Origin of the sequence: Flavobacterium nitrogenifigens (assembly GCF_003254565.1) — a bacterium.
GTDB classification, from domain to species: domain Bacteria; phylum Bacteroidota; class Bacteroidia; order Flavobacteriales; family Flavobacteriaceae; genus Flavobacterium; species Flavobacterium nitrogenifigens.
This window is the reverse complement of record NZ_QJRI01000182.1, coordinates 1-57,671: the sequence shown is the minus strand read 5'-3', so window position 1 is coordinate 57,671 and position 57,671 is coordinate 1. Positions and strand designations below refer to the sequence as shown.

The 57,671-nt window shown below is 32.9% G+C and carries 59 protein-coding genes and 1 tRNA gene (1 of these 60 running past the window's edge); 30 read left to right on the top strand and 30 right to left on the bottom strand.

The features are described 5' to 3' along the window. Positions 1–105: the 3' end of a 23S rRNA (guanosine(2251)-2'-O)-methyltransferase RlmB gene (gene rlmB / locus DM397_RS21855; RefSeq protein ID WP_111379730.1), read on the top strand. The gene continues 630 nt to the left of window position 1, outside the view; only the last 105 of its 735 coding nucleotides appear in the window; its start codon lies off the left edge, out of view; the stop codon is at positions 103–105. A 51-nt stretch (positions 106–156) separates the two neighbouring features. After that, complete coding sequence (locus DM397_RS21850; protein WP_111379728.1) at positions 157–960, top strand: DUF2490 domain-containing protein; 804 nt, start codon at positions 157–159, stop codon at positions 958–960. 1 nt (position 961) lies between these two features. Here the strand turns inward: DM397_RS21850 and DM397_RS24060 are convergent, their stop codons facing one another. Genes DM397_RS24060 through DM397_RS21840 form a run of 3 tightly spaced genes read right to left on the bottom strand, consistent with a single transcriptional unit; the run spans position 962 to position 2,290 of the window. After that, entirely contained in the window at positions 962–1,138 is a 177-nt protein-coding gene (locus DM397_RS24060; RefSeq protein WP_239457896.1) for a hypothetical protein, read from the bottom strand. A 15-nt stretch (positions 1,139–1,153) separates the two neighbouring features. Continuing rightward, on the bottom strand, positions 1,154–1,468 hold the full coding sequence (locus DM397_RS24055; RefSeq protein WP_239457895.1) for a hypothetical protein: 315 nt from the start codon (positions 1,466–1,468) through the stop codon (positions 1,154–1,156). A 57-nt stretch (positions 1,469–1,525) separates the two neighbouring features. After that, a complete protein-coding gene (locus tag DM397_RS21840) occupies positions 1,526–2,290 on the bottom strand; it encodes a rhomboid family intramembrane serine protease (protein ID WP_111379726.1) in 765 nt (254 codons plus the stop codon). A 176-nt stretch (positions 2,291–2,466) separates the two neighbouring features. Here DM397_RS21840 and DM397_RS21835 point away from each other — a divergent pair, with 176 nt between their 5' ends. Then, entirely contained in the window at positions 2,467–3,744 is a 1,278-nt protein-coding gene (locus DM397_RS21835; RefSeq protein ID WP_111379723.1) for a replication-associated recombination protein A, read from the top strand. Between the two features lie 15 nt (positions 3,745–3,759). Here DM397_RS21835 and DM397_RS21830 read toward each other — a convergent pair whose 3' ends face one another. The 9 genes from DM397_RS21830 to hpt form a co-directional block, all read right to left on the bottom strand. Further along, a complete protein-coding gene (locus tag DM397_RS21830) occupies positions 3,760–4,527 on the bottom strand; it encodes a hypothetical protein (RefSeq protein ID WP_111379721.1) in 768 nt (255 codons plus the stop codon). Continuing rightward, on the bottom strand, positions 4,527–5,213 hold the full coding sequence (locus tag DM397_RS21825; RefSeq protein ID WP_111379719.1) for a YjjG family noncanonical pyrimidine nucleotidase: 687 nt from the start codon (positions 5,211–5,213) through the stop codon (positions 4,527–4,529). The genes DM397_RS21830 and DM397_RS21825 overlap by 1 nt, the downstream gene beginning before the upstream one ends. Before the next feature lie 3 nt (positions 5,214–5,216). After that, a complete protein-coding gene (radC, locus tag DM397_RS21820; RefSeq protein WP_111379717.1) occupies positions 5,217–5,906 on the bottom strand; it encodes a RadC family protein in 690 nt (229 codons plus the stop codon). A gap of 122 nt (positions 5,907–6,028) precedes the next feature. Next, positions 6,029–7,384, bottom strand: a complete 1,356-nt coding sequence (locus DM397_RS21815) for a UDP-N-acetylmuramate--L-alanine ligase (protein ID WP_111379715.1) — start codon at positions 7,382–7,384, stop codon at positions 6,029–6,031. Positions 7,385–7,585: 201 nt separating this feature from the next. Further along, positions 7,586–9,730: a S46 family peptidase gene (locus DM397_RS21810; protein ID WP_111379714.1), complete on the bottom strand. Its 2,145-nt coding sequence runs from the start codon at positions 9,728–9,730 to the stop codon at positions 7,586–7,588. A 174-nt stretch (positions 9,731–9,904) separates the two neighbouring features. Further along, entirely contained in the window at positions 9,905–10,906 is a 1,002-nt protein-coding gene (obgE, locus tag DM397_RS21805) for a GTPase ObgE (protein ID WP_111379712.1), read from the bottom strand. Between the two features lie 100 nt (positions 10,907–11,006). Next, positions 11,007–12,281, bottom strand: coding sequence for a hemolysin family protein (locus tag DM397_RS21800; protein ID WP_111379710.1), 1,275 nt, complete (start codon positions 12,279–12,281; stop codon positions 11,007–11,009). Positions 12,282–12,483: 202 nt separating this feature from the next. Further along, positions 12,484–13,056: an adenylate kinase gene (locus tag DM397_RS21795; protein WP_111379708.1), complete on the bottom strand. Its 573-nt coding sequence runs from the start codon at positions 13,054–13,056 to the stop codon at positions 12,484–12,486. A 66-nt stretch (positions 13,057–13,122) separates the two neighbouring features. Beyond that, positions 13,123–13,653, bottom strand: coding sequence for a hypoxanthine phosphoribosyltransferase (gene hpt, locus DM397_RS21790; protein WP_111379706.1), 531 nt, complete (start codon positions 13,651–13,653; stop codon positions 13,123–13,125). Positions 13,654–13,837: 184 nt separating this feature from the next. On the opposite strand from hpt, the gene DM397_RS21785 reads away from it, so the two are divergent. The 6 genes from DM397_RS21785 (at position 13,838) to DM397_RS21760 (ending at position 19,980) form a co-directional block, all read left to right on the top strand. Further along, positions 13,838–14,092, top strand: coding sequence for a hypothetical protein (locus DM397_RS21785; protein ID WP_239457894.1), 255 nt, complete (start codon positions 13,838–13,840; stop codon positions 14,090–14,092). 387 nt (positions 14,093–14,479) lie between these two features. Next, a complete protein-coding gene (locus DM397_RS21780) occupies positions 14,480–15,031 on the top strand; it encodes a hypothetical protein (RefSeq protein ID WP_111379704.1) in 552 nt (183 codons plus the stop codon). A 209-nt stretch (positions 15,032–15,240) separates the two neighbouring features. After that, positions 15,241–16,401 carry a 5-(carboxyamino)imidazole ribonucleotide synthase gene (locus DM397_RS21775; protein WP_111379703.1) on the top strand — a complete coding sequence of 387 codons (1,161 nt, stop codon included), beginning with the start codon at positions 15,241–15,243 and terminating at the stop codon, positions 16,399–16,401. 129 nt (positions 16,402–16,530) lie between these two features. After that, on the top strand, positions 16,531–17,013 hold the full coding sequence (purE, locus tag DM397_RS21770; RefSeq protein WP_008464237.1) for a 5-(carboxyamino)imidazole ribonucleotide mutase: 483 nt from the start codon (positions 16,531–16,533) through the stop codon (positions 17,011–17,013). 124 nt (positions 17,014–17,137) lie between these two features. Further along, the gene (locus DM397_RS21765) at positions 17,138–19,165 is read left to right on the top strand and encodes a M3 family metallopeptidase (RefSeq protein WP_111379701.1); all 2,028 of its coding nucleotides are present in this window, start codon (positions 17,138–17,140) and stop codon (positions 19,163–19,165) included. A 155-nt stretch (positions 19,166–19,320) separates the two neighbouring features. Further along, positions 19,321–19,980, top strand: coding sequence for a SanA/YdcF family protein (locus DM397_RS21760; RefSeq protein WP_111379699.1), 660 nt, complete (start codon positions 19,321–19,323; stop codon positions 19,978–19,980). Between the two features lie 102 nt (positions 19,981–20,082). On the opposite strand, the gene DM397_RS21755 is transcribed toward DM397_RS21760, so the two are convergent. Continuing rightward, positions 20,083–21,345 (bottom strand): cation:proton antiporter, encoded by a 1,263-nt coding sequence (locus DM397_RS21755; protein ID WP_111379697.1) that lies wholly within the window; start codon positions 21,343–21,345, stop codon positions 20,083–20,085. A 138-nt stretch (positions 21,346–21,483) separates the two neighbouring features. On the opposite strand from DM397_RS21755, the gene DM397_RS21750 reads away from it, so the two are divergent. From DM397_RS21750 to DM397_RS21720, 7 genes are all read left to right on the top strand, one after another. Further along, positions 21,484–21,987, top strand: a complete 504-nt coding sequence (locus tag DM397_RS21750) for a GbsR/MarR family transcriptional regulator (RefSeq protein WP_026727910.1) — start codon at positions 21,484–21,486, stop codon at positions 21,985–21,987. Positions 21,988–22,042: 55 nt separating this feature from the next. Then, positions 22,043–22,324: a hypothetical protein gene (locus DM397_RS21745; protein WP_111379696.1), complete on the top strand. Its 282-nt coding sequence runs from the start codon at positions 22,043–22,045 to the stop codon at positions 22,322–22,324. Then, positions 22,321–22,674, top strand: coding sequence for a hypothetical protein (locus tag DM397_RS21740; protein WP_111379694.1), 354 nt, complete (start codon positions 22,321–22,323; stop codon positions 22,672–22,674). The genes DM397_RS21745 and DM397_RS21740 overlap by 4 nt, the downstream gene beginning before the upstream one ends. 12 nt (positions 22,675–22,686) lie before the next feature. Beyond that, positions 22,687–23,073, top strand: a complete 387-nt coding sequence (locus tag DM397_RS21735) for a hypothetical protein (protein WP_111379693.1) — start codon at positions 22,687–22,689, stop codon at positions 23,071–23,073. A gap of 56 nt (positions 23,074–23,129) precedes the next feature. Continuing rightward, on the top strand, positions 23,130–24,038 hold the full coding sequence (locus DM397_RS21730) for a TIGR01777 family oxidoreductase (protein WP_111379691.1): 909 nt from the start codon (positions 23,130–23,132) through the stop codon (positions 24,036–24,038). 142 nt (positions 24,039–24,180) lie between these two features. After that, a complete protein-coding gene (locus DM397_RS21725; RefSeq protein ID WP_111380283.1) occupies positions 24,181–24,651 on the top strand; it encodes an SRPBCC family protein in 471 nt (156 codons plus the stop codon). 155 nt (positions 24,652–24,806) lie between these two features. Continuing rightward, positions 24,807–25,241 (top strand): DUF1090 domain-containing protein, encoded by a 435-nt coding sequence (locus DM397_RS21720; RefSeq protein WP_111379690.1) that lies wholly within the window; start codon positions 24,807–24,809, stop codon positions 25,239–25,241. A 47-nt stretch (positions 25,242–25,288) separates the two neighbouring features. Here DM397_RS21720 and DM397_RS21715 read toward each other — a convergent pair whose 3' ends face one another. Beyond that, positions 25,289–26,101, bottom strand: a complete 813-nt coding sequence (locus tag DM397_RS21715) for a UbiA prenyltransferase family protein (protein WP_111379688.1) — start codon at positions 26,099–26,101, stop codon at positions 25,289–25,291. 196 nt (positions 26,102–26,297) lie between these two features. Here DM397_RS21715 and gcvP point away from each other — a divergent pair, with 196 nt between their 5' ends. From gcvP to DM397_RS21685, 6 genes are all read left to right on the top strand, one after another. After that, the gene (gene gcvP / locus DM397_RS21710; RefSeq protein ID WP_111379687.1) at positions 26,298–29,147 is read left to right on the top strand and encodes an aminomethyl-transferring glycine dehydrogenase; all 2,850 of its coding nucleotides are present in this window, start codon (positions 26,298–26,300) and stop codon (positions 29,145–29,147) included. 450 nt (positions 29,148–29,597) lie between these two features. Continuing rightward, positions 29,598–30,656 carry a 3-oxoacyl-ACP synthase III family protein gene (locus tag DM397_RS21705; RefSeq protein ID WP_111379685.1) on the top strand — a complete coding sequence of 353 codons (1,059 nt, stop codon included), beginning with the start codon at positions 29,598–29,600 and terminating at the stop codon, positions 30,654–30,656. Between the two features lie 302 nt (positions 30,657–30,958). Further along, a complete protein-coding gene (locus DM397_RS21700) occupies positions 30,959–31,483 on the top strand; it encodes a methyltransferase (RefSeq protein WP_111379684.1) in 525 nt (174 codons plus the stop codon). A 127-nt stretch (positions 31,484–31,610) separates the two neighbouring features. Beyond that, complete coding sequence (locus DM397_RS21695; RefSeq protein ID WP_111380281.1) at positions 31,611–32,459, top strand: glycosyltransferase; 849 nt, start codon at positions 31,611–31,613, stop codon at positions 32,457–32,459. Between the two features lie 79 nt (positions 32,460–32,538). Beyond that, positions 32,539–33,285: an MlaE family ABC transporter permease gene (locus tag DM397_RS21690; RefSeq protein ID WP_012022541.1), complete on the top strand. Its 747-nt coding sequence runs from the start codon at positions 32,539–32,541 to the stop codon at positions 33,283–33,285. Continuing rightward, the gene (locus tag DM397_RS21685; protein ID WP_111364526.1) at positions 33,285–34,049 is read left to right on the top strand and encodes an ABC transporter ATP-binding protein; all 765 of its coding nucleotides are present in this window, start codon (positions 33,285–33,287) and stop codon (positions 34,047–34,049) included. The genes DM397_RS21690 and DM397_RS21685 overlap by 1 nt, the downstream gene beginning before the upstream one ends. 131 nt (positions 34,050–34,180) lie before the next feature. On the opposite strand, the gene DM397_RS21680 is transcribed toward DM397_RS21685, so the two are convergent. The 4 genes from DM397_RS21680 to DM397_RS21665 form a co-directional block, all read right to left on the bottom strand. Further along, positions 34,181–34,795: a SprT-like domain-containing protein gene (locus DM397_RS21680; RefSeq protein ID WP_111379682.1), complete on the bottom strand. Its 615-nt coding sequence runs from the start codon at positions 34,793–34,795 to the stop codon at positions 34,181–34,183. Positions 34,796–34,891: 96 nt separating this feature from the next. Further along, complete coding sequence (locus tag DM397_RS21675) at positions 34,892–35,569, bottom strand: SDR family NAD(P)-dependent oxidoreductase (protein WP_111379681.1); 678 nt, start codon at positions 35,567–35,569, stop codon at positions 34,892–34,894. A 35-nt stretch (positions 35,570–35,604) separates the two neighbouring features. Beyond that, positions 35,605–36,582 carry a M20/M25/M40 family metallo-hydrolase gene (locus DM397_RS21670; protein ID WP_111379679.1) on the bottom strand — a complete coding sequence of 326 codons (978 nt, stop codon included), beginning with the start codon at positions 36,580–36,582 and terminating at the stop codon, positions 35,605–35,607. Positions 36,583–36,726: 144 nt separating this feature from the next. Further along, positions 36,727–37,869, bottom strand: coding sequence for an acyl-CoA dehydrogenase (locus DM397_RS21665; protein WP_111379678.1), 1,143 nt, complete (start codon positions 37,867–37,869; stop codon positions 36,727–36,729). Between the two features lie 497 nt (positions 37,870–38,366). Here DM397_RS21665 and DM397_RS21660 point away from each other — a divergent pair, with 497 nt between their 5' ends. The 3 genes from DM397_RS21660 to DM397_RS21650 all read left to right on the top strand — a co-directional run bounded on the left by DM397_RS21660 (position 38,367) and on the right by DM397_RS21650 (position 41,524). Continuing rightward, positions 38,367–38,942: a chalcone isomerase family protein gene (locus DM397_RS21660; RefSeq protein ID WP_111379676.1), complete on the top strand. Its 576-nt coding sequence runs from the start codon at positions 38,367–38,369 to the stop codon at positions 38,940–38,942. 142 nt (positions 38,943–39,084) lie between these two features. Then, positions 39,085–40,311, top strand: coding sequence for a Glu/Leu/Phe/Val dehydrogenase dimerization domain-containing protein (locus DM397_RS21655; protein ID WP_111379674.1), 1,227 nt, complete (start codon positions 39,085–39,087; stop codon positions 40,309–40,311). Between the two features lie 307 nt (positions 40,312–40,618). After that, positions 40,619–41,524 (top strand): energy transducer TonB, encoded by a 906-nt coding sequence (locus DM397_RS21650; RefSeq protein WP_111379673.1) that lies wholly within the window; start codon positions 40,619–40,621, stop codon positions 41,522–41,524. 332 nt (positions 41,525–41,856) lie between these two features. Here the strand turns inward: DM397_RS21650 and DM397_RS21645 are convergent, their stop codons facing one another. Next, positions 41,857–42,252 carry an ExbD/TolR family protein gene (locus DM397_RS21645; protein ID WP_008464192.1) on the bottom strand — a complete coding sequence of 132 codons (396 nt, stop codon included), beginning with the start codon at positions 42,250–42,252 and terminating at the stop codon, positions 41,857–41,859. Between the two features lie 3 nt (positions 42,253–42,255). Beyond that, a complete protein-coding gene (locus DM397_RS21640; protein WP_008464191.1) occupies positions 42,256–42,951 on the bottom strand; it encodes a MotA/TolQ/ExbB proton channel family protein in 696 nt (231 codons plus the stop codon). A gap of 130 nt (positions 42,952–43,081) precedes the next feature. On the opposite strand from DM397_RS21640, the gene DM397_RS21635 reads away from it, so the two are divergent. The 3 genes from DM397_RS21635 to DM397_RS21625 all read left to right on the top strand — a co-directional run bounded on the left by DM397_RS21635 (position 43,082) and on the right by DM397_RS21625 (position 45,864). Then, positions 43,082–44,308, top strand: a complete 1,227-nt coding sequence (locus DM397_RS21635; protein ID WP_111379671.1) for a bifunctional folylpolyglutamate synthase/dihydrofolate synthase — start codon at positions 43,082–43,084, stop codon at positions 44,306–44,308. 178 nt (positions 44,309–44,486) lie between these two features. Continuing rightward, positions 44,487–44,561: transfer RNA gene (locus DM397_RS21630), tRNA-Val, on the top strand. 322 nt (positions 44,562–44,883) lie between these two features. Further along, positions 44,884–45,864, top strand: a complete 981-nt coding sequence (locus DM397_RS21625) for a leucine-rich repeat domain-containing protein (RefSeq protein WP_111379670.1) — start codon at positions 44,884–44,886, stop codon at positions 45,862–45,864. 154 nt (positions 45,865–46,018) lie between these two features. Here DM397_RS21625 and DM397_RS21620 read toward each other — a convergent pair whose 3' ends face one another. From DM397_RS21620 to DM397_RS21610, 3 genes are all read right to left on the bottom strand, one after another. After that, entirely contained in the window at positions 46,019–46,726 is a 708-nt protein-coding gene (locus DM397_RS21620) for a DUF6090 family protein (protein ID WP_111379668.1), read from the bottom strand. Positions 46,727–46,945: 219 nt separating this feature from the next. Beyond that, entirely contained in the window at positions 46,946–47,308 is a 363-nt protein-coding gene (locus DM397_RS21615) for a MerR family transcriptional regulator (protein WP_111380279.1), read from the bottom strand. A gap of 169 nt (positions 47,309–47,477) precedes the next feature. Beyond that, positions 47,478–48,536 carry a hypothetical protein gene (locus DM397_RS21610; protein WP_111379666.1) on the bottom strand — a complete coding sequence of 353 codons (1,059 nt, stop codon included), beginning with the start codon at positions 48,534–48,536 and terminating at the stop codon, positions 47,478–47,480. A 267-nt stretch (positions 48,537–48,803) separates the two neighbouring features. Between DM397_RS21610 and DM397_RS21605 the strand changes: the two genes are divergently transcribed. Further along, positions 48,804–49,367 (top strand): adenylate kinase family protein, encoded by a 564-nt coding sequence (locus DM397_RS21605; protein ID WP_111379665.1) that lies wholly within the window; start codon positions 48,804–48,806, stop codon positions 49,365–49,367. Between the two features lie 58 nt (positions 49,368–49,425). Here DM397_RS21605 and DM397_RS21600 read toward each other — a convergent pair whose 3' ends face one another. The 4 genes from DM397_RS21600 to DM397_RS21585 all read right to left on the bottom strand — a co-directional run bounded on the left by DM397_RS21600 (position 49,426) and on the right by DM397_RS21585 (position 54,443). Further along, positions 49,426–50,511, bottom strand: a complete 1,086-nt coding sequence (locus DM397_RS21600; protein ID WP_111379663.1) for a serine hydrolase domain-containing protein — start codon at positions 50,509–50,511, stop codon at positions 49,426–49,428. Positions 50,512–50,643: 132 nt separating this feature from the next. After that, on the bottom strand, positions 50,644–51,783 hold the full coding sequence (locus DM397_RS21595; protein ID WP_111379661.1) for a helix-turn-helix domain-containing protein: 1,140 nt from the start codon (positions 51,781–51,783) through the stop codon (positions 50,644–50,646). A gap of 63 nt (positions 51,784–51,846) precedes the next feature. Beyond that, on the bottom strand, positions 51,847–53,223 hold the full coding sequence (locus tag DM397_RS21590) for a hypothetical protein (RefSeq protein ID WP_239457893.1): 1,377 nt from the start codon (positions 53,221–53,223) through the stop codon (positions 51,847–51,849). Positions 53,224–53,342: 119 nt separating this feature from the next. Then, positions 53,343–54,443, bottom strand: coding sequence for an acyltransferase family protein (locus DM397_RS21585; protein ID WP_111379660.1), 1,101 nt, complete (start codon positions 54,441–54,443; stop codon positions 53,343–53,345). Positions 54,444–54,786: 343 nt separating this feature from the next. On the opposite strand from DM397_RS21585, the gene DM397_RS21580 reads away from it, so the two are divergent. Next, positions 54,787–55,677 carry a DMT family transporter gene (locus tag DM397_RS21580; RefSeq protein WP_111379658.1) on the top strand — a complete coding sequence of 297 codons (891 nt, stop codon included), beginning with the start codon at positions 54,787–54,789 and terminating at the stop codon, positions 55,675–55,677. 63 nt (positions 55,678–55,740) lie between these two features. On the opposite strand, the gene DM397_RS21575 is transcribed toward DM397_RS21580, so the two are convergent. The 3 genes from DM397_RS21575 to DM397_RS21565 all read right to left on the bottom strand — a co-directional run. Continuing rightward, positions 55,741–56,334: a YdeI/OmpD-associated family protein gene (locus tag DM397_RS21575; RefSeq protein WP_111379657.1), complete on the bottom strand. Its 594-nt coding sequence runs from the start codon at positions 56,332–56,334 to the stop codon at positions 55,741–55,743. Positions 56,335–56,380: 46 nt separating this feature from the next. Next, positions 56,381–57,154 (bottom strand): acyl-ACP--UDP-N-acetylglucosamine O-acyltransferase, encoded by a 774-nt coding sequence (gene lpxA, locus DM397_RS21570; protein ID WP_111379655.1) that lies wholly within the window; start codon positions 57,152–57,154, stop codon positions 56,381–56,383. Positions 57,155–57,217: 63 nt separating this feature from the next. Beyond that, positions 57,218–57,671: Crp/Fnr family transcriptional regulator (locus tag DM397_RS21565; RefSeq protein WP_111379653.1), on the bottom strand; the 454-nt coding region annotated here is incomplete at its 5' end.

Sequence of the window (57,671 nt, the reverse complement as noted above, 5' to 3'; positions counted from 1 at the left end):
GTAGATGAAAAAGCAAAACTGCCAATGTTTGGATCAATCGGATCTTTGAACGTGTCTGTTGCCTGCGGTGCTTTCCTATATGAAGCTGTTCGACAAAGAACCTAAAATACATTGATAAATTAAGATGCGAATGAAATAATTAAATACCTTTAATTAATGCTTTCAAAATCTAATTCAAAATCAAGACTTATAATATTCCGATGCCTGTTTGTCATTTTATTTATCACAAACAGCTTCGGACAAAGTACTACGTATAATCAGTTCTGGAATGAAATTCAGTTCAACCAAACTTTAAGTAAAAAGTGGGCTACTGAAATAGATTTTGCGGCCGCTTACAGTAGTACTGAATCATCACCAAATTTATTCGAAAATACTATACAGAGATCTATTCGAGGTTGGGGGCACTACTATTTCTCTCCAAGATGGAAATTCTCCGCTTTTATAGCTTATTTCAACAATAGAGACGTTCCTGAAATAGGTCAATTCGAGTCTCCCGAAACACGATTTGCTCTCCAAGGAATTTACTATTTTCATAAAACTGGATATACTTTGAGTACAAGAATGCGTACTGAATTCCGTCATATGAAAAACAAAGATGATGATTATGAAAATGTTTTTAGATACCGTCAGCAAATTAAATATATGCAACCAATCAATAGTAAGATGTTAAGAGCTGGTGTTGTATATGCAATTGCTTCAGACGAAGTTTATTTTAAATCTGGAGCAAATGTTACGGGCGAAAGTTTCTTTGACCGGAATCGATTCAACGTTGGAGCTGGCTATTTGTTTTCGGATGATTTTCAGATAGAATTGACTTATTGCAATGAATATCTCCCACGAAGTAACGGGAACCAGACAACCAATGCAGCTTCACTCACCATAACTTTCAATAATCTTTTAAGAAATCTTCAAAAGAAAATAAAAAACAAAAAACATCCTGAAGTTAAAGATGAGGAATAGCTTAATTTTCTTCTTTCTTTAAAAAACATTTGAGCTGTTCGACAATAGCATTTTTATGAAGCTTAAAATTATAGCTTCTAACAAATTCAGTACCCTGCATATTGATTTCTGCACTAACAGCTTCATAATTAGAAAATGCATCAAGATCTTTATCATTGATCAAATAAAGAACTTGCATTATAGAATCGTTGTGTCAATATTGTGTGTCGTAATGCGCTAAATTATAAGTCTTGTTATCGGCAAGATGAATTATTAAATCTTCTTTTATCTTTTTTCCAACTTTCTTTTCGGGAAATGGTGTAGGCTGCAATGCAACAAAATAATGTTCCTTATCAGTAACAATATTAATTTTTAAGGATTTTGATTTTGTGGTATAAAAAGCGGCAGGCTCAAAATAGTATATCATACTCCCGTCGGCCTGCACCCTATTTTTTATTTCACACTGAGCAAAACCTTCTGCATAAAATATAAAACACAAAAACAAAACTAAAAAGCTCATTTTCTTCATAGTGCCCAAAAATTAAATTGTTATCTAACAAATTTAATCTTTTTATCTTAATGAAAATTATTGAGCACCATCTTCTTCAGTAGCTTCTTTTTTAGTCACAATATAATTTACTGGATGACTAGACAAAAAATATCCTAAATCTTCCTCTTCTTCATCAGGAAAAACAACAAAATTTCCATTTTCGTCAAAATGCTTCATAAAAGGATCGCTGTCTGGATCAAAATCGGGACGTTGCCAATCGTAAACAATTGGTTTTGCATACTCGGGCGCTTTATAGAATAAACTTAAAACAAATCCTGTAATAAGCCCTGCCAAATGCCCTTCCCACGAAATAGATTGATCAACATCCGGAAAAACATACCAGATCATTCCACCATAAAGTAAAATAACTGTCAAGGATAGAGCCACCAATCTGTAATATTTAGTTTGAATCCCTTTAAAAAAAATAAAGCTTACCAAAACATAAATCAACCCGCTTGCTCCTATATGAAAATTCTCTCGTCCGACAATCCAAGTAATTAATCCTGAAAATAAAATCCCATAGGCTATGACACCCAAAGTCTGTTTAGGATAAAAGAATTGCATAGCTGCCAACAGTATCAAAAGTGGAATACTGTTATTGTATAAATGATCTAAATTTTCGTGAATAAATGGGCTGAATAAAACACCTCGCAGTCCAACAAAATCTCGAGGATAAATTCCAAATCGATAAAAATCAAAATCGAAGCGAATCTGAAGCCAATAGACAACCCATAAAAAAAGGACAAAAAACAGCGGAAGCCCAATAACCGAATTTGAAAACTTAAAATTAGTGTTGCTCATATGTTTACAAAATAACAATTAACGGAACTCAAAAAACTATCCAAAAATATTTAACTGATATTTTGTCATACCAAGATAAAAAAAAATGTCTCAAATCAGAACAATCCTTCTTTCTGCGAACTGTTTTAACTTTTGAATGAATGAAATTTAAATCTTAAAATAGTAATTTTGTAATTATGGAAGCACCTTTAGCAGAGCGTATTCGTCCGCAGAAATTAGAAGATTATATAAGCCAGCAACATTTGGTTGGACCAACTGGTTCTTTAACACAGCAAATTTCAAAAGGAATAATTCCTTCGTTGATTTTCTGGGGGCCTCCTGGCACAGGAAAAACAACTTTGGCCCAAATCATTGCTCAGGAATCAAAAAGACCTTTTTACATTCTAAGCGCCATAAACTCTGGCGTAAAAGACATTCGCGATGTTATTGATAAAGCAAAACAAAGTGGCGGGCTTTTTACTGCTAAAAATCCAATACTATTTATTGATGAGATTCATCGATTTAGTAAATCACAGCAAGATTCACTTTTGGCAGCTGTCGAGAAAGGTTGGATAACATTGGTGGGCGCCACAACCGAAAACCCGAGTTTTGAAGTGATTCCTGCATTATTGTCACGTTGCCAGGTTTATATCCTAAATGCATTTACAAAAGCCGATTTAGAAGCTCTTTTAGAGCGCGCAATAAAAACTGACGCCTATTTATTGACAAAAAAGATAAATTTAAAGGAAACAGAAGCTTTAATACGTATTTCGGGCGGTGACGGCAGAAAACTTCTAAATGTATTTGAACTTGTTATTAATGCTTCTGCAGGGGACGAAATTACAATTACCAACGATCGCGTTCTAGAGCTTGTACAGCAAAACACTGTTCTTTATGACAAAACTGGCGAACAACATTACGATATAGTATCTGCATTTATAAAATCTATTCGTGGCAGCGATCCCAACGGAGCCGTTTATTGGCTAGCCAGAATGATTGAAGGCGGTGAAGATGTAAAATTCATTGCCAGAAGAATGCTGATTCTTGCAAGCGAAGATATTGGCAATGCCAATCCAACTGCATTAATAATGGCCAATAATACTTTTCAGGCCGTTACCACTATTGGGTATCCAGAAAGTCGCATTATATTAAGCCAATGTGCCATTTATCTAGCGACTTCGCCAAAAAGCAATGCTTCTTATTTGGCAATTGGAAATGCACAGCAATTAGTAAAGCAAACAGGCGACTTGCCTGTTCCTCTCCACTTGCGAAATGCTCCGACCAAATTAATGAAAGAACTAGGATATGGAGATGAATACAAGTACTCACATGATTATGCAAATAATTTTGCAGAACAAGAGTTTTTGCCAGATGCCATAAAAAAAACGGTTCTTTACAATCCTGGAAACAATTCTAGAGAGAACAGTACCCGCGAATTTTTAAAGAACCGTTGGAAAGATAAATACGGCTATTAAACCGCATTTTATATTTTAGAATTTAACTACAATTTTTTCTGAAACTAATTTATCATTCTGATAAGATTCAAAATACCATTGTCCGTCTTCTTTTAAGATTAAAGAACCTTGAACATTATCTTTGCTTGCAATATAAACATTTGGTTGCGAAGTTTTAAAAAGCTTCATAACTACCTTTGGTGTTTTATCAATCAATTGGTAACCAGATTCTGTTGGCTGAGCATATAACAAATTTGGATCTTTTAAATCAGGTGAAGACGCAGTAGCTACTTGGGTTGCAACTGCAGTTGTTGCTACAGCAGTAGTCGCTACAGCAGTTTTTACAGGAGCAGGTGTTTTTGAAGTCGCAACCGGATTACCGCTATATTTATAATGCAAAGCAGAGACTGACTTAAAAGCATTATCTAGCGCTTCTTTATAAGCTACCTCATAATCTTTTTCTTTACTTCTTCCTACTTCTGAAGTATAAACAACTTGACCAAAGCAATCTTTTAATTTCACAATAAGTTTAGTTACTAAGAAAGCATTATCTTTTACCACATCAATATACAAAACCTGACAACGATCTGTATAACCATCAGGAAGCTGTTCGTTTGAATAAAAAGCTTCAAAACCAGCTTTAATCAAATTTTGTTTACTTAAAGTCGCCAAACGATATTGATTTTCAGTCTTCATAAACTCATATTTCAAAGGAATAATTACAGCTTTGTAATCATTAATAGACTGCGCAAATCCAACAACTGAACATAAAAGTGCAGCAAATAAAAATTTAATTCTCATCATTATAAATATTTTTTTAGTTCTAATAAATGGTTAATTTGTTTATAGTTTTTCGAAACGTCGATTTTTTTCTCATTAAAAAAAATAGCATCTAGACCAGCATTTAAGGCACCATTTACATCTGCTTCAAAATCATCTCCAATCATAATGCTGTTTTCTTTTGAAGTATTAGCCAAATTTAATGCATAATCAAATATAATACTATTTGGCTTTTTAACCCCAGCTAGCTCCGAATTTGTAATAGTGCTGAAATAACCTCCTAGCGAAGCATTATTAATTTTCTTTTCCTGCACGTGAGCAAATCCATTTGTAATGATATGAAGTTTATATTTTGGCTTTAAATAATCCAAAACTTCAATTGCTCCATCAAAAAGATAATTATTATCAGTCAAAAACTCAATATAATCATTGGCAATTTCCAAAATATTCTCTTCTGAAATAGCATAATTCAAAGCATCGAAAGAAAACTTCAAACGATTATAGCGCAATTCTTGATGCGTAATTTTATCATTCTGATACAATCTCCAGCATTCTTGATTGATCGGAATATATTCTTTAATGAAATCTTGAGTAACGATTTCCTGATACTTAGTTTTGAAAATTCGATCAAAAGCCATTTCTGAGTTTTTATCAAAATCCCAAAGCGTATGATCTAAATCAAAAAAGATGTCGGTAATATTGGTATTCATGTATTAAAAAATTCCTTCATCTACAAAACTATAATATTTTGATTCAGTTATAATAACATGATCCAAAACTTTAACATCTAAAATTTCTCCTGCTGTTTTAATTTTCTTGGTAATCTGTTTATCAGCACTACTTGGAACTAAACTTCCCGAAGGATGATTATGACACAAAATCAAGCCTGTAGCTCCATTTTCTAATGCCAATTTAAAAACTAAACGTATATCTACAATTGTTCCAGCGATACCTCCTTTACTTAATTGAGATTTAGAAATCACTTTGTTTGAATTATTAAGAAAAAGCACCCAAAATTCTTCATGAGGAAGTTCCCCAATAATGGGTTGCATAATATCAAAAACAGCTTTACTTGAAGTTATTTTTTTTACTTTTTCAACATCTTCTATTCTTTGCCTCCTACCCAATTCTAAAGCCGAAACAATTGAAACAGCTTTTGCCTCACCTATACCTTTAAATTTTATCAATTGAGAAATAGACATTTTTCCTAAGGCAGTTAGATTTTTTGTAGTAGCCAAAATCCGTTGGCTTAATGCAACCGCAGATTCATTGCGGCTTCCTGAACCTATTAAAATTGCTAGTAACTCAGCATCACTCAAAGCCTCTTTTCCTTTGAGCATAAGTTTTTCACGAGGTTTGTCATCATCAGACCAATTTTTAATAGCAAAATGTCCTCCTTCCATAATAATAATTTTAAGAAGCGAAGATATTTAAAAAAGAAGAAAAATCTTTCAAAAAAAATATTGATTTAAACAAAAAAGCCGATTGTAAAAACAATCGGCAAATTATCTAAATGACTAATTTTCTAATTAATCAAACTTTTAACCTCATCAAAATTCAAACCTCCATAATTTCCTGAACTCATTAATAAAAGTGCGGAATTGTCTAAATTTAAATTAAATAGATATTCTTTAAACTCAGAAGGATTAGTATAAATGATTAAATCTTTTCTATTGAATGCAGTCGCTATTTGCTCATAAGTCACCTCTTCTAGTTGTTTAATTTTTACAGCATCTGGCGAATAGAAAACAACAGCAACATCAGCATATTCTAAAGCTCCTTCATATTCTTTTAAAAACTCAGCATTTAGACTACTATAAGTATGCAATTCTAAACAAGCGACTAAAGTTCTATTTGGATATTGCTCTTTTACCGCTTTAGTTGTTGCAGCCACTTTACTTGGCGAATGCGCAAAATCCTTATAAGCTACTTTTCCTTTTCCTTCGGCAATTTTTTCTAAACGTTTAGATGCGCCTTTAAAACTTGCAATTGCTTCGTAGAAATCTTCTTCATCAACGCCCATATTTTGGCAAATCCATTTTGCTCCTGCTAAGTTATTCAAGTTGTGCGCTCCAAAGACTTCAATCGGCATATCCCCTTCCGGAGTTTTTAACAAAGTCACACCATCATTTACAGAATATTCTGGAGTTGAATAAGCAATTTTTCTAATTGGATTTGTTGCTGCTTCAGAAACACGTTTTACTTCTGGATCATTTTCGTTGTAAACTAAAATTCCGCCATTTGTAATTTTTTCGATGAAAATCTCAAACTGCTCCACATAGTTTTCATACGTTGGAAAAACATTAATATGATCCCAAGCAATTCCAGAAATCAAAGCAATGTTTGGCTGATATAAATGAAATTTCGGACGTCTGTCAATTGGTGAAGACAAATACTCATCACCTTCCAAAACCATAAAATCATTTTCTTCCGTGAGATGCACCATAGTATCAAAACCTTCCAACTGCGCGCCAACCATATAATCAACAGCAATGTTATGATAGTGCATTACGTGTAAAATCATTGAAGTAATCGTAGTTTTACCATGAGAACCACCAATTACAACACGAGTTTTATTTTTAGATTGTTCGTATAAAAATTCAGGATACGAATAGATTTTCAAACCTAATTCTTGCGCTTTTAACAATTCAGGATTATCTGCTTTCGCATGCATTCCCAAAATAATAGCATCAATATCTGAAGTGATTTTTTCTGGAAACCAACCCAATTCTACAGGAAGAATTCCTTTTTTCTCTAATCTTGATTTTGAAGGCTCAAAAATAGCATCGTCGCTTCCTGTAACTTGGTATCCTTTATTATGTAATGCTAATGCAAGATTGTGCATAGCGCTTCCGCCAATGGCGATGAAATGTGTTTTCATTTAAAATGTTTAATCGTTAAACTGTTTAATCGGTTAATCGAAATGGCAAATAACTTATTAAACTCCATAATTATTTTTCAAAAATAAGGAAATATAATATGTCACATTTGGTTTTAGAGATAAATTAATTAGAAGACAATAAAAAAACCCGACAAGTTTTTAAAACTTGTCGGGTTTGATATTTATAATCAGAATTAAAGATTATTTTGCAATCGTCAATTCGTCGATAATGTTTTTAGCTCCAGCGTATTTGTCGATAATCCAAAGTACATAACGAATATCTACGTTGATAGTTCTTTGCAATTTAGAATCAAAAATTACGTCTCCAGCCATAGCTTCGATGTTACCGTCAAAAGCAATTCCGATTAATTCTCCTTTTCCGTTAAGAACTGGTGAACCAGAGTTTCCTCCAGTGATATCGTTGTCAGTTAAGAAGTTTACTGGCATGTAACCCGCTTTATCAGCATATTGTCCGAAATCTTTTTTCTTGTTTAATTCTAATAAACGAGCTGGCAAGTCAAATTCCTGATCTCCTGCTTTGTATTTTTTAACCATACTTTCCATTGTAGTATAGTTGTTGATTTTTGCATCGTTGCGAGGATCTGCAGGTAAAGCGCGAACTTTTCCGTAAGTCAATCTCAAAGTAGAGTTTGCATCTGGATATTTAATTGCGTTCAATTTAGATTCTCTTAAACCTTCAACCAATTTACGGTAAGCTGCTGCAAAACCATCATCTGCTTTTGCCTGATCGTCTGTTTTAGCACGGTATTTTGTCAACAAATCATTAGAAATAATATACAACGGATCGTGTACAATTGCTAATGGTTTCGGATCAGCCAAAAATGCTAATACTTTTTCTTTAGTTGTAAAATAACTCACTTCTGTTGCTTTTGCCACATCAGCAGCAAAGTCTCCATTGTTAGCCGTTTTCATTTTTGCAATTTCTGGAGCTAGTCCATATTCTGCAGCTTTAGAAGCATACAGATTCAGTTGAGCTACTAAAACATCTTTTTCTAATGGAGCATAAAAATCTCCATAAATGCTTTCTACCATTGCATTGATTTTAGGAAGCATTTCTGCTTTCTTCGCATCATTTTCTTTGTAGTAAGCAATTAATGCATTTCCTAAATTAGCTGGTGCTGTAGCATAAGCTGAAGTACGTAAAAGCTGAGTCAAATAATTATCGTGACGTGCTTTTAAGTTTGTTTCTCTGTAATAATCGTTGATAGTCGGAATTACATTTTCGTATTTCTCTTTGTTTGCAGGTTTAGTAGCCCACTCATAGAATTTATCTTCTTGTTCTGTTTTAGTATCAACCGTACCTGCTTTTGTTAAAGCATCGATCATACCTTGACGATTTTTCCAGTAGTTTGCAGTTGAAGCATATTTAGAAGCGTACTGTAAACGAACAGTTGCATCTTTATCCATATACTTTTTCATTACATCCATTCCTGTTTTTGCACCTTCAACCCAAGCAGGATAAGCATATTTAATGTTTTGCTCAATTCCTCCAGCTGGCATCCAACGGTTTGTTCTTCCTGGATAACCCAAGATCATTGCAAAATCATTCTCTTTTACACCTTTTAAACTAACAGGCAAATAGTGTTTTGGTTTTAAAGGCACATTGTCTTTAGAATATGTAGCAGGATTTCCGTCTTTATCTGCATAAACTCTAAACATAGAGAAATCTCCAGTTTGGCGAGGCCACTCCCAGTTGTCTGTATCTCCACCAAATTTACCAACGCTTTCAGGAGGAGTTCCCACTAAACGAACGTCTGTATAATCTTGGTACACAAAATAGTAATATTCATTTCCTTGAAAGAAAGGACGAACAGAAACAGTGTATTTCCCGTTTTCGCTGTTTTCTTTTTCAATCAAAGCAATCTCTTGCTGAATGATTTTATTTCTTTCAGTTTCTGTCATCTGATCGTTTACTTTAGATAAGATTCTTTTTGAAACATCATCCATACGAACGAAGAAACGAACGAATAAAGATTTTGGTTTTAGTTCTTCTGAACGGCTTTTTGCCCAGAAACCATCTTTTAAATGGTTTTGCTCTGCAGTTGAAAGTTCTGCAATTGCACTATATCCACAGTGGTGATTAGTCAAAACCAAACCGCTGTTTGATACGATTTCAGCAGTACAACCTCCATTGAACTGTACAATCGCATCTTTTAAGCTATGGTGATTAATGCTGTAAATTTCTTCGGCTGTCAATTGCAAGCCCATTTTTTCCATATCTCTATGGTTCAATCTTTCGATAAACATCAAAAACCACATTCCTTCATCGGCTCTCATTGGGAAAGCCATAAGGCACATGGTCAAGAATAAAATTACTTTTTTCATGTTATTTTGTTTAAGTGATGCGAATATAAGCCATTTTGACAATTATTCCATCTTAAACGATTCTAAAATTAAATATGAGAATAGATTTTTAACTGTTTATTACGAATTTAACATTATAAAACAAAAAAGGCGTTCTGAAAACAGAACACCTTTTTGATATCTAAGTAAGCTTTATTATTCATTAAGCATTTTCCAAAGCCTGTCTTTCAAATCTGTCAAACCTTGCTGCGCAACAGACGAAATAAACATATAAGGAACATCTTTGAAAGAAACATCTAATTCTGCTTTCAATTCTGCTTTCAATTCATCATCCAGCATATCGCATTTTGAAATAACAACAAGACGTTCTTTATCTAACATTTCAGGATTGTATTTCGTTAATTCGTTAACCAAAATATCATATTCTCCTTTAATATCTGCCGTGTCAACAGGAATCAAAAACAATAAAGTTGAGTTACGTTCAATATGACGCAAGAAATAATGCCCCAGACCTTTACCTTCAGCAGCACCTTCAATAATTCCGGGAATATCGGCAATTACAAAAGATTGAAAATCTCTGTAAGCCACAATTCCTAAATTTGGTTTTAAAGTCGTAAAAGGATAATCGGCAATTTTTGGTTTTGCTGAAGTTAGCACAGACAATAAAGTAGATTTTCCAGCATTCGGGAAACCTACCAAACCAACGTCGGCTAAAACTTTAAGTTCTAGAATAACATCCATTTCTACGCCAAGTAAACCTGGCTGTGCATAACGAGGTGTTTGGTTTGTAGAACTTCTAAAATGCCAGTTTCCTAAACCTCCCTTTCCTCCTCTTGCAAGGATTTGTTTCTCTCCGTGTTCTGTAATTTCAAAAAGTGTTTCGCCAGTTTCCTTGTCTTTAACAACAGTTCCTAGTGGCACTTCGATAATTTTATCTTCTCCATCTGCACCAGTACTACGATCTCCACCACCGTCTCCACCGTGACCCGCTTTAATGTGGCGTGCAAATTTCAAATGAAATAATGTCCAGAGTCCTTTATTCCCAACCAAATACACATGTCCTCCGCGACCTCCATCTCCTCCGTCGGGACCGCCTTTTTCAATAAATTTCTCTCTATGTAAATGCGTAGATCCTTTTCCTCCTTTTCCGGAAGAAACATATATCTTAACGTAGTCTACAAAATTTCCTTCTGTCATTTTCTTTGTTTATGTAAAGTTTCAAGTTTCAAGTTTCAGGTTTCAGGTTATGCGTTACGCAACTTGAAACTTGAAACTTGAAACTTAAAACAAATTCTCTCTACTCTTTTAATGCTCTTACAAGCACTTTGTCAATTTTAACGCCGTCCATATCGATTACCTCTAGAACGAATTTCTGCCAAACTAATTTCTCTCCTTCTTTTGGAATGTGAGACAGCTCAGTCATAATCATTCCGCTTACGGTGTTTACTTCGTAATCGTTTGTTAGTTCGTCTAACTCGAAATATGTCAAGAAATCATGCAACGAATAATGTCCATCAACCAACCACGAACCATCTTCTCTTTCTATAAGCTGGAATTCGTCTTTATAAAATTCTGCCGCATCACCAACTAACGCTTCCAAAATGTCATTCAAAGTAATCATACCTTGAAAAACTCCATATTCATCTGAAACTAAAGCATAGTGAACACCTGTTTTTTTGAAATTCTCTAATGCTTTATAAGCCGTAGTTTGTTCCATTAAATAAGGAGCATCAGACATTATGGCTGCTAAATCGAAATTATCTTTTTCAATATTCGCAAAAATATTTTTAAGTGTTACAACTCCAACAATATCATCGTAATTATCATTGTAAACAGGATAAACCGCATGAAGATCCTGAACTACTAATTCTTTGATTTTTTCTTTATCTGCTTTTAATGGCAGCATATCTACCGACTTGCGGTGTGTCATTAAAGAGTTTACTTTTCTGTCTCCAATATGAAAAACACGCTCCACAATGTCTTGTTCTATTTCTTGAACTTCCCCAACTTCAGTTCCTTCTTTAATAATGGCTTTAATTTCTTCTTCTGTAACTTTTCCATCAGCAGTTGGTTTTATCTGAAGGACATTCAGTAAAAAATCTGTTGAAGAAGTTAGCAACCAAATAAATGGTGCTGTAATAATCGAAATCACTTTCATTGGCATCGCCACCATTTTAGCAATAGCTTCTGGATAATTTAATCCGATTCGTTTTGGAAGCAATTCTCCCAAAACCAATGAGAAAAAAGTTAAAACTACCACTACAATTCCAACAGCGATTGAATGTGCGTAAGGTTTAAGAACGGCAATTCCCGCCACAAAAAGTTCAACATCTGCCGTGATTTTATCTCCAGAATAAATACCGGTTAAAATTCCGATTAAGGTAATTCCAATTTGTACTGTAGACAAAAATTTATTTGGGGAGTTGGCTAAATCGAGTGCCGTTTTAGCACTTTTATTGCCTTTTTTTGCTGCCGTTTCGAGCCTGTTTTTACGGGCCGAAATCAAAGCGATTTCAGACATGGAGAAAACTCCGTTTAATAGAATTAGAAAAAATATTATTAGTATTTCCAATTGATAGGGGATTCGTTATAAAATAGTCTCGTTAATGTAATTTGTAATCGTAATCTAAAATAGCCCAGATGGAAGAGAAGAGCCCGGAGCTAAAAAAACTAATTTTTCTTGCCAGAAAACAGCGACCGAAGGAAGCTCGTTTTATGGTATAGAAAAATAGTTTTTTTAGCGAGGACTCGTAACGTACAGCTGGAAGAAGCTTCTACAAATTATCTATAACTGACGTTAAGCGCTCTGTAATTTGTTCAATCGTTCCGATACCATCTACGGCGTGAAACTTATTTTGTTCTTTATAATATCCAATTAGCGGAGCTGTTTTCTCATTGTATTCCTGATATCTCACACGAATTTTCTCTTCGTCTTGATCATCAGCTCTTCCGCTTGTTTTTCCTCTTTCCAATAAACGTGCAACCAAAATTTCGTCATCTGCCTCTAAAGCGATTGTTGCAGTTACGTTAGATCCGATTGTTGGTAAAAATTTGTCTAAAGCTTCAGCCTGATTGATTGTTCTTGGGTAACCGTCAAACAAAAATCCTGCTGTATCTGGGTGTTTTTTCACCTCATCAATTAACATTGCAGTTGTTACTTCGCAAGGAACCAATTCTCCATTGTCCATAAAAACTCTTGCTTGTTTTCCTAGTTCAGTATCATTTTTTAAATTGAAACGAAAAATATCTCCTGTTGAAAGGTGTGTTAAATTGTATTTCTCTTTTAAAAATTCTGCCTGAGTTCCTTTTCCTGCACCAGGCTTTCCAAATAAAACGATGTTAATCATAATTGAAATGAGTGTTGTTACCTCTGTCTTTCAGAAGTCTTTAAATGAATATTTAGTTGTGTTTTGTTATTCTGCTAATTTGTAAATCTCGGTTAAGTTTCTTCCTAAACCATCATAGTCCAGACCGTAACCTACAATAAATTTATTCGGAATTCGAATTCCGATATAATCTATTTTTATGTCTTTTTTGTATGCTTCTGGCTTAAAGAACAATGTTGCAATTTTAAAATGCTTTACATTTTGCGCTTTAAACAAGTGCTTTAATTCTTCAATCGTATTTCCGGTATCAATAATATCTTCGATGATAATTACGGTTCTTCCTGAAAGATCCTGATTGATTCCAATTAATTCTTTAACTGCATTTGTTGTTTCAGTTCCTTCATACGATGCCATTTTTATAAACGAAACTTCGCATGGTTTTTTATATTTTTTTAGAAAATCTGACACGACCATAAAAGCACCATTCAAAACTCCAATAAAAATTGGCGTATCATCTCCAAAATCGTCTTCTACCTGAGCTACTATTTTAGTTAAAGCAAAATCAATTTCTTTAGCCGAAATAAACGGAACAAATTGTTTATCGTGAAGTTGTATCATTATTTTTCTTTTTAAAATAATGGACAAAGATACAGAATTACAACTTAACTGCTTCTATCAAAATAAACTGTATCGAGATATTTTTTAAGAATGTTAAATATCAGTTAATGTTTACAAAATATTTTTTAACCCTATTCCAAATTTAAGTAAATTGCTGTACCCTAACCATTTAACCGCAAAAATAATGAAAAAACCCTTAGCCCTATTTTATATACCGCTATTAGCCTTAATGACAGGCTGCAATGGGCAAGTAAAAAAAGAAGAAAAAGAAGCTCTTGCCAAACAGCCTGGAAATGTTGTAAAAACTGCTATTGGAGATATTACGCTTCCTGCACCCTACGCTATCGAATCTAAAAGTAATGTCACTAAAGTGACTGTCTTGCCTATGGGCAATTTTGAAGCACCAAATTCCAACTCTAAAAAGATTCTAAACACATAGAAATATAGATTTTTGTTTAAAAAGATGTTACAAAAAATCTCATTTTCTTGCATGACCCCGAAGCATCGGGATGTGAGTTTTAAATAAGTCAAACGCCTTTTTTGCCTCAATCAATGCTATGTTTCTATGTGTTAAATAAAATTGCGTTCTATCCCAGCTCTTTTTATGCCTTTCAAAAAATATTTTCTTCTTCTTTGTTTTTCTTTTTTATTCTAAAAACAGTTCCGCCCAAAAAAGTGAAGTCCAAAATATTGATAAGGTCCACTTTCTAGTGTTTATGGCGCTGAATTGTGTGGAGCGATTTTACTATCTCATACCACTCACAAACTATTACGGAATTGTCTCGCTAAATTATTTATTTTAGCGCCGTATTAAATCTCAAAAACAATGCTTTCCGAACTGCAGAAAAAACTGGATTACGTAAATGCTTATAGAGAAAACCGTCTAAAAGCTGCGCAAGATGTTCTAGAAAACCCATCGCTTTTTAGCGAATTGGTTTCGATTTGCTTTTCACCCGAAGATAAAAACAATCATAAAGCTTGTTGGATTTTAGAATTTGTTTCGTACGAAGAATTAAATTGGCTCCAACCTCATCTAGATTTTTTCTGTTCAAATCTGAAAGTTTTAAAAGATGAAAGTGCCATGCGTCCGATTGCAAAAGTCGTTCAGCTTTTGGTAAAATCCCATTATAAGAAAAACGAAAATGGCATAAAACTCTCCGAAGAAAATCTTCAAGACTGTATTGAAGCTTCTTTTGACTGGCTTATTAATGACACCAAAGTCGCTACAAAGGCCTATTCCATAAGAACTCTATACATTCTAGGAAATCATTACGACTGGATACATCCCGAACTCAAAGTTATTCTTGACAAAGATTTCGGCGATCATACTGCAGCCTATAAAGCCGTAGCCAAAGAAGTTTTAAAGAAAATAAAATAGGTTTTAGTTGCCACGAATTACACAAATTTTCACGAATTATTTTTTTTCAAATTCGGTCTAAAAAAATTAGTGGAAATTTGTGTAATTCGTGGCAAACAAAAAAAATCCTTTCTAATCCTTTTATCCCGATAGCTATCGGGAGTGGCATAAAAAACTAAATTTTGGCTAAAAAAAGATTAAAAAGTATCTTTGCAAAAACACAACACAAAATGAATTATTTTTCTTCTGATTTTAAATTAGGAATATTAGGTGGCGGACAATTAGGCAAAATGCTTTTGTTTGACACCAGAAAATTTGATATACAAACATACGTTCTAGATCCAAGCGACGAAGCGCCTAGTAAAATTGCCTGCAACAAGTTTTTTCAAGGCGATTTAATGGATTATGAAACGGTTTACAATTTCGGAAAACAAGTCGATGTTTTGACTTTTGAAATTGAACTGGTAAACCTTGAAGCTTTAACGCAACTAGAAAATGAAGGTTTAAAAGTATATCCATCTCCAAAAACCTTAAAAGGAATTCAGAATAAAGGCGTTCAAAAAGATTTTTACGCTAAAAATAATATCCCAACTGCACCTTTCAAAAGATTTGAGAACCTTGAAAATCTAAAATCAGAAATCGTTAATGAACAATCAACAATCAAATTGCCATTTGTTTGGAAATGCACCGAATTTGGTTACGATGGAAATGGTGTAAAAATAGTTCGCCAAGTTTCAGATTTAGATACATTGCCAAATGTAGAATGTATTGCAGAAACTATGGTTCCGTTCAAAAATGAATTGGCGGTAATTGTGGTACGAAATCCATCAGGAGAAATGAAAACGTATCCGGTTGTAGAAATGGAATTTCACCCAGAAGCAAATCAAGTTGAATACGTAATCTGTCCAGCAAGAATCGACGATAAAGTAGCCGAAAAAGCAAGAGCTGTTGCTTTAAAAGTTTCAGAGAATTTCAACCACGTTGGTCTTTTAGCAGTTGAAATGTTCCAGACTCAAGATGATGAAATTTTAGTTAATGAAGTGGCACCACGTCCGCACAATTCTGGTCATTATTCTATTGAAGCAAGTTATACTTCACAATTCGAAAATCATTTACGCGCTATTTTAGATCTTCCGTTAGGAAATACAGACAGCAAAGTTGCCGGAATTATGGTAAATTTAGTAGGTGCCGAAGGTCATTCTGGAAATGTGGTTTATGAAAACATCGAAACCATTTTAGGATGGGACGGCGTTACACCACACATTTACGGAAAAAAACAAACTCGCCCTTTCAGAAAAATGGGTCACGTTACTATCGTAAATGAAGATATGGCTGAGGCTAGAAGAATTGCGCAAGAAGTAAAGGAAACTATTAAAGTTATTAGTGAATAAATTAGTTTTCAGTCTCAGTCACAGTATTCAGTTTAAAAACTATATTTTTTTGAAGTCTCAGTATTAACTTGAAACCTGAAACCTGAAACCTGAAACTTGAAACTTGAAACCAATAAAACAAAAAACAAAATGAGCAAAGTAGCTATTATAATGGGAAGCATCTCCGACATGCCAGTTATGCAGGATGCAATCGACATATTAAAACAATTTAATGTAGAAGTTGAAGTAGATATCGTTTCGGCACACAGAACGCCGGAGAAATTATTCGATTTCAGCAAAAATGCACACAACCGCGGAATCTCGGTAATTATTGCTGGAGCGGGCGGTGCAGCACATTTACCTGGAATGGTAGCTTCAATGTCTCCGCTTCCTGTAATTGGAGTTCCTGTAAAATCAAGCAATTCTATTGATGGATGGGATTCTGTTTTATCGATTCTGCAAATGCCTGGTGGAGTTCCAGTTGCAACGGTAGCTTTAAACGGTGCAAAAAATGCTGGGATCTTAGCAGCACAAATCATCGGAAGCCACGATAAAAAAGTTTTAGATACGATTATTTCTTATAAAGAAGAATTGAAAGCTGCGGTTAATAAAGCGGCTGAAAGCCTTAAATAGTTCGCAAGTCGCAGTCTCAGTTTTCAGTCACAGTGAAAACCGAGACTGCGACCGAAAACTCAAAAAATTAACTCTTTAGTCTCAGTTGCACTGAAAACTGAGACTGAGACTGAAAACTACAAATATGAGCGTATTAACACAATATTTCAACACCAAACATAACACTGCACCTTTTTCGCAAATCAAAATCGAAGATTATGTTCCTGCTTTTACAGAAGGAATTGCTTTGGCTAAAGCCGAAATTGATGCAATTGTAAATAATCCAGATGCGTCTACATTTGAAAACACAATTGTAGCTATGGATTATTCTGGCGATATTTTGGATCGTCTTTCAAGTATTTTCTTCAATTTGAATTCGGCTGAAACCAATGACGAAATGCAGAAAATTGCACAGGAAGTTTCGCCTTGGCTTTCAGAACTTGGAAATGACATTCGTTTGAATGCTGAATTGTTTGCGAAAGTAAAAGCTGTTTACGATCAAAAAGAAAGTTTGAATCTTAATCCAGAGCAAACTACTTTATTAGATAAAAAATACAAAAGCTTTTCTAGAAACGGAGCGAATTTACCAGAAGGCAAGAAAAATCAATTAAGAGAAATCGACAAAGAATTATCGAAATTGAGTTTGCAGTTTGGTGAAAATGTTTTGGCAGAAACTAACAACTTCGAATTGCATTTGACTCATGAAAAAGATCTTTCAGGTTTACCAGAAGGCACAATCGAAGCGGCAAGATTACTAGCCAAAAATCAGGAAAAAGAAGGCTGGATTTTCACTTTAGATCATCCAAGTTACGTTCCGTTTTTGACTTATGCTGATAATCGTGAATTGCGTAAAAAAATGGCAATTGCGTTTGGTGCAAAAGGTTTCCAAAAGAATGAATTCAACAATGAAGAAAACGTTCTAAAAATTGCCAAACTTCGTCATGAAAGAGCCAATTTATTAGGTTACAAAACGCATGCGCATTTTGTTCTAGAAGAAAGAATGGCCGAAAGTCCAGAAAAAGTATTCTCTTTCTTAAATGATTTATTGTCTAAAGCAAAACCAGCAGCTCAAAAAGAATTTGCAGAATTAACTGCTTTCGCAAAAGAATTGGACGGAATCGAACAATTAGAAAAATGGGACGGCGCTTATTATTCTGAAAAATTAAAACAACAGCTTTTTAATTTAGATGATGAAAAGCTTAAACCATATTTTCAATTAGAAAAAGTTTTAGACGGGGCGTTTACCGTTGCCAAAAAATTATATGGTTTAACTTTTACTGAGGTTTTTGATATCGATAAATACCACGAAGAAGTTACAACTTATGAAGTAAAAGATACTAACGGAAATTTAGTTTCGATTTTCTATGCCGATTTCTTCCCAAGAAAAGGAAAAAGAAACGGCGCGTGGATGACTTCATTCAAATCACAATATGTAAAAGATGGCGTAAACGAAAGACCACATATTTCGAACGTTTGTAATTTTACAAAACCAACAGAAACAAAACCTTCGTTATTGACTTTTAATGAAGTAACAACTTTATTCCACGAATTCGGGCACGGATTACACGGAATGCTAGCTGATACTGTTTATCCAAGTTTATCAGGAACTTCTGTTTATTGGGATTTCGTAGAATTGCCAAGTCAGATTATGGAGAATTGGTGCTACGAGCCAGAAGCTTTGGCTTTGTTTGCAAATCATTATGAAACAGGAGAAATTATTCCGATTGAGTATGTTCAGAAAATTAAAGAAAGTGCAAGTTTCCAGGAAGGTTTAGCGACATTGCGTCAATTAAGTTTCGGATTATTAGACATGGCTTGGCACGGACAAGATCCAACTTCTATTTCAGATTTAAAAACTTTCGAAACAGAACAATTTGCCAATACGCAATTGTATCCTGATGTAGAAGAAAATGCGATGAGTACCGCTTTTTCACATATTTTTCAAGGCGGATATTCTTCTGGATATTACAGCTACAAATGGGCAGAAGTTTTAGATGCCGATGCTTTTGAATATTTCCATGAAAATGGGATCTTCAATGAAGAAATTGCAAAAAAATTCAAAGACAATGTGCTTTCAAAAGGAGGAACAGAACATCCGATGACTTTGTACAAACGTTTTAGAGGACAAGAACCAAAACCTGAAGCTTTGTTGAAAAGAGCAGGATTGTTGTAAAGATTCTAAGATACTAAGGTTCTAAGTTGCTAAGCTTCTTAGAGAACCGAATTTTGAAACCGAAGCAAAAAAGCTTCGGTTTTTTTATTTGATTTTTCTTAGAAATAAATTTACTTATCTTCGTCTTTTAAATCTTAATCTTACAAATACAAGCCGTGAAAAAATATTTTAAAATAGCACTTTATCTTGCAATTATCGGATTGATTGCCATTGTTTCGGTAAATTACTACGTCAAATCTTCGACCAAAAAGTACATTTATTATTCAATAAAGAAGTTTCCTAAAAATGATGTCGGAATTATTTTTGGTGCAGGCATTAATGGAAATCAGCCAAGCAAATATTTAAAGGATCGTCTAGATGCAGGAATTATGCTTTGGAAGGCAAAACGAATTAATAAAATTTTACTTTCGGGTGATAATGGTCGCGATGAATATGACGAATTAACGGTTATGAAAAACTACTGTTATAATCATGGTGTTGACACTACAAAGATTTTTATCGATTATGCAGGTTTCGACACTTACTCAACAATGTATCGTGCAAAACATATTTTTAAGATTAAAAAAGCAACTTTAATTTCGCAGGAATATCATTTAAATCGTGCTATTTATATCGGACAAAAACTTGGCATTAAATCTTCTGGATATTCCGCTAATAAAGGAGAATATCTTGGATATAATTATGTTCGCTTTAGAGAATATGGTTCGATTTTCAAATCTTTTTTTGATGTTTTGAGAAATCGCGAACCACGCTTTTTAGGTGGAGAAATTAATATTAATGGAGAATCGAATTATTCTAAAGACGATAAACGATAAAAAAACAAAACCCTGCTAGTTCTTTGCAGGGTTTTTCAGTTATAAATTTTAATGACAAAGAGCAAAAATCTTGTTTCTTTGCTCTTGTATCTTTCGAAATCTTTACTCTTTCTCCAAAACTCTATTAGCTAATTTCCCAACTGTCAATCCTTGAACCACAATAGAAAATAAAACTACAATATAAGTTACTTCCAAAAGCAGGTTTTTATATTCTCCCTCTGGCATAGAAAGCACTAATGCAATAGAAACTCCTCCGCGAATTCCTCCCCAAACCAAAACCATCAAAGAACCTTTGTTGTAGGCCGATTTGATTCCGAAGAACTTGAATATATCAAAGAATTTCCATGGCAAAACTATTGATGTTAATCTTGAAAAAAGCACTATAAAAATGGCAACAACCCCTGTCAATAACTGTTTGTCTAAATTTGGAAGTAACAACAATTCAAAACCTATAAAAAGGAACAGAACAGCATTCAAAATCTCATCGATAAGCTCCCAAAACTTGCCAAGGTAATCTTTAGTTACTTCACTCATCGCAACTTTTTTACCATAATTTCCAATAATCAATCCCGAAACCACCATTGCAAGCGGACTAGAAACATGCAACGCTTGAGCAACTAAAAACCCTCCTGTCACGATAGAAAGGGTAATTAAAACCGAAACCTTATAATCATCGATTTTCTTCATGACCTTAGACGCTGTAAATCCGAAAACTGCACCTAATAAAAGTCCGCCGATTCCTTCTTTGATAAATAACCAACTAATTGAACCAAAAGTAGCATCAAATGTTGGATCAGTCGCCATTTTAAGGACAACCGCAAACATTACAACCGCAACTCCGTCATTAAATAATGATTCACCAACAATCTTGGTTTCGATTCTTTTAGGAACCTTAGCTTCTTTTAAAACCCCCAAAACTACAATTGGATCTGTTGGAGAAATTAATGTTCCGAAAACCAAGCAAAAAATATACGGAATAGTTATACCTAAAAGTGGCGCGATATAATATAGCAGAACAGAAATAATTAAGGCTGATAAAACGACACTCACTGTCGAATAAATCATGATTGGAACCTTTTGTTCCTTAAGGTCAAACATATTTACGTGAAGAGCTCCTGCGAATAAAAGGAAATTCAACATCGCTCCCATTAGGATTTCGTTGAAGTCGAATTCTTTTATCAGATCAAAAAAATGCTTTGTCGTTGCAGGAAAATAAGAATCTCCCAAAAGACGAATTCCTACTGAAACCAACATAGCAATAATCATAATTCCGATGGTTCCAGGAAGTTTTAAAAATCTTAAATTCAAATAGGCGAAGAAAGATGCCAATACAATCAGCACCGAAAATGTGTAGTATAATTCCATAAAAAGTGATTTTTACAAAAATAGCTGTACAATTATTTAATCGAAAATTTCAAGCGCCGAATTAACACAACTTTATAATTTGTTAAATATGTTTCAATTATTTTTGAAAGTTTAAAAACTTTTACTTACATTTGATCCATGGAATTCAAAGAAGCAAAAAATAAGTTTGTACAAACCTGGGGAGCATTAGGTTCTCAATGGGGAATTAATAAAACGATGGCACAGATCCACGCTTTATTAATGGTTTCGAACGAGCCTGTTTCTATGGAAGACATTATGGAAGAATTGCAGATTTCTCGCGGAAACGCCAGCATGAACCTACGAGCATTAATGGATTGGGGAATTGTTTATAAAGAATTTAAAGCTGGAGAAAGAAAAGAGTTTTTCACAGCTGAAAAAGATTTAGACGAATTGGCAGTTAAAATTTCCAGAGAAAGAAGCAAAAGAGAAATTAAACCTACTCTTAAAATCTTAAAAGAAGTTTCGACAATCGAAGCTAAAGATTCTGCAGAAGAAAAACACTTTGTGGATCAGACAACTAAATTGTATGATTTCGTTTTAAAAGCTGATAATATGCTGGACAAAATGACTGAATTCAACGAAAACTGGCTAGGGAAATTGGTTATCAAAATGATGAAATAAAAAAATTTAATTCAAACTTTCATTTTTTTCTGAAAGTTTAAAAACAACAGTAATTATGAAAACAACTTTTAAAATAGTGGAAATTATCAATATTTGTGCATTAACATTTTTACTGGCAGGAGCTTACGGAATAGCAATTACAGGAGCACTACAAGTTTTAGCTGCTTTTCTATTTCTTATTTTATTTCCGAAAAACAAATTCATATACATTTATTTCTCATTGGTAATTTTTTTCTTTTTGATTTGGGACGGAGAATTTACTTGGCTTTTCTTATTACCAATTTCCTTAATATTCTTTCTAACGTTTATTATCTATAATCAAAAAAAGAAATTATGAACCTTAACATTATCGGATATTTAGTCTATTTAGGAATTACAACTTTCATCATTCTGCAAGTTGGAAAAATCTGCTACAAAAACGGAAATATTTATGTTGCAGATCTAATTCCGCATCACGCTGGCATCTGCCAAAAAATTAATCAGGTTTTGCTTTTGGCCTATTATCTTTTAAACATTGGCTATTGTGCGATGACTTTAATTTCTTGGCGAAAAATCATTTCTTCCACTCAATTGATCGAAACAATTTGTATAAAAACAGCTATCATCGTTTTTATTATTTCCATTCTGCATTACCTCAACATTTTGATTATAACCAAATACGTTCAAAAATTAATTCACAACAACTAACACTCAAATATCATGGAAACTACAAAAATCTTAATCGGTTACGGAATTTATTTACCAGTTGCTTTACTTCTAACTTACTATGTTTCTAAAACTCTTTTCAAAAACGGAAAAATATTTATGCTTGACATTTTTAAAGGGCGCGAAGAAATCGCTGAAGCAACCAACAAACTTTTTGAAACTGGATTCTATCTTTTAAATATTGGTTTTGCCTTAATGATTCTAGAACTACAATTAAGTCAAGACAGTTATCAGGAATTAATTGAGAGATTAAGCTACAAAATTGGCGGATTTTCTATTTATCTTGGTATAATGCTATTCTTAAATTTATATTTCTTTTTTAGAGGAAAAAGAAAAGCTAAAGAAGCTCAGCAAGAAGAGAGATTAGTTTTTAAAGCTTAATTTTTAACGAAACTCGACAGGTTTTAAAAAACCTGTTGAGTTTAATACTTAAGAAAATGAAAAAACTCATAATTGCCGCTGGAACTGGATTTTTAGGACAAGTTTTAGTGAATCATTTCAAAAATAAATTTGAAGAAATTGTAATTCTAACTCGTGGAAAATCTCAAACAATTGACGAAATAAAATATGTAAACTGGAATGCCAGAACTTTTACTGGCTGGGAAAAGGAATTAGAAAACGCAACAGCTTTAATTAATCTCGCAGGAAAATCTGTTGATTGTCGTTATACCAAAAAGAACAAAAAAGAAATTCTCTGGTCTAGAATTGACAGTACAAAAATTCTAAATAAAGCAGTTTTAAATTGCCAAAACCCACCGAAACATTGGCTGAATTCATCAACGGCAACTATTTATCGTTTTTCACTTGACGAACAAATGGATGAAGTTGATGGCGAAATTGGAAATGACTTTTCTATAAACGTGGCACTTTCTTGGGAAAAGGCATTTTTTAAAACTGAAACACCAAAGACTTTAAAAACGGCTTTGCGAACTTCTATTGTTTTAGGAAAAAATGGCGGTGCATTTATTCCGTTAAAGACTTTGGCAAAAATGGGTTTCGGAGGAAAACAAGGAAAAGGGAATCAATTTGTAAGCTGGATTCATGAAGAGGATTTTGCGAATGCAGTTAATTTTATTATTGAAAAAGAAATTACTGGCGTTATCAATGTAGTTTCTCCAGAACCGATTCGAAATGTTGATTTTATGCAGAAACTAAGAAAAGTGGTTGGTTTTCCATTTGGAATTCCGATGAATAAATTCTTTTTGGAAATTGGTTCTTTTTTTATTCGTACAGAAACAGAATTGGTTTTGAAAAGCAGAAACGTAGTTCCAAAACGACTTTTAGAAAATGGGTTTCGATTTAAGTTTGGGAATATTGATGAGGCTTTTAAAGATTTATTGCGCTAAAACCACACGCATTTTGTCATCCTGAGGAACGAGGGATCACACTAGGAGATCGACAAAGAATTGTCAATATACTTTGCGGAATCTCTAGTGTGATCCCTCGTTCCTCGGGATGACAAACATAACACAGAAAACAACCAAAATCATGACAACAATAAACCTCACAACCAAAATAAAAGCACCAAAACAAATCGTTTTCGACGTTTCAAGAAATATTGATATTCATCAACAATCTGCGAGCGCAACAAAAGAAAAAGCAATTGACGGTGTTATGTCAGGTTTAATAAACTTGGGAGAAACCGTAACTTGGCGAGGAAAGCATTTTGGATTTTATCTCACTCACAAAAGCCGAATTACTGCAATGAATCTTTATGATTATTTTGTGGATGAAATGGAAAAAGGCAAATTCAAATCCTTCAAACACGAACATTTTTTTGAAGAAGAAAATGGAATTACGATTATGAAAGACAAATTACAATATGAAACTCCATTTGGCCTTTTGGGAAGACTGTTTGATTATCTTTTTTTAAAAAGACATCTCATTAAGTTTCTAAGTGAAAGAAACGACGTTTTAAAAGTCGTTTTCCAAAAACCAAACGAGAAAATAATCTATTAAAAAATAACAACAAAAAATTCACCAATCATCCCTCCCTCCCACACTTCTAAACCAAAACAAAAAGTGGCATGCTTTATGATATCGATATGTAAGATTAAACTTTCTTTTAAAAAGAGCTTAATCTTTAATATAGTACGATTTTCTGACAAACAAACATGAAATCAGAAAATCATAATTTAAAAATAAAATTTATGATGTTTAAAGCTAATTTTTTGTCGGTGGCATTATTTGCTGTTTCTATTGGTGCATTTGCACAAAATAACTGTAGAGATTTGAGAGGTTGCGAAAGAAAACTATGCGAGCTTAACACCAAATTAACGTATGCAAAAAAGTACAACAATCAAAATCAAATTAGAGGTCTCAAAAATGCTATAGAGAAAACCAAAACATACTGTACCACAAACTCTGCAAATTGTGATCTCGATAAAAAAGTTAAAGACAAGCGAGAAAAAGTGGAAGATAGGACAGAAGAATTAAATAAAGCTATCAGAAAGCAAGAAAGTGCCGAAAAAATAGCCAAGAAAAGAAGAAAATTAGCTGAAGCTAATGCTGAATTGAATGAGGCTATTCTTGCTCAAAAAGAAAAATAAAGTATTTAATTGTAAAAACCGGTACAGATGTATCGGTTTTTTTTTATTTACAAAAATACTACCATAAGCCACCAAAAAATTGGAACACTTTCTACCCAAAACGAAGTGTAATATTTGGAACGATTTGGATTGGCAAAGGCAATAAACAACATCAGCATGACGACCATAATCAAATTTATTACGGCATCATGATAATTGAAAGTTGTGATAAAAACTTCTAAAAACCAAAACGGAACCAATAATAGAAATCCTAAAAGCTTAGTCTTCTTCACTCCTATTGTCTGCGGAACGGTTTGTAAGTGTGGATCATCATTGGCTAAATCTAAAATTTCGAAAACCAGAATCAGCACAAAAACCAATATAAATCGCTGAATGCATTTGATAAAGAAATCTGTGGTAAACGGAATTTCAGCATTTATTAATGGTAAAACTAAAGTTGCTCCAACCCAACAAAGTGCGACAATATAAATTTTTACACCTGCCCAGTTTCTGGCATTTTTTCTATTTGGAAAAAAGGGTAAAGTATAAAGCGCCGTTATGGCAAAAATTCCGACCGAGACTATTTGTGTAATTCGCTTTAAATGGAAAAAATAATACCCAACCAAAATCAGCGAAATAAAACTCAAAACGGCGATAATTTTTAGCTGAATTCCAATTGGATTTTTCTTAACGCGAACTAAAGCATCATATTTTACAAAATTATATCCTACAATTGTGCCAAAAAAAACAAAAAGCGCCATCGGCTCATCATATTGAATATGAAACACATGAAACGTGATTCGCACAAGAGCGTAACACGATAAAGCCACATGAATACTGCTATTTAGATAAAAATCTAAGATGCGTTTTGATACTATCATACCTCAAATCTAATCATTTATTAACAAACCAAGTCTTTGATTATAAATTTGATAAAAAATGAAGTTAAAAATACCTATTAAATTATTAATAATACTTAATTTTGCGCCACAAAAAAACAACACATTTACTTTTAAATGTGATTCGTACCGTAAAATGGTGTACGAACACATTAATTAAAAAAACTTAGATAGCTACATGAAAACAGATGCTTTTGCTTTAAGACACATTGGTCCAAGAGAAACTGATCTTCAGCATATGCTGAAAACTATTGGAGTTGACTCTATCGAGCGACTTATTTACGAAACCCTTCCAGACGACATTCGTTTAAAAGCACCTTTGAATTTAGATCCTGCGATGACTGAATATGAATTCGCAAATCACATTCAGGAATTAGGAAAGAAAAATAAAGTATTCAAATCTTACATTGGTTTGGGTTATCACCCAACTATCGTTCCTGCTCCAATTCAAAGAAATATTTTCGAAAACCCAGGATGGTACACAGCTTACACACCTTATCAGGCAGAAATTGCTCAAGGTCGTCTAGAAGCTATTTTAAATTTCCAAACTACGGTTATCGAATTAACAGGAATGGAAATCGCAAATGCATCGTTACTTGATGAAGGTACAGCTGCTGCAGAAGCGATGGCTTTATTATTTGACGTTCGTACGAGAGATCAAAAGAAAAACAATACACATAAATTCTTCGTTTCTGAAGAAATTTTACCACAAACTTTATCTGTACTTCAAACACGTTCAACTCCAATCGGAATTGAATTAGTTGTTGGAAACCACGAAACTTTTGATTTTTCAAATGAATTCTTCGGTGCTATTTTACAGTACCCAGGAAAATTTGGTCAAGTAAACGATTATAGTGCTTTTGTTGCTAAAGCAAAAGAAAACGAAATTAAAGTTGCCTTTGCTGCTGATATTTTATCATTAGCAACTTTAACTTCTCCAGGAGAAATGGGAGCTGCAGTTGTTGTTGGAACAACTCAACGTTTTGGCGTACCAATGGGTTACGGTGGTCCTCACGCGGCTTACTTTGCAACTAAAGATGAGTATAAACGTTCTATGCCGGGTCGTATCATTGGAGTTTCTGTTGATACAAATGGAAACCGTGCTTTACGTATGGCTTTAGGAACTCGTGAACAACACATCAAACGTGAAAAAGCAACTTCAAACATTTGTACTGCTCAGGTTTTATTAGCAGTAATGGCTGGAATGTACGCTGTTTACCACGGACCAGAAGGTTTGAAATATATTGCAAACAAAGTTCACGCATCTGCAGTTACTACTGCTGAGGCTTTAAATAAATTAGGAGTTTACCAAACTAACACAGCTTACTTTGATACTATTTTAGTAAAAGCAGATGCTCAAAAAGTAAAAGCTGTTGCGGAGAAAAACGAAGTAAACTTCTTCTACCCTGATGCTGAATCAATTTCTATTTCGTTTAACGAAACAACTTCTGTTGCTGACATTAACCAAATCATTGCGATTTTTGCTGAAGCTTTAGGAAAAGAAACTTTCACAGTTTCTGAATTAACTGAAACTAGCCAATTACCAGCTTCATTAGAAAGAACTTCTTCTTTCTTAACGCATGATGTTTTCAACAATCATCATTCAGAAAGCCAGTTAATGCGTTACATCAAAAAATTAGAGCGTAAAGATTTATCGTTGAATCACTCGATGATTTCATTAGGTTCTTGTACGATGAAATTAAACGCAGCTTCTGAAATGTTGCCTCTTTCAATGCCAAACTGGAACAGCATTCACCCGTTTGCACCAGTTGAGCAAGCTGAAGGTTACATCACAATGCTTAAAAAATTAGAGCAGCAATTAAATGTAATCACTGGATTTGCTGGAACAACTTTACAGCCAAACTCAGGAGCTCAAGGAGAATACGCTGGATTAATGGCAATTCGTGCTTACCACATGTCAAGAAACGAAGGTCACCGTAATGTTTGTTTAATTCCTTCATCAGCTCACGGAACAAATCCTGCTTCTGCTGCTATGGCTGGAATGAAAATCATTGTTACTAAAACAACTCCAGAAGGAAATATCGACGTAGAAGATTTAAGAGCAAAAGCTATTGAACACAAAGATGACTTATCTTGTTTAATGGTTACATACCCTTCTACTCACGGAGTTTATGAGTCTTCAATTATCGAAATCACAAAATTAATCCACGAAAACGGCGGATTAGTATATATGGATGGTGCAAACATGAACGCGCAAGTTGGATTAACAAATCCTGCTACAATTGGCGCTGACGTTTGTCACTTGAACTTACACAAAACATTTGCTATTCCTCACGGTGGTGGTGGACCTGGAGTTGGACCAATTTGTGTGAACGAAAAATTAGTTCCGTTCTTGCCAACAAACCCAATCTTAAAAGTTGGTGGTGAACAAGCAATTACTGCTATTTCATCTGCGCCTTACGGATCTGCTTTAGTTTGTTTAATTTCTTACGGCTACATCACTATGATGGGTGCTGAAGGATTAAAAAGCGCTACAGAACATGCAATCTTAAATGCGAACTACATGAAAGCACGCTTCGAAGGACACTATCCAATTCTTTATACAGGAGAATGCGGAAGAGCAGCTCACGAAATGATTTTAGATTGCCGTTCATTTAAAGAAAACGGAATCGAAGTGGGTGATATCGCAAAACGTTTAATGGATTACGGTTTCCACGCTCCTACAGTTTCTTTCCCAGTAGCAGGAACTTTAATGATCGAACCTACAGAATCTGAAGATTTAGCTGAGTTAGATCGTTTCTGTGATGCTCTTATCTCAATCAGAAAAGAGATTGAAGCGGCAACTGCTGATGATACCAACAATGTATTAAAAAATGCACCTCATACATTGGCAATGTTAACTTCTGATGCTTGGGATTTCCCTTATTCTAGAGAAAAAGCAGCTTACCCATTAGATTACATCGCTGACAATAAATTCTGGCCATCTGTTCGTCGTGTAGATGATGCTTATGGTGACAGAAATTTAGTTTGTAGCTGTGCTCCAATTGAAGCTTACATGGAAAGCTAAAAATTAGTTTTCTTATAAATATTCAAACCCGACAGATTTTCAAAATTTGTCGGGTTTATTTTTTTGTTTCAAGTTTCGGGTTTCGAGTTTCGAGTTTCAGGTTTCAGGTTTCAGGTTCTAACATAACTTGAAACCTGAAACCTGAAACTTGAAACTTTTATTAAACAAAAACACCAAAGAAGAAATCTGATTTAAAGAAACATAACTTTCTGCTAATCTTTTGTGAAATTATTGTCACTAAATTAAAATAAAAGCAAAAAAACTTTATCTTCAAAATCGTCTTCAATCGTTTGAAATATAGGAAATGTTAAAAAATCATTAGAAGAAAAACAATATATCAAGCTAAAAATAGTTATTTCACAATTATATGCATGCATACTATTTTTTATGATTGTTATCATAATATTATTTATACATTAGCGCTAAATTTATCGGATAATAAAGGGAAAAATGAAAATAAAAATTATTGGCATTGGGAGCTATATTCCTAATCTAGAAGTAAAAAACACAGATTTTGATAAACATGTTTTTTTAAATGAGGATGGTACTCCTTTTGGTTATCCGAATGAAGTTGTAATTAAAAAATTCAAAGGCATTACCGGAATTGAAAACCGCCGTTATGCCGAACCACAATATAATGCCTCTGATTTAGCTTTCTTTGCTGCTGAAAAAGCTATTGCAAATGCTGCTATTGATGCAGAAACTTTAGACTATATTATCATTGCCCATAATTTTGGAGATGTAAAACCTGGAACTACCCAATCAGATATTTTACCGAGTTTAGCAACACGTGTGAAAAACAAACTAGGCATCAAAAATCCTAAGTGTGTGGCTTATGATATTATTTTTGGATGTCCAGGATGGATTGAAGGTGTTTTGCAAGCAAATGCTTTCATCAAATCTGGAATGGCAAAAAGAGTAATGGTTATCGGTGCCGAAACACTATCAAGAGTTGTTGATGATCACGATCGCGATTCGATGATTTATTCCGATGGTGCAGGTGCTTCAATCTTAGAAGCTTCAACGGATGAAACGGGATTATTAGCTTATGAAAGCGCTACTTATGCAACTGATGAAGCCAATTACCTTTTCTTCGGAAAATCATACAATAAAGATTTAGATCCAGATACGAAATACATTAAAATGTACGGACGTAAAATCTACGAATTTGCTTTAAGCAATGTTCCTTGCGCGATGAAAAGCTGTTTAGATAAAAGCGGCATCGGAATTGATGAAGTGAAAAAAATTCTTATTCATCAGGCAAATGAAAAAATGGACGAAGCAATTATCGAACGTTTCTACAAATTATACGACAAAACAGCGCCAAAAGATATTATGCCAATGAGCATTCACGATTTAGGAAATAGCAGCGTTGCAACTGTACCAACTTTATATGATTTAATTCTTCAGAAAAAAGTTGAAGGCCACGAAATCAATAAAGGCGACGTTCTTATTTTTGCTTCAGTCGGAGCCGGAATGAACATTAATGCCTTTGTTTATCGATATTAAATAAAGCTTTACAAGCTTAAGCGAAATAATCTCGCAAAGACGCGAAGTCGCAAAGTTTTTTTGCCATATAAGTAATACTAAGATATATTAAGTTTTCTCTTAATTGAACTTCTATTACTTATATGGTTTATTTTTTTATCAAAACTTTGCGACTTCGCTCCCGATAGCTATCGGGATTGCGAGAAATTCATTTTAAAACTTAGCGCCTCAACTGAATACTAAAAACTAAACACTGATTACTTTTTTAGTATATTTGCGACCAAATTAACAATTCATGAACGAGAGATTCGTTCGCAATGACTATGTACGAAAAAACGTTTCCGAATAAAAGATTCAGACTTACTTTAGAATTTTTAAAAAAACACGTTAACACATCAGAAACCATTTTTGATTTTGGTGTTCCAAATCCGTTCTCCAAAATAATGGAAGAAAACGGTTATACTGTAAAAAATACAAAAGGAGAAGATTTAGATAACGACCAAACGGCTTTACAAACAGAAGAATATACTGTTTTTACAGCATTTGAAATTTTCGAACATTTACTAAATCCGTACACTATTCTACAAAATGTAAAATGTGATAAATTGTTAATTTCAATTCCGTTACGTTTATGGTTTTCACCAGCATATCGTTCTAAAACAGATATGTGGGACAGACATTACCACGAATTTGAAGACTGGCAATTGGATTGGCTTTTAGAAAAAACAGGATGGAAAATAACAGATCGTCTTCAATTTACACATCCAGTAAAAAAACTTGGAATCAGACCATTATTACGATATTTCACTCCGAGATATTATATCGTGGTAGCGGAAAGAATAAAATAAAAATTCCAATATATAAATTCCAAATTCCAATTTTAACCTTAACGGTAAGATTGGAATTTGGAATTTTAGAAAATTGGGATTAATTCCCAAAATTTGGAAATTGGAATTTAAAAAATTGGAATTTAATATGAAGTACTACATCGTCATACCCGCACACAATGAAGAGAATTTAATTGGCCTAACCTTAGAATCTTTGGTTTCGCAAACTATTTTACCTTCAAAGATTGTGGTTGTAAATGATAATTCGACAGATAAAACTGAAGAAGTTGTTTTGGAATTCGCAAAAGAAAATCCATACATTTCTGTTGTAAACAAAACTTCAGATGCCATTCATTTGCCAGGAAGTAAAGTAATTCAGGCTTTTCAGAAAGGTTTTGAAACTTTAGATTCTGATTATGATATTATTGTTAAAATAGACGGCGATTTAATTTTTCCTCCAAACTATTTCGAAACTATAATCAGACATTTCGAATCTGATCCAAAAATCGGAATGGTCGGCGGATTCTGCTATATTGATAAAAACGGCGAATGGGTTTTAGAAAACCTAACCGATAAAGATCATATCCGCGGTGCTTTGAAAGCGTATCGCAAAGAAACGTTTCAGCAAATTGGAGGTTTAAAACCCGCAATGGGCTGGGACACAGTTGATGAATTACTTTGTAAATATTACGATTGGAAAATAGTTACTGACCAATCTTTGCATGTAAAACATCTAAAACCAACTGGCGCAAACTATAACAAAACAGCTCGTTACAAACAAGGCGAAGCTTTTTATACTTTAGGTTATGGTTTTTGGATTACTGCTATTGCTTCTGCAAAACTGGCAATGATGAAGAAAAAACCATTTCTATTTTTAGATTATATTAAAGGATTTATGAAAGCGAAAAGCGCCAAAACTCCTTTATTAGTAACTCCCGAACAAGCTAAGTTTATTAGAAATTATCGTTTAAAAAAAATGAAAGAAAAGTTAATTTGAGTACCAAAACACTCGAAAAAACTGAACTCATAACTCATAACTCATAACTTCTTTTTACCTTAGCCAATATTTAAAACTTATGATGCTAATTCGTTATTTATCCCAAATAGGAAAATATTTTTTAATGCTGAAAGAAATTTTCAATAAACAGACTAAATGGCCTGTTATGAAAAATTTAATTTTCAAAGAAATTGATGATTTGATTATTGATTCCCTTGGAATTGTCTGCTTTATATCTTTTTTTATTGGAGGAGTTGTTGCCATTCAAACAGCTTTAAACTTAACTAATCCATTAATCCCAAAATATCTAATTGGTTTTGCAACACGTCAATCTGTAGTTTTGGAGTTTGCCCCTACTTTTATTTCGGTTATTATGGCTGGAAAAATGGGATCTTACATCACTTCAAGTATCGGAACTATGCGTGTTACAGAACAAATTGATGCTCTTGAAGTTATGGGAGTTAACTCAGTAAATTATCTTGTTTTCCCAAAAATCATAGCACTATTAATGTATCCTTTCGTAATCGGAATTAGTATGTTTTTAGGAATTTTTGGAGGATGGCTTGCTTGTGCTTACGGAGGATTTTCGACAGGTGCAGATTTTATTATGGGAGCTCAAAAAGATTTCATACCATTTCATATTACATATGCCTTTATCAAAACTTTAATCTTTGCTATGTTATTGGCAACGATCCCGTCTTTTCATGGTTATTATATGAAAGGTGGCGCATTAGAAGTTGGTAAGGCAAGTACAACGTCATTTGTATGGACATCTGTTACTATCATCCTTTTAAATTATATATTAACTCAATTATTACTAGGATAATGATAGAAGTAAAAAATATAGAAAAATCATTTGGCGACAGCAAGGTTTTAAAAGGCGTTTCGACGGTCTTTGAAACTGGAAAAACCAACTTGATTATCGGACAAAGTGGATCTGGAAAAACAGTTTTATTAAAGACATTGTTAGGAATTCACACCCCAGACTCAGGAACAATTGAATTTGACGGAAGAGTTTATTCTGATTTAGATAAAGACGAAAAACGTGACTTGAGAACTGAAATCGGAATGGTATTTCAAGGAAGTGCTTTATTTGACTCTATGACTGTAGAAGAAAATGTGGCTTTCCCGTTAAAAATGTTTACTAACAATAGCAAAGCACAAATCAAAGAACGTGTAGATTTTGTTTTAGAAAGAGTAAATCTGGTTGACGCACATAAAAAATTACCTTCTGAAATTTCTGGAGGTATGCAGAAACGTGTGGCAATTGCTCGTGCTATTGTAAACAATCCGAAATATTTGTTTTGTGATGAACCAAACTCAGGTTTAGATCCGAACACTTCGATTTTGATTGATAACTTGATTCAGGAAATTACAAAAGAATACAATATCACAACCGTAATCAACACACACGATATGAACTCTGTAATGGAAATCGGTGAAAATATTGTTTTCTTAAAGAAAGGATTAAAAGCTTGGCAGGGAACTAAAGAAGAAATCTTTAGAACCGATAATGAAGCAATCGTTAAATTCGTCTATTCTTCAAATTTATTTAAGAAAGTCCGTGAAGCTTATTTGAAAGGGCTTTAGATTTTTAAATTTCAAAATATTAAAAATTCCAAAAACAAGAATCCTCAAAATACAAATCCCAAATTCCAACGTTAACTAAATTGGAATTTGGGATTTTTTTATTGACTTTTCCAGTAATTGGAATTTGGAATCTAGATATTGGAATTTTTCAGCGTTACCAATTCCACTTCCGCATTTGGATTAAAAAGGTACGTTTTTCCAGAGCTGATTTCTAAACACTCAAAACGTTTTGTTCTAACGGCTATTTTTTTAAAGACTTTGCCATTCTTAATTCTAAAAATACTTCCGTAAGGAATTTCGAAAACGTAATTTTTATCATTTTCTTTATCATATTGCTTTAAAGCCAAAGACAAAGTCGTATCTGTATCACTACTTGCAGATGGATTCTTGAAATGTCTTGCCAATAGAGGCAAAATATGCCCAGGAAATATTTCTGGCCGAATAAACGGAACCATCAAACGCTGAAAAGTATATTTCCATTCATTTCCGTGCGGTTTTATATTTCGCCCAAACTTCTCAAAAGCAACCAAATGTGCAATTTCATGAATTAATGTGATTAAAAACCTATACTTATTCAAACTTGCATTAACCGTAATTTCGTGCTTTCCACTTGGTCCGCGTCTATAATCTCCATGACGGGTCTGGCGTTCGTTTACGATTTTCAAATGAACCTGATTGGCCACTATCAAATCAAAAACGGGTTTTACCGCATGTTCTGGAATATATTTAGCTAAAGTTTCGCTCAATTTAATTATGAATTATGAGTTTTGAGTTATGATTTTTTCGATTGGTTAAAAGAACAAAAGGCTTCGACTTCGCTCAGCCTGACATTTTATAATTAATTAAGGATTCGTTGAAGAAACTTCCAGAACCTTCCCGTTAAAATACTTATTTCCGTTAAGTGTAAAATCATAAATATAAGTTGCCATTCCCTCTGCCGAAATTGGAGCTTGATAACCTGGGAAAGCTTCGTTTAGCATTTCAGTCTGAACAGATCCTAAAGCCAGAACATTAAATGAAATACCCTTCTCTTTGTATTCCTCTGCTAATAGTTCGCTTAAAGTAATAACAGCGCCTTTACTAGAACTGTAAGCTGCCAATCCGGCAAACTTCAAACTTCCGCGAACCCCGCCAATAGAACTAATCGTAACAACATGGCTTCCTTTTTCTAAATACGGAATACAGATGCGAGTCAAATTTGCTACTGCAAAAACATTCACTTTATAAATATTCTCAAAATCTGCTTGAGTAGTTTCTGCAAAAGGTTTTAGAAGCAAAGCACCTGCATTATGAACCACAGCATCTACTCTTTTCCATGTTGAGGAAAGGAAATTTTCGACTTGGCCTAAAGCCGTTTCATCTGCCAAATCAACAGATAGGCAAGTTATGTTTTTATGTTCTAAAAGTGCTTGCGGTATTTTTCTGGAAATGGCCAAAACCTGATGACCTGCTTCAGCAAATTTCAAGGCCAATTCATAACCAATTCCTCTGCTTGTTCCTGTAACGATAATATTTTTCATGTCGCAAAAATAATCAAATGCTGTAAAACAGCCTCTTATTTATTCATGGTTATTTCTTGCGTAGGCGAAACCGCAATTTTTGTCACGGCTGGCAATAATTCCTGAGTGAATGCAGTAATATGAGGAATATCCATTACTTTAAATTCATCTGAAACATGGTGATAAAAATCAAAATTTTCAAAATCAAAAGTACTTATAGACTGGCATGGTTTTTTGAAAACTTCGTAAAACGAATAATTATCAGAACGATAGAACAATTGATATTCTGCTTCTTTTGGCAAAAATCCGATAGTCTTTTCCCCTGTATATTCGTTTATTTTTTGCGCCATGTTCGATTTATCAAAACCAGTAATATAGGCTAGATAATCTCTTTTCATTGGCACACCAATCATTTCAATATTTAATTGGGTATAAAGATTGAAGTTTTGCTTTTTTAATTTCTCCACTAAACTTTTAGACCCTAATAAACCTTTTTCTTCACCAGCAAAAAATACTATTAAAATACTTCTCTTATTTGATTTTGTTTCGCTAAAATATTTTGCCATCGCCGCAACAGAAGTTACTCCTGAAGCATCATCATTCGCACCATTATTTATTTTATCGGCTTGCTCTTTTTTCTCCAAACCAATATGATCATAATGTGCACTCAATACTACAAACTCTTTTTTTAATTGAGGATCAGTTCCTTCAATAACTCCAACAATATTAAAAGCTGGAGCCTCAAAATTGGTCAAAGTATCACGATAGGTTTTAAAATACGGTTTAATTTTATTTTTCTTTAAAAAATCCTCCAAGAAAACAGCCGCTTTTTCAATTCCTTTAGTTCCTGTTTCACGCCCTTCCATTTCATCAGAAGAAAGATATTTCAGAAAATCTGAGATTTCAGCTTCTTTTACTTTATAGCTGATTTCTATTGGCTTCGAATCTGTTTTTACTTCATTCTCTTTTTTTGTTGAAGTTCCTGATTTGCACGCTAAAAAAATAAGGGGAAGCAGAAAGTATAGCTTTTTCATAATGTTTGGTTTGATTTAATATTAAGTAAGAAACAAAAATTTACTTTAAGGCATAAACTTATGAAAAGTAATACAATATTCATAAAAAAACCCTTTCAAACTAAAAAGCCAAAAGGGTTTAAAAATTAAATTCTAAAATTTTATTTATCCAGCAATAACTGCTCTAGAAATTACGATTTTCTGAATTTCAGAAGTTCCCTCATAAATCTGAGTAATTTTTGCATCACGCATTAAACGCTCTACATGGTATTCTTTTACATAACCATTTCCTCCGTGAATCTGAACAGCTTCAACTGCAGTGTCCATCGCAACTTGCGAAGCAAATAATTTTGCCATCGCACCACTCACATCGTAATTTTTATGATTGTCTTTATCCCAAGCCGCTTTCATACATAAATGACGAGCTGCTTCAATGTTTACAGCCATATCAGCCAATTTAAAAGCAATTGCTTGGTGATTGCAGATTTCTGTTCCAAAAGCTTTACGCTCTTTAGAATATTTTAGAGCCAATTCATAAGCTCCAGAAGCGATTCCTAAAGCTTGAGAAGCAATACCGATTCTACCTCCTGCAAGAGTTTTCATCGCAAATTTAAATCCGAAACCGTCCTCACCGATTCTGTTTTCTTTTGGAACTTTTACATCAGAAAACATTAAAGAGTGCGTATCAGAACCGCGAATTCCCATTTTTTGCTCTTTTGGACCAACTGAGAAACCTGGCATATCTTTCGTCATAATCAAAGCATTGATTCCTTTATGCTTTAATTCCGGATGAGTTTGCGCAATTACTAAATATACAGATGCAGTATTTCCGTTTGTAATCCAGTTTTTTGTACCATTAACTAAATAATGATCTCCCATATCGATTGCAGTCGTTTTTTGTGAAGTTGCATCGCTTCCTGCCTCAGGCTCACTTAAACAGAATGCACCATGAATTTCTCCAGAAGCTAAACCTGGAAGATACTTTTGTTTTTGTTCTTCAGTACCATATTCTTGTAATCCCCAGCAAACTAATGAATTGTTTACCGACATTACAACAGAAGCAGAAGCATCAACTTTAGAAATCTCCTCCATCGCAATAACATAAGAAATAGCGTCAAGACCGCTTCCTCCATATTTAGGATCAACCATCATTCCCAAAAATCCAAGCTCACCCATTTTCTTGATTTGCTCAGTTGGAAAAATTTGTTTTTCGTCACGTTCAATAACTCCCGGCAATAATTCATTTTGAGCAAAATCTCTTGCTGCCTGCTGAATCATTAAATGTTCTTCGGTAAGATTAAAATCCATAGTAGTTTACTTTAAATGTTTTTCTCAACCAGATTTCAAAACAGATTTCTTTAGTTGATTGTTTTTTTATGTTTTTTTGTGATTTTTCGATGCCTTAATTTATAATACAAAGGCTTCCAAAGATACTTTTTAAATGTTTAAATTACAATGCGCGCATATAAAATTAATAGATCAGCAAAGATTACGATAACGTTTTCGCTATTATTTAACTTTTTTTTGAAAAGAGCATTAATTTGATAACAATTTCTATAAAATTTCTGATTGAAAAATTAGGCTAGAAAGTGTTTTAAAATTTGAAAAATGCGGTTTTTAACTACCCAAAAAATTAAACAATTCTTAAAATTAGTAAAAGTACGTAAACCTACTCTTACTAATTTGATTGTTAATATAATACAAAATCCCAACATCAAAATTTTAGTAAAAAAACATTTTCTATATGACCCAAATATTAATAAATTACTATTATTTTTGCCTTAAAAATAAAAATTTGATAGAATATGAAAAAGATTTTACTTTTACTAACAGTCCTTTTAAGTTTGCAATTTTCTACTGTTTCAGCCCAAACCCAAATTGATGTTAATGGTGTTACAGTTCCTAGAAAAATAGAATTTCAAGGCAAGCCATTACAATTAAACGGAGCAGGCGGAAGATCAAAAATGTGGTTGGAAGTTTATGTTCAAGCATTGTACTTATCGCAATTAACTCAAGATCCGCAATTCATTATTGATAGCGATACTGAAATGGCTGTTAGAATCGAAATCACTTCTTCTATGGTCTCTTCAAACAAACTGACAAAAGCAATGAATACAGGTTTTGAAAAATCTGCGGGAGCAAATCTTGAGCAATTGCGCCCAAGAATTGAGCAGTTAAAAAGTTATTTAAGCGATGCTATTACAGAAAAAGATGTTTTCATTTTAGCATACAATCCTTTAGATCAAAATGTTTATGTAAGTAAAAATGAAGTTCTAAAAGGAAAAATTCCTGGATTCGATTTCAAAAAAGCATTATTCGGAATCTGGCTTTCTGACAAACCAGTAGACGAAACTCTGAAAAAACACTTATTAGGACAATAAATCTTAATTTTTTAAATATTCCGAAAGCCGAAAACCAAATAGTTTTCGGCTTTTCTTTTTTGTTTTATAAATTTGATGCGAAATACATTATTCGCATTATTCTATTTTATACATTTACGCAAAATAAACATATCACAACAAAATGAAAGATTTATTACAACAATTTGAAAACAAAGCACCTGAAATTGTTTTCAATTGGAAAGATTCAGAAACAGAAGCCGAAGGGTGGACTGTTATTAATTCACTTCGTGGAGGAGCTGCGGGTGGAGGAACGAGAATGAGAAAAGGCTTAGACATGAATGAAGTTTTGTCTTTGGCTAAAACTATGGAAGTTAAATTCTCAGTTTCTGGTCCTGCAATTGGAGGAGCTAAATCTGGAATAAATTTTGATCCGAACGATCCTCGCAAAAAAGGTGTTTTGCAACGTTGGTACAAAGCCGTTTCTCCGTTATTGAAAAGCTATTATGGAACTGGAGGAGATTTGAATGTTGATGAGATTCACGAAGTAATTCCAATGACAGAGGAATGTGGTGTTTGGCATCCGCAGGAAGGTGTTTTCAACGGACACTTTAAACCAACAGAAGCAGATAAAATCAATAGAATTGGGCAATTGCGTCAAGGTGTAATTAAGGTAATTGAAAACCCAAAATTCTCACCAGACGTAACTAGAAAATATACAGTTGCCGATATGATTACTGGATATGGTGTTGCAGAAGCAGTTCGTCATTTTTACGCAACTTACGGCGGAGACATAAAAGGTAAAAAAGCAATTGTGCAAGGTTTCGGAAACGTAGGTTCTGCTGCTGCTTTTTATTTAGCTGAAATGGGCGCGAAAGTAATTGGAATTATTGATCGCGATGGTGGATTAATCAAAGAAGAAGGTTTTTCTTTTGAAGAAATCAGAACTTTGTTTTTAAATAAAGACGGAAACAAATTAGTTGCCGACAACATGATTCCGTTTGAAGAAATCAATTCTAAAATCTGGACAATTGGTGCTGAGATCTTCACTCCTTGTGCTGCTTCAAGATTGGTAACTCAAGCTCAAATTGACAGTTTAGTTGCAAACGGATTGGAAGTAATTTCTTGTGGTGCAAATGTTCCTTTTGCTGACAAAGAAATTTTCTTCGGTTCTATTATGGAAGAAGTAGATAGCAAAGTAAGTTTGATTCCAGATTTTATTTCAAACTGCGGAATGGCAAGAGTTTTTGCTTATTTCATGGAGAAAAAAGTTCAAATGACAGACGAGGCTATTTTTAACGATACATCAGATACAATTAAAAATGCGATTGTTAAAGCTCACGCTTTGAGTTCGTCAAAAACAAATATTAGTGCAACTGCTTTTGAGATTGCATTGAAACAGTTAGTGTAATTAGTTTTATACTTCACTTTTAAAACGGGCTAAATCATTTAGCTCGTTTTTTTTTTTTAACCGCAAGGCTCGCAAAGGTTTACGCAAAGAGCGCTAGTTTATTTCTCGCAAAGTCGCGAAGTCGCAAAGTTTTTCTTTTTAAGTTTCTTTGCGACCTTGCACCTTTGCGAGATTAAAAAAAAAACGCTTTGCGAACCTTGCGCAAAACCCTTGCGCCCTTTGCGGTTAAATTCTCTCTTTCATTCTAAACAATTTTTACTACTTTTAAACGTTTTTAAAATAATACATTTCAAAATTTAGAATCTAAATGAGTTCCTCAATTTCTTCAGATCAAAAGAAATCATTGCTATTCACAACAGCTATTTATGCAGTAATAATTCTATTACTGTTTTTTATCCGTTTCTGGCCACCATATAATCCAGAAAATAACGTAGCTCTTGCTGATGGCGGCGGAGGTGGCGGTGGCGTAACCATAAATTTTGGAGACAGCGATTTAGGTTCTGGTGCCAATTATAAAAGCGAAGTCCTGGATGTAAAAAATAACGTAAAACAAGTACCTGCAAAAGCAACTCCACAAGAAGAATCTATAATTACACAAGAAAATACAACTGCCGATAATGATGTTGTAATTCCGACAAAAGAGAAACCGAAGAAACCTGTTCCTGTTGAAAAACCGATACAAAAACCTGTACCGGAAAAACCAAAAGTTTCCAACTCAACAAACGATGCATTAGCAAGCATTATGAAAGGTTCGAACAAAGGTGGAGACGGAGACGATAAAGCAACAGGAAATAAAGGAAAATCTAACGGAAGCTTAAACTCTAACGGTTACTACGGAAGTGGTGGTTCTGGCGGAGGAACTGGAGGTGGTAACGGAACTGGAAATGGCATTGGAACCGGAAGCGGTTACGGAGCAGGAACTGGTGGCGGTTCAGGTGGAGGGACTGGATATTCTTTAGGAAACAGAAAGGCATTATCTAAACCTGCACCAAAATATACCTGCAACGAAGAAGGCAAGGTTGTGGTTGAAGTAAGTGTTGACCAAAACGGAAAAACGATAAGCGCAACAGCTGGAATTAAAGGAACTACCAATACTGCAAAGTGCTTATTAGATCAGGCAAGAATTGCGGCAATGAATACCAAATGGGAATCTGATAGTGATGCTCCTGCAAAACAAGTTGGAAAAATTATTTATAATTTTAGTTTGGATTAAAAAACACGAGTTATACAGATTTACACTAAATCTGCTGTCATAGAAAAAGGCTTTCAGGAATCTGAAAGCCTTCTTTATTTCATTAAGTTTGTCATTCTGAGGAACGAAGAATCACACAAGTAATTCCACACACTAAGTCTCCAATCTTTGGCGAGTTTCTAGTGTGATTCTTCGTCCCTCAGAATGACACAATATAACGTTTTTCGCGTGAGGGATAGGAGCAATCCGCCGCGGCGGAGCGGATAGCCCGACCGTACCGAGATAAAAAGGCGTATATGCGCAAAGTATATTTGCCTTTTTATCTCGGTATGGTCACGCCCTTATAATTATTTTTACTTCGGACTTGTTGCAATTACAAACTTCAAGTTATTCTTCACTCCTATTTGCAAAACATCTACTAAGTCTTGAACTTGCAGATTAAACGGAATTCGAACTACAACAGTTTGCTCTTTATCTGTTCCTATTTTTGACATTAAACTAGTTTCTAGATTTTCAAAATCTACTTCCTGTTTGTCAATGTAGAATTTTTTATCTTCTGTAACCGATAAACTTATTAGCTGTTTATTGGTCTTTTCATTCGCTTTAGCTTTTGGCAATGTCATCTTAATCACGTTCGGATTTGCCAGTGTTGAGATAATTAAGAAAAACAACAGCAGGAAAAACATGATATCGCTTAAAGATGAAGTCGCAACTTCGGCGTGAAATCTTCTTTTTCTTTTAATAGACATGGCTTATGCTCTTTGAATTATATTGACAAATTCTAAAATCTGTTTCTGAATTTTTAAAGCAAAATTATCAATCTTTCCGTTCAATAAGTGGTAAGCGCTATAAGCAATAATACCCACAATTAATCCTGATCCTGAACTGATCATTTTTTCGTATAAACCTCCAGAAATATTTCCGATACTGATGTTTTCTGTAACCGAAATACTGTAGAAAATTTTAATAACTCCAGAAATCGTTCCGATGAAACCTAACGTCGGTGCAATACCAGCAATAAGTCCAAGATGGCCTAAATGTCTTTCCATTTCGCCAATTTCGATATCGGCAGCACGGTCCATGTTGGCTTCAATTTCTGCAATTGGTCTTCCGATTACCAAAACCCCTTCTTTCAAAATATTTCCAGCCGCAGTATTATTTCTTTCTACAATTGTTCTTGCTAATTCGATATTTCCAGAATGTAATTTTTCGCCAATATCTTGCATTAATCTGCTGTCAATTTTAGACGCGCGGCTAATGTACATATAACGTTCAAAAATCAGGTAGATAGTATAAAACAACAACAACGCGATTGGAATTAAGAACACTCCCCCTTTCATAATGAAACCAAACATTGAAATTTCATTTTGCGGTGCCGCGATCTTCTCGACCACTACATTTGAAGCATTTGCGATTGTATCTGTTTGTAACTGAATAAAAGTAAACATATATTAATTCTGGTTTTTAATAATTAATTCTAAAAAATATTTGAAATTTGCAATAAAGATAATTTTCGCTGTAATATTAAACTACAAAAATCGAAATTTATTTCAATGAACAACCATTTTATCTAAACAAATGAACTATCAAGAGACTACCAATTGGATGTTTAATCAGCTTCCAATGTACCAATTGCAAGGTGCTTCTGCGTATAAAGAAGATTTAACGAATATCAAATTGTTGGCAGCTCATCTTGATAATCCGCAGAACGTGCTGAAATGCATTCACGTTGCGGGAACAAACGGAAAAGGTTCTACTTCGCACATGCTTTCTTCTATTTTACAGGAAGCAGGTTATAAAGTGGGTTTATATACTTCTCCGCACTTGAAAGATTTTAGAGAAAGAATTAAAATCAACGGAAAAGAAATCTCTGAAGAGTTTGTGATAGAATTCATCGCAAAACACAAATCTTTTTTTGAAGCCAACGATATGAGTTTCTTCGAAATGTCGGTTGGTTTGGCGTTTGATTATTTTGCTGCAGAAAAAGTAGACATTGCCGTTATCGAAGTTGGTTTGGGCGGAAGATTGGACGCTACCAATATTATTACGCCTTTGGTTTCGGTAATTACCAATATTGGTTTAGACCATACTCAGTTTTTAGGAAATACTCTGGAAGCGATTGCTGGCGAAAAAGCTGGAATTATAAAACCGAATATTCCTGTGGTTATTGGCGAATATACAGATGAAACAAAACCTGTATTTTTGGCTAAAGCCGAAGAGAACAATGCGCCGATTTATTTTGCATCAGATTTGATTGATCAGATTTATTTGTCTGATTTGATTGGAGATTATCAGTTTCACAATAAAAAAACGGTTCAGCAGACGATTTCGATTTTGAATAATGAAACCGATTTTAAAATTTCGATCGAACAGTTAAAAGAAGGCTTATTGCATGTTGTAAAAAATACGGGTTTGCAAGGAAGATGGCAGCAATTGGGAGAAAACCCAAAAATTATTTGCGACACTGCTCACAACAAACACGGATTATCGGTTGTTATGAATCAGCTTCAACATGAGAAATACGAGAAATTGCATATTGTTTTGGGTGTTGTAAATGATAAAGATTTGGATTCTATTTTGCCACTTTTCCCAAAAGAGGCGCAATATTATTTCTGTAATCCAGATTCGTCACGTGCTTTGCCTGCTGAAACTTTAAAAAATGTGGCTGAAAAATTCAGTTTAATAGGAGAAAAATACGATTCAGTTGAAATCGCTTTCGCGGAAGCAAAGAAAAATGCATCAGAAAATGATTTTATCTACGTTGGCGGAAGCACTTTTGTTGTTGCCGAATTGCCTTTGGACTAAAATATACTTTTGATGTAGAAAAAACTTCAAAAAAATCATTTTAATAACAAATTCATAAACAAGGAGATATAAACTATTTTTAAAAAAGTTTTATTTTTTATTCGAATTTCTTTGCAGAACTCAAAAACTAGCGTATATTTGCACTCGCAATCACAAACGATAGCAACCTAGTAAAATAGGGCGATTAGCTCAGCTGGTTCAGAGCACCTCGTTTACACCGAGGGGGTCGGGGGTTCGAACCCCTCATCGCCCACAGAATTCCAAAAACTCCAAAGTCATTTGATTTTGGAGTTTTTTTTTATTTTGAGCAATAAAACAATTTTTAACATGTTTGTGAAGAAACCTAAATACAAAAACTTACTATTTGTAGTTCTTAAAAGAAAATAAACACGAACATTACTTTTAATGATTAAACCACCCTATAAACTAATTAAAAATTTGTTTTTATATTAATACACAAATCATTACAACTAAAATTCACAAATTTTAATTTAATTAGATTTTTTTACAAGTATAGCTTTCTTAAAAGTTACAAAGCATTATTTGAACACCAACCTAATGCAAAATTATTTAGTATGAAAAAAAAGTGGAAAAACTTTAATGGAAACATCAATATCTATGAGGATTTAGAAAAAAATGACATTGCTGAAATTTTTGCTGAAAAAAACATTCATTCTCTTCAATTTTATCAATTCATGAATCCAAAAAATGAAACTTGGGAAGTCCTAAATGAGTTTTTTGAAGATTATCCAAATATTGGATTGCGCGTTTTATGGTTCGAAATTCAGAATTTTTCATTTTACAAACTAATTCCTAATATTAGAAAATTTACTATCGCATCCTATAATACATTTGATTATTCAGAACTTCAAAATAATACTAAATTAAAGCACTTTGGAATTGAGGAAACAAAATCAACTGCAGTTGATGTTTCTTTTATCAAAAATTTTATAGATCTAGAATCTCTATATATTGATGGAATGAAGAAGGGATTAAATAATATACAGTCATTGACAAATTTGAAAAAATTAACATTAAGAGGAATTAAACTAGACAATCTTGATTTTATAAAGGACTTACAAAATTTAGAAGACCTTAAATTACTTTTTGGCAGTTATAAAGATTTAGATTCTTTAAGCAATCTTAAAAACTTAAAATCCATTGAGTTTAGTCGCGTCAGACAAATTCCTGATTTTGATTTTTTAAACTCATTAGAAAATCTTGAAAAAATCGAATTTGAAGGGATGTCTAAGATGGAAGAAATACCAGACATGTCTAAACTAAATAACCTTAAAAAAATCTTTATAAGCAACAACCTTAGAGTTAATGACATAAAAAAAATTAGCAAAGTACCAAATTTAAAACTTTTATATCTGTCTTTTGCCGAGAACTCAAAAGCCCATGACCGCAAAAATTTAATAGATCAATCCCTAAAAATTTTAACAACAAGTGACACTATTGAATATACGAATCTCTTTCATTGGCTGGACGAAGTTTCTAAAAGAAGATTAACGGAAAAAGGAATAAAAAACTGGAAATGGGATATAGAAATTTAAAAATTGTTTACTCTAGGCGATTTCTCCTTTCAGTTGAAATGACAAACAAATCTTTATATCTAAATCTACTTTATAACTGAAAAAGCAGTAAAAGAAAAACAACCTTTTAAAGCATAAAAAAAACTCCATTATTTCTAATGGAGTTTTTTTATTATTATTTGCCCAACTCTTTGTCAATTTCTTTAATAAGTTCAACTGCGAGTGGTTTTGTATTTTCTTTATAAACCCTTATATTATTCTTACCTAATTTAACAAGATACGCAAGTGTCTTTTTATATTTTGGGTCTGAATATAATTCTTTTTCTGGCTTATCTGCATTTTCAATTTCTTTATCAAAACACTTAAACAAAAATTCAGTGTACATTTTATCAACTTCATTAGCAGCTGGCACAAATATTTGATAATAGTTTAAGATTTTCTGTTTCAATTTTTCATCTTCAATGTAGCCAAGTTTACCACTAGACTTAAAACTTTCATAATTACCGATAGTCATTGTTTGCCCATGTGAATGAATTGGAAAGTTTACCTTACCTTTAGATTTATAAATACTGTCAAGTTGAGAAGTCGTTAATGCCAGAATTTTTTCGTAGTCTGCGTTTGTCTTTTGGTACATTCCCAATTCTCTGTCAATACTTTCTATATCATTCTTTAGATCATTTCTTAAATTAGCAAGAAACGCACGTACTTCTTCTTGCTGATGCCTATGCTCGCTCCAACTGTGTAGCGATATTGAAAGTGTAACAGCAAAAACGATTATGCATATTTCTATAATGATCTCTTTTACTTTCTCACCCAACGTGTGTTCTGACTTTTTCACTGCTTTGTAAATTTTGTTTGAATGCTTGGTTATTTCTTCTTGCATAATTTAGTTTTGTAATTTTAATTCTAGTTGTTATCTGTAGTTTATTTTAGTATGCTATTTCATTCTACGAGTTCAAAAGCGAATATAAGACTATTTGCAAAATCTCTTACTAATTTCTTAAATTCCACATAAAACTTTTATTAAACAGTTAAAATAAGAACCATAAAAAAACTCCTTAATTTCTTAAGGAGTTCTCTACACGCTTTTAAACTTTAATAATCAATCATTATTACTTTGTATTTTCTCGCATACTTTTTCAAGAAGACTTTTGGTTTGCTTGAAATATTTCATTTTATCATCGATCTCTTTTATTTTGGCTTGAAAAAGCTCTAGCGTTTCTGGTTTCGAATCTGTTGTCTCGAACCAGCTTATTAATATTTTTTTTATTTCTGCTAATGTAAATCCAACTTCTCTTGCTTCTATAATAATTTCTAAACGCTCAATAGTATTAGCATCGTAATGCTTATAATTATTAGAAGTCACATTTTCATCAGTAACCCCTTTGATCATTCCTAAGTTCTCATAATATCTAATGGTGTGGATGGACAATCCGGTTCTTTTTGATAATTCGTTTACAAGCATAATTTTATCTTTTTGATGAAAAAACAATAAAGCATAGAGTATAGTCTATACTTATGAGTTACAAATATACTAATTGTTTTTACTTTTAAAATTTTAAAACACGAGAAATAAGATTTTACATAAAAAAAACTCCACTATTTCTAATGGAGCTTTTTTTATTGAGAAGTTTCTATTTCAATTTCGTCAACGCTTTAGAATTTCTCAGCAAAAACACATATTGAAAATAATCAGTCGCAGAAGCATCTTTTAGAGGCACAATATTTTCTCCAAACGCTCTAGATTTTACTGTTATTAGATTCTGAGATTTTGAATATGGTGAATTTTTCGAATCAAGTTTAAAAAGTGTGATTGATTCTGGTTTGCTCAGTTCTTTCAAATCATTAATTCCTTTTACAAGCATTAATGGTCCGTCGGCATTTATCCAATTTACTTTTTCATCTTTAGGAGTTGGAAACTGAGGATTTTTAGGCAGATACATTTCGCTGTCAATTGTATAGCTTACAAAACTTGTCACTTTTACTCCCGAGTCTTTTAATCCTGCGGCAAAAGTTGCTCTACCCGACTCTGTTTTCTTTTGCAGTGTATGAAAATATCCGAAAAGCCCATAAAACTTCTCATTTTCAAGATGCATTTTTTTAATCGCGTTTTTAAAATTAGCAACCATAGCTTCGTCTCTAGAACCTTTTGATTCATCATCAAAATTTTTATCAATTCCGATAACCGTAATTTTTAGAGAGTCAGCCAAATTTTGATTGTAATCATGCACAGCGCTCCATTTATCAAATAATTCTTGGCTAGATTGCTGTGGAATTCTCCTTTTGATAGATTCAACGACTTCTCTCAAAGCCACTTTATTTTTTTCCTTTTCTAAAAATAAAAAAGCATTTAGCTTTTTTGCTGTCAAACTATCCATCTCGGCAATATAATATTTGATTCCTAATTTTTTATTCAAGAAAAAAAGCATTTCTTGATCTATCTTTTGATTATCGGCATAACCATGAATTTCTCCTAACAAAAAAACTTGTGACTTATAAAAATCTGCATCAAACAGCTTCTCGTCGATAGAAGCTCCAATCTGAACATTGTTTTCTGCCAAATACTTTACATTATCATCATCTTTCGATTCTAAAAATAATTTATTGCTGATGTATAAATAAGCAATAAAAAGTAAAATAATACTCAAAAGGCTAATAAACGTGATTTTGATAAATTTTAAAATTTTCTTCATGGTTATGGATTATGGTTGTTTTGATTTTGATGTAAAAGTATTTTTATTCAATACAACATTCAATTTTTATTGACCGAATTGTCGTTTACAACTGATGAATTGTCGCATTCTTCGACAATCTTTTTATCAATATCTCATATAATGAAGTTTTACATTATCAAAGAAAAGAGATATTTTTCTTTTAAATTTTACGATTCTTTGCAAGGTTAGAATAAATCATTCTTAACTTTAAAGAATCAAAAGAGAATTAAAAACTTTATAAATAAAATGGAAATATTAATAATTACTGGTCCTCCGTATTCTGGAAAAGGCACTCAGTGCGAAATTTTAAAAGACGAACTTCATTTTGAACATATTTCGACGGGAGACAGATGCCGTTTGGAAAAACAAAATGAAACCGAAATTGGAAAAATAATGTCTCAATATGAAGAAAAAGGAGATTTGGTTCCAGATTCTATCATGAAAGATCTTTTCAGTAAAATATTGGATGAAAACATCGCTGCTAAAGGAATCATTTTAGACGGTTATCCAAGAACTGAACCACAAGTAAATGATTTATTAGAGTTAGTAAAGTCTAAAAATCTAGAAATCGGAAAAGTAATTAATATTGATGTTCCAAAAGAAGAACTTTTAAAAAGAGCACAAAAAAGAGCTGAAACGTCTAACAGAAAAGATGATAAAGATGCCAAAATTCATCTTAAAAGAATTGAAGTTTTTGAGAGTTCTACCAGACCTGCAATCGAATATATGAAATCAAAGATTAAAGTATTAACTTTTGACGGAATGGGAACAATTGAAGAAATAACAAAACGAATTAAAGACAATTTATAAAAGAGATTAAATTTAAAAAAGCTCCAAAGTCATTTGATTTTGGAGCTTTTTGCGAATATTATAAATCTGTCTTATCTAATTCTGAATTTTTCAAAACTGTTTCATAAATTTCATTTAACATGTTTTGTCTCATTTTTGAGTTTCTATAATTTAACAGTATTATAATTCCCCAATTTTTAGCCCTATCATAACATATTATTGAAGACTGCCCCATCGAATCGCCAGATTTCATATAAATTGTATTTTTCTCATCTGTTACAATATTTATACCCAATCCTAATTCTCTCTTTTCATCTTTATAAAATATACTTTCGGTAATCAGGGCTGCCTTTCCTACTTTCGCTTCTTTGTTTAAAATTGCTTTTAAATATGTAACCATATCAGAAGCATTCGATTTTACTAATCCTGCAGGTGCAGTAATATTCCAATTAAAAAACTCTTGAATGCCTCCTTCAGGATTATGGCCAACTGTACAGTTTTTTACATTAAAATCCTTAGTTAAGGTACGAGTCATTTTTAATGGTTTTATCATTTTGCTAGTGATAATCTCATCGTAACTTTTGTTATACACTTTTTCTAATATCTGTCCAAGCAAAGTATATCCGATTGTAGAATAACGGTATTTGCCATAATCTTTTAATTCTGTGCAGTTATTAACAATTGCAGCCAATGATTCTTTGGTTACACTGCTTATAGGCTGTTGCGGATTTAGTTCAATTAATTTCCCAAAATCTATATCTGGTAAACCAGATTGATGTGATGCCAGATCTGAAATTTTAATTTTATTTTTAAGATTGTTTTGCAGCACATATTCTTTTGGTAAGTAGCTGTCAATATAATCCTCTAATTTTAATTTTTTCTCAATAGCAGCCTGTGCAATTAAGTTTGAGGTTAAAATTTTAGTAATAGACGCAATTTCAAATATTGAATTTTTGTCAATTTTAATTTGACTCTCAGCATTCAAATTTCCGTATGCTGTATAATATTCTTCACTGTTTAAAACAAAGCCTACACTAATGCCTACATTGGGATTTTTTTGGTGATTATCTTTTATTATCGAATCAATCTTTTGAAAAATTCCTTGTCCAAAAGAAAAATTAGTTACTAATAAAAGTGCTGCTAAAAGTTTTACTGAAGTTTTCATCGTATCGTTTTTTATGGTTATAAATTTATTTCGATACAAACTTGCGAAAGAAACTTATGGTACGCGACCGAATAAAACTACTCGTACGCATTTCTTAAAAAAAACGCGTACGAATAATTACAAAACTATAATCTACAAGGATTTACGAAAATCAGTAGGAGTAAAACCAGTATGCTTTTTAAAAGCAGTATTGAAAGAAGATTTTGAATTAAAGCCTACTTCGTACAAAATTTCTAAAATAGTCACTTTACTTTTTGTAATATCTTTTAAAATACTCTTTGCATCTTCTATGCGATAGGCATTAATGAAATCGTAAAAGTGCTGTTCTAGTTTATGGTTGATCAAAAGAGATAAATCTCGAACAGGAATTTGAATTTCATTTGAGACATCTTGAATTGTTAGAGAAGGATTAAGAAATGGCTTTTTTTCATTCATATAACGCTGCAGTTTCAATAGCTCCTCGTTGTACTCTTTATCGCTTACTACTGTAGGTGTATTAGTTTTTTCTTCAGAAACGATATCTTTTACCAGTTTTAATTTTGAATCGATATTCCTGAATAGATCGGGATTATTTAAAGCTTTAAACAAATACCAGCAAATGATAAAAAGCTGTAATACCATAATTCCAACTTTTATCCCTTCAGAGATATATGGATATTCTGAAAATTTGAAAATATTTTTTACAATAACAATCAAATACAGAATCGCTAGAACAGTTGTAAACTGAAATAACCAATTATAAGAATTAATATGAGTGCCAGCATTATTTTCGAGATACAGCTTTTTTGCTTTTTTTAATAACATAAAAATAGTTGTAAAATAAACAATGATCTGAATATGTATTAAAATATGAGTAAACTGCAGTTCGATCATATTTCTGCGATTTATAATAAAATCCATTTTCGAAGCGGCATCCACAGCATAAAAACGTGGCACTAAAACTACATTTACTATTAAAAACGGAATTGCATGTATGAGATATTTCGGTTTTAATTTAAAGTCAGAATAGGAAACGGATAATACATAAAGGTAAAATATCGGAATTTGAAAAAAAGCAATTGTAGTTTTAAACATTCCAAGATTTGAGGGACCATCAAACATTAATCCGAAGAGAGGATCTGTTAAGTCTATTGCATTTATAAAAAGAAAAACAGCAAAAAGAATATTACTTGTTTTGTCTTTTGTTTTAACGGTGAGCAGAAAAAATATTAGCAATAATGAAATGAACAAAGTAATTATGGTTGCAATAATTAATACATTAATCTTATCCATTCACTATTTTATTTTTTGGTTTTATTTTTTTTCAAACGAATATAAGAAATATTCTCGCCGAGCTTATTTTATAGAATTAATTAATACTTGCAAATCAGATTTTTTCTGATTCACGATTATCAACTGACTTTTATCGGCTAAAAAAATCTTGTCTGCAAATTCTTTATCGGGATTTGCTTTCCAGTTTTTCAATTCATTAAACTTATTTTTTAGCAATTTAATTTTTCCCTTACTGTCTTTTGAAATAATTACCATTTTGGTCAATGGCGTCTGCTTCATTTTTTCTATACTATTTTCTGTGATTTGATCTTCGTATTCTGTTCTTGAACGATAACGAAATATCTTGTTTATATCTCTAAAATCTTTTTCGTTTTCTGTAATCACATAACGATACGTCATTATGTTCTCTAGTTCGTTAATCCAATCTGGAAAATTGGCTTCATATAGCTGAATGTACTGATCTATGAAATTTTTATCAATTGGCTTCTTTTGTTCAATATATTCTTTGGCTAACGGATAAATTTGTTTTGCCATCAAATTGATATATTTATTATTGTACCATTCTCCAGCATCTACTTTTCCATCCAATTTTTCATAAACATATCCGTTGCCCAATACGGTCGCCAAAACTTCATTCAATAACTGATACGAATAATTACTGCATTTTGATTTGTTTTCCTTGAAATAAGTATCCATTTCTCTTTTGACTTCCAGCGATTGTTCGTCATAAATGATATGGTAGGTCTCGTGCATCATTACACTAAACAAATCTTTATGTGATTTTAAATCCGTTTGAATTGCACTCACGAAATTATTGCAAAAAGCAGAGGCCGTAAATCCTTTTGAATTGGGTAGCGGATAAAAAGCAGCTTCAAACGGAATTGAATTATCCCAACTGGAATTATAAAACACTAATCCTGTTTTAAAATAATTTTCTATCTGATGTTCTTCAGAATATTTTTTAATTTCATCTAGCTGCTTTTCGAACTTTTCTCTATTCGGATTATAGATCAATTCATTGTAAATCGGGGTAAATTCTGAAATACATTCTCCTAAATCGCTCAAAGTTTTATTAGGAATCATTCCCATAGAACGAACTTTGAAATCATTTAAATTGTTAGTTTCAATCAAATTCTTTTTCAAAACATCCTGCGTCTGCATTGTTTTCTTTGATCCGTACGGAAAATCTTCAAATCGAAAACTATAAGAAATAGACAACTGATCAAATTTTGAGATTATATTTTTATACTTCTCAATATTGTATCTTGAGTTTTGAAATTCTGTTTTAAAAGCATTGTCTGGATAATAATCCGATAAATTTTCTAAAAAAACAAAAACAGCCAACTGTTCTGAATATTTAATTTTAAAAGTGGCATTTTGCCCAAACGTCTGTACTGCTAAAAGAAGAAACAAATACTTTGTTACAATATTAATTTTCAAGCTGACTTATTTTAAGTTATTAAACCCTTTGTAAGATTATAAAGCTAATATACTATGTTTATTAATTCTGATATCGCAATTAACAGAAATAACCAGAAGCTCGTATCGAAAATTTATAGTTAAGGATTTGCTGTTGCCCTTTTCTTTCTTTTATTGTTCAAATAATTTCGTAACGGAATATCATATAAAACCATTACTAAATATGCAAACCCAACCAACAAAATGACAGAAGTTATTACTATTAAAGTCAATTGTGTTGTGTCTGGTTTATAATTGGTATAATAATTTCCAAACATCCATAAAACTGCATAATGTGTCATATACAATGGATACGATATTTTCCCCGAGAAGATACAAGCCTTTTTTAATCCAGGTCTAAAGACAGCTCCAGCTCCCAAAGAAATTAATAATGGAAAATAAATCAACACAACTAATGGTTCTGATATCCAATTCCATTCTGAAAATGGCATAATAAAAGCTAATAGTAATAAAATAGTCAATCCGCCAAAACCAAGCTTATTTTTAATAATCCAATTGGATCTGTAAATAAGTAATCCAGCTAAAAAAGAATAGGAAATTCTAGCACATCCATCCCAAAAAGTCGGACCACTCCAGCCTCCTAATAAATTTCCTGAATTATATCCGACATAACAAATTGCAATTGCTGCTAATATAGTTAACAGTAATAAAAAGCTCTTTCTAATTCTATATAGAACAAATGCATAAACGATATTGGCAATATATTCCCAAAACAATGACCAAGCAGGCGCATTAAAACTAAATAAATTAAATCCGCGATCGGCAATAACAGGAAAGGGAATAAGAAACAGAGAACAAATAAATGTCAAAATAATTTTTCCTGTACTATACAATTCCAAATGTCCTCCAAACGGATCAAATAAAAACGCCAATAATCCTAATATTGATCCTGCTATGACTAAAGGATGTAATCTGATAATTCTCGATATAAAGAAATTGCGAAGTCCCATTTTTGCAATGCGGTCATCGTAAGCATATCCTATTACAAATCCCGAAAGGCAAAAGAAAAAATCGACAGCCAAAAATCCATGTCCTATAAAATTCTGACTTGGATCGGTAAAAATCCATTCCATAAAATGAAACACAACAACTGCAAAAGCTGCGATACCTCTTAATCCATCTAAAATTTCAAAATGCTGTTTTGTTTCAAGAACTGCTGTAGTTGACTGGCTTGTACTCATTAGATTGCAATAAACTTATAAATTAGATAATTTGGTATCGTTGCAAGTTCTACAAATTAATACTGAAATCAAAATCAGATTTATTCAATTCAACTGTTAAAATGTTTGAAGTTTCACATTAAAATAACTTTTTACATTTTTTCTAAGAATGCTTTTTTTCTAATTTTGCTGAAAATCAAATTTTATTATGACTTTTAAAGGTTGTCTTCCTCCTCCATAAATATTAATACCCTTCTTTAGTATTGACACTTGACTGAATCTTCAGTCCGATTTTTTGTGCCTTTATCTCAATTACATTATTAATATTCAAAAATATCCTTCAAAAAAGGATAGACAACTTCTTATGAAAAAATCTTATTTGATACTGCATACTGCAGTTTTACTTGCCGGTTTTACTGGCGTTTTCGGAAAACTTATTTCTCTTAACGAAATTACTTTAGTTTGGCATAGAGTATTATTTGCTTCTATTATTCTATTTTTTATTCTAAAAATATATAAGCTCAAAACGCTGAAGTCTTTTTCTGAAGCCGTAAAAATTTCTAAAGCTGGAGTGTTGATTACCATTCATTGGATTTTCTTCTATGCCAGCATTAAATATTCTAACATATCAATTGGTGTGGTCTGTTATTGTCTAACTAGTTTTTTTACTGCTTTTTTTGAGCCAATTCTCAATAAAAAAAGATTCAATCTTGTTCAGGTATTATTAAGCATGCTGACCTTGTTGGGAATAAGTCTCATTTTCCATTTTGATTCTTCTTATCAACTAGGAATTTTACTTGGAGTAATTTCGTCTGCATTTGCGGCCTTATACACTATTTACAACGAAAGGCTGGTACAATCTTACGACAGCAAACTCATTAATTTTTATCAGATGCTTGGCGGAACTTTAGTATTAGGACTCATTCTGCCATTTTACTTTTACAACTTTCCAGAACAGACTTTTATTCCGAGTTTAAAAGATATCATGTATTTATTGATTTTAGCTTCATGCTGTACCGTTGCTCTTTATGTAATGTTTGCAGAATCGCTAAAAAAGATTCCTGCTTTTACCATAAATCTAACATTTAACTTAGAGCCAATTTATTCTATAATATTAGCCTTTTTATTTTTTAATGAAGGCCAATCGGTCAATTTCTCTTTTTACATAGGAATAAGCTTGGTCATGACTTCTGTTTTATTCCAATCTATAATTTCTATTCGAAGGAAAGATATAGTAGAGCAACAAATCTCTTAGAACTGTAAAAACAAAAAAAACTCCTTTGCTTTAAAGGAGTTTTTCTTTTTATCAATATGTTTTTTAATCATTCAATCCTTTTCCATCTAGAATTCGTTGAATATTTTTTTCTACTCTAGCTTCTCTAGTTTTAGATTGTTTAGGTTGGGAAAAATGGAGTAAATATGCTCTCTGTCTTCCAGGAGTCAAAGCATAGAAAGCTTTCTTAAAATCTGCATCAGAATCAAATTTATGCTGAAGCTCTTCGGCAACTTCAAAATCAGAAACTTTTTTCAATTCTACTTTTTGCCCTGATTTTTCAATTTCGGCCGCTTCAAAAATATACTTTTTTAAAATTTCTTTTTTCGCCAAAATATCTTCCACCTTAGTAAATCGAACTTGACGCGCTGCCTGTACATTATCTGATTGCTGAATCAAAATATTATCGGGATCTTTCATTAAAGCGCCTTTAAAAAACAAAAAAGCACAATATTCTTTAAAATAATGAATCAAAACAATATTTGCGTTTTCGAAAGTATAACAAGGAGATCCCCATTTCAATTCTTCAGACAAATGACAGTCTAAAACAATCTCTCTCATTTGTTCAATTTCAGCTTTCCATTTTTCAGCTTTTTCGAAATAAAAATCAACTTTGGAGTTTACACTATATTTTGTCATTTATGGATTTATTTATTAAACATATAAATTTAGCATTTTTATAAATTTAAAATTCAAAACCTTTAATAATTCCTCTTTTAGAATCACGAACAAAATTTAGAATCTTATCTCTTTCTTCGGTTTTCTCAAATTCATTATTGATTACTTCAAGTGCGAATTTTGTATTTCTCCTTTCCTGGAATAGAATTCTATAAATCGACCGAAGCTCATCAATATTTCTAGAATCAAATCCTCTTCGTCTCAGACCAACAGTATTTACTCCAGCAAATCTCAAAGGCTCATGTGCAACAACTACATAAGGCGGAACATCTTTAACTACTCGGCTTAAACCACTAATCATAGCATGTTCGCCAATGACCGAAAATTGATGTATAGCAGTTAGTCCGCTAATATTTACCCAATCTTCTACAATTACTTCACCAGCCATTCCGACACTAAAACCTATGATACAATTATTGCCAATAATACAATCATGCCCGATATGTGCATTAGACATAATCAAATTTGAATTGCCAATACTTGTTTTTCCTTTGGAAATTGTCCCTTTATTAATTGTTACAAATTCCCTGATTATATTCTTATCTCCTATTTCCAAAAGAGTGTACTCTCCTTTGTATTTCAAATCCTGAGGCGCACCGCCTAAAACTACATTAGAATGAATCTCACAATTTTCTCCAATTCTAGATCCGCTTAAAATAGTCACATTATTACCTATCTGCGTATTATTACCAATTGTGACATCCTGCTCAATAACAACATTATTTCCTATGCGAATATTAGTTCCCAGCACAGCTCTCTTATCAATAAAAGTATCTTTCAATTTTTACATCTTTAATTAGCCACAAAAATTCAAAAACTTTAGATACTTTTTATTGATGTAATGTCAAATAATTGATGCACGAATCCTACTCAGAGTTTCTTGACTTACCCCTATTAATGACGCAATATGCTTCAATTTAGCTTTTTTAATAATTTGAGGAAATGACTCTAACAGAAATAAGTATTTTTTCTCTGCAGTCATTAAGCGAAATAAATGATTAAACTCATTTATTTTGGAAAGATAATGCCGAAGCTGTTTAATATGAAATTTTATAAATAGAGGATACTCTAATAAGGCCTGTTCATCTGAATAAGACAATGAATACACAACAGTTTCTTCACAAGTTTGAAAATTCTCAAATGAGGCTTTCTGTTCAAAGAAACTACTCATTGAAGTTACAAATTGATTATCGGTATAAATCCACTTCGTAACTTCTACTCCATCTTCGATGCAAAACCTTCGAACTGCTCCCATTTTTATAAAATAAATCTTGTCACAAATTTTATCCTCTTCAATA

Bases quoted from the DNA above. Each gene is read 5' to 3' on its own strand.
- DM397_RS21580 (WP_111379658.1), top strand. From the start codon at position 54,787: ATGAAAAAATCTTATTTGATACTGCATACTGCAGTTTTACTTGCCGGT.
- purE (WP_008464237.1), top strand. From the start codon at position 16,531: ATGAGCAAAGTAGCTATTATAATGGGAAGCATCTCCGACATGCCAGTT.
- radC (WP_111379717.1), bottom strand. From the start codon at position 5,906: ATGGAAGGAGGACATTTTGCTATTAAAAATTGGTCTGATGATGACAAA.
- hpt (WP_111379706.1), bottom strand. From the start codon at position 13,653: ATGATACAACTTCACGATAAACAATTTGTTCCGTTTATTTCGGCTAAA.
- DM397_RS21585 (WP_111379660.1), bottom strand. From the start codon at position 54,443: ATGAGTACAAGCCAGTCAACTACAGCAGTTCTTGAAACAAAACAGCAT.
- DM397_RS21705 (WP_111379685.1), top strand. From the start codon at position 29,598: ATGAAAATAAAAATTATTGGCATTGGGAGCTATATTCCTAATCTAGAA.
- DM397_RS21645 (WP_008464192.1), bottom strand. From the start codon at position 42,252: ATGTCTATTAAAAGAAAAAGAAGATTTCACGCCGAAGTTGCGACTTCA.
- DM397_RS21660 (WP_111379676.1), top strand. From the start codon at position 38,367: ATGAAAAAGATTTTACTTTTACTAACAGTCCTTTTAAGTTTGCAATTT.
- DM397_RS21755 (WP_111379697.1), bottom strand. From the start codon at position 21,345: ATGGAATTATACTACACATTTTCGGTGCTGATTGTATTGGCATCTTTC.
- DM397_RS21815 (WP_111379715.1), bottom strand. From the start codon at position 7,384: ATGAAAACACATTTCATCGCCATTGGCGGAAGCGCTATGCACAATCTT.
- DM397_RS21745 (WP_111379696.1), top strand. From the start codon at position 22,043: ATGAAAACAACTTTTAAAATAGTGGAAATTATCAATATTTGTGCATTA.
- DM397_RS21610 (WP_111379666.1), bottom strand. From the start codon at position 48,536: ATGAAGAAAATTTTAAAATTTATCAAAATCACGTTTATTAGCCTTTTG.
- DM397_RS21625 (WP_111379670.1), top strand. From the start codon at position 44,884: ATGAAAAAAAAGTGGAAAAACTTTAATGGAAACATCAATATCTATGAG.
- DM397_RS21840 (WP_111379726.1), bottom strand. From the start codon at position 2,290: ATGAGCAACACTAATTTTAAGTTTTCAAATTCGGTTATTGGGCTTCCG.
- DM397_RS21650 (WP_111379673.1), top strand. From the start codon at position 40,619: ATGAGTTCCTCAATTTCTTCAGATCAAAAGAAATCATTGCTATTCACA.
- DM397_RS21725 (WP_111380283.1), top strand. From the start codon at position 24,181: ATGACAACAATAAACCTCACAACCAAAATAAAAGCACCAAAACAAATC.
- DM397_RS21715 (WP_111379688.1), bottom strand. From the start codon at position 26,101: ATGATAGTATCAAAACGCATCTTAGATTTTTATCTAAATAGCAGTATT.
- DM397_RS21730 (WP_111379691.1), top strand. From the start codon at position 23,130: ATGAAAAAACTCATAATTGCCGCTGGAACTGGATTTTTAGGACAAGTT.
- DM397_RS21785 (WP_239457894.1), top strand. From the start codon at position 13,838: ATGAAAAAACCCTTAGCCCTATTTTATATACCGCTATTAGCCTTAATG.
- DM397_RS21775 (WP_111379703.1), top strand. From the start codon at position 15,241: ATGAATTATTTTTCTTCTGATTTTAAATTAGGAATATTAGGTGGCGGA.
- DM397_RS21780 (WP_111379704.1), top strand. From the start codon at position 14,480: ATGCTTTCCGAACTGCAGAAAAAACTGGATTACGTAAATGCTTATAGA.
- DM397_RS21685 (WP_111364526.1), top strand. From the start codon at position 33,285: ATGATAGAAGTAAAAAATATAGAAAAATCATTTGGCGACAGCAAGGTT.
- DM397_RS21850 (WP_111379728.1), top strand. From the start codon at position 157: ATGCTTTCAAAATCTAATTCAAAATCAAGACTTATAATATTCCGATGC.
- DM397_RS21825 (WP_111379719.1), bottom strand. From the start codon at position 5,213: ATGAATACCAATATTACCGACATCTTTTTTGATTTAGATCATACGCTT.
- DM397_RS21575 (WP_111379657.1), bottom strand. From the start codon at position 56,334: ATGACAAAATATAGTGTAAACTCCAAAGTTGATTTTTATTTCGAAAAA.
- DM397_RS21670 (WP_111379679.1), bottom strand. From the start codon at position 36,582: ATGAAAAAGCTATACTTTCTGCTTCCCCTTATTTTTTTAGCGTGCAAA.
- DM397_RS21695 (WP_111380281.1), top strand. From the start codon at position 31,611: ATGAAGTACTACATCGTCATACCCGCACACAATGAAGAGAATTTAATT.
- DM397_RS24055 (WP_239457895.1), bottom strand. From the start codon at position 1,468: ATGAAGAAAATGAGCTTTTTAGTTTTGTTTTTGTGTTTTATATTTTAT.
- gcvP (WP_111379687.1), top strand. From the start codon at position 26,298: ATGAAAACAGATGCTTTTGCTTTAAGACACATTGGTCCAAGAGAAACT.
- DM397_RS21740 (WP_111379694.1), top strand. From the start codon at position 22,321: ATGAACCTTAACATTATCGGATATTTAGTCTATTTAGGAATTACAACT.
- DM397_RS21665 (WP_111379678.1), bottom strand. From the start codon at position 37,869: ATGGATTTTAATCTTACCGAAGAACATTTAATGATTCAGCAGGCAGCA.
- DM397_RS21830 (WP_111379721.1), bottom strand. From the start codon at position 4,527: ATGATGAGAATTAAATTTTTATTTGCTGCACTTTTATGTTCAGTTGTT.
- DM397_RS21720 (WP_111379690.1), top strand. From the start codon at position 24,807: ATGAAATCAGAAAATCATAATTTAAAAATAAAATTTATGATGTTTAAA.
- DM397_RS21615 (WP_111380279.1), bottom strand. From the start codon at position 47,308: ATGCTTGTAAACGAATTATCAAAAAGAACCGGATTGTCCATCCACACC.
- DM397_RS21600 (WP_111379663.1), bottom strand. From the start codon at position 50,511: ATGAAAACTTCAGTAAAACTTTTAGCAGCACTTTTATTAGTAACTAAT.
- DM397_RS21765 (WP_111379701.1), top strand. From the start codon at position 17,138: ATGAGCGTATTAACACAATATTTCAACACCAAACATAACACTGCACCT.
- DM397_RS21635 (WP_111379671.1), top strand. From the start codon at position 43,082: ATGAACTATCAAGAGACTACCAATTGGATGTTTAATCAGCTTCCAATG.
- DM397_RS21835 (WP_111379723.1), top strand. From the start codon at position 2,467: ATGGAAGCACCTTTAGCAGAGCGTATTCGTCCGCAGAAATTAGAAGAT.
- DM397_RS21810 (WP_111379714.1), bottom strand. From the start codon at position 9,730: ATGAAAAAAGTAATTTTATTCTTGACCATGTGCCTTATGGCTTTCCCA.
- DM397_RS24060 (WP_239457896.1), bottom strand. From the start codon at position 1,138: ATGCAAGTTCTTTATTTGATCAATGATAAAGATCTTGATGCATTTTCT.
- DM397_RS21605 (WP_111379665.1), top strand. From the start codon at position 48,804: ATGGAAATATTAATAATTACTGGTCCTCCGTATTCTGGAAAAGGCACT.
- DM397_RS21675 (WP_111379681.1), bottom strand. From the start codon at position 35,569: ATGAAAAATATTATCGTTACAGGAACAAGCAGAGGAATTGGTTATGAA.
- DM397_RS21620 (WP_111379668.1), bottom strand. From the start codon at position 46,726: ATGCAAGAAGAAATAACCAAGCATTCAAACAAAATTTACAAAGCAGTG.
- DM397_RS21735 (WP_111379693.1), top strand. From the start codon at position 22,687: ATGGAAACTACAAAAATCTTAATCGGTTACGGAATTTATTTACCAGTT.
- DM397_RS21750 (WP_026727910.1), top strand. From the start codon at position 21,484: ATGGAATTCAAAGAAGCAAAAAATAAGTTTGTACAAACCTGGGGAGCA.
- obgE (WP_111379712.1), bottom strand. From the start codon at position 10,906: ATGACAGAAGGAAATTTTGTAGACTACGTTAAGATATATGTTTCTTCC.
- DM397_RS21595 (WP_111379661.1), bottom strand. From the start codon at position 51,783: ATGGATAAGATTAATGTATTAATTATTGCAACCATAATTACTTTGTTC.
- DM397_RS21795 (WP_111379708.1), bottom strand. From the start codon at position 13,056: ATGATTAACATCGTTTTATTTGGAAAGCCTGGTGCAGGAAAAGGAACT.
- DM397_RS21690 (WP_012022541.1), top strand. From the start codon at position 32,539: ATGATGCTAATTCGTTATTTATCCCAAATAGGAAAATATTTTTTAATG.
- DM397_RS21700 (WP_111379684.1), top strand. From the start codon at position 30,959: ATGTACGAAAAAACGTTTCCGAATAAAAGATTCAGACTTACTTTAGAA.
- DM397_RS21640 (WP_008464191.1), bottom strand. From the start codon at position 42,951: ATGTTTACTTTTATTCAGTTACAAACAGATACAATCGCAAATGCTTCA.
- DM397_RS21655 (WP_111379674.1), top strand. From the start codon at position 39,085: ATGAAAGATTTATTACAACAATTTGAAAACAAAGCACCTGAAATTGTT.